The sequence below is a fragment of the Photobacterium sanctipauli genome (assembly GCF_003026495.1).
Lineage (GTDB): Bacteria > Pseudomonadota > Gammaproteobacteria > Enterobacterales > Vibrionaceae > Photobacterium > Photobacterium sanctipauli.
This window is the reverse complement of sequence record NZ_PYMA01000001.1, coordinates 57,672-115,342: the sequence shown is the minus strand read 5'-3', so window position 1 is coordinate 115,342 and position 57,671 is coordinate 57,672. Positions and strand designations below refer to the sequence as shown.

Sequence of the window (57,671 nt, the reverse complement as noted above, 5' to 3'; positions counted from 1 at the left end):
CTCAAGGGGTCTCGGCTGAAGACATTCCTGTCGTCGCGTTCTCGGTGGGTGAAGAAGAACTATCAGGTATGGATACCTCGGCCTTGGTGGGGCACCTGGCCGCATGGAACTACTTCATGAGCGTCGATACCGACGAGAACCTAGACTTTGTCGAGAAGTGGCAGACGTTTATCAAAGACGACAACCGAGTCACCAACGACCCGATGGAAGCCAGCTACATTGGCTTTAACATGTGGGCGCAAGCCGTTGAGAAGGCCGGGACGACAGATTCCGATGCTATTCAGCAAGCCATTATTGGTGTGACCGTACCCAACCTAACCGGTGGCTACGCAACCATGATGCCAAACCACCATATCACCAAGCCTGTCTTGTTGGGCGAAATTCAGGAAGACGGCCAGTTTGACGTAGTTTGGGAAACAACCGGCGTTGTGGCCGGTGACGCTTGGTCTAGCTATCTACCAGGGTCAAAAGACTTGTACGCAAGCTGGCTTAAGCCCCTAGAGTGCGGCAGCTTTAACGTTGTGACGGGTAAGTGTGCCGGCGCTAAATAGGTAGAAACTATCAAGATAGATCGAGTTTACCAAGGTCGATCGAATATACCTTAATCGGTTGAATGTGAATTAGTTATGTAAACCACTTTCGGCGCTGCATCTAATACTGTTTTAAATGGTATTGCTGTAAGCGCCGCGAAAGGGTGTTTCCGTTACCTGCTTTCATGGAAGATAAATGATGATAATGAATAATTGGTACTGCCTTTTTGGGGTGATGCCAAAATATCGCAGGGCAATAAAGACCTTGCAGTTTCCTGCACTATTGCTAGCTGCGCTTTGTATGGTTGGTTTATTTCCTTTCTTTTCTTATGCCGCTGTTAACGATTTTCAAAGCGTTGAAAAACAACTTTCTCAACGCAACTTCACCAAAAAGCAGCAAGCGATTGAGTGGGTGATCCACGCTCAACCATCGCAAACTGCTACTTTGCTTAAAGGTTTGATAGCTGGGGACGTTTTTTATCACCGAAAAAACAACCAGCTATTTTTTATTGAGCAATTGAAACAAGGCGACACTGCTACTCGGTTGTTCGACAACAGCCAGGTGGTTATCGACAATAAACGTGATTTTCGTAAAGTCGGGCTGAATAACCGCCTGCGCTCAACTATCCGTATCGGTATTGCCAAGATCGAGCTGAGTGCTGAATCGGACGCTGAGCGGTTAAGCGCTGCAAAGCGCTTGCTGGGGAATAGTAGTGATGCCGTGATTAGCCTTGTTGAAGAGGCTTACCCAAAAGAGACTTCCGAACAAGTAAAAGACTATTTGGCGTTGATACTTGCAATGGATCGGTTAACAAGGGAGCCGTTGGAATCTGATGACTCGACGCTACGACTCCAAGCCATCGAAACCCTGTCAGATTCATTGGAGCCTAGTGTATTCAGGGCAATCAACTCGGCGCTGGATGTGGAGCTGGCCAAAGCAAGCCCTGATACCGTTTTGGTTAAAGAGCTTGAACAAGCGGTTGCAAGTTACGAGCAGAGTCAGCGGGTGTATAACGTTGCTGAAACCCTGTTTTTTGGCTTGAGCTTGGGATCGGTGTTGGTGCTCGCGGGAATAGGCTTGGCGATTACCTTTGGTGTGATGGGCGTGATCAATATGGCGCACGGAGAGCTGATCATGCTAGGGGCGTATACCACCTATGTTATGCAGCAGTTACTCCCTAACCAAATCGGCCTTTCTTTGGTGCTTTCGATTCCCGTGGCGTTTGTGGTCTCAGGCTTGGTGGGGATAGCGATTGAGCGAGGGGTGATCCGCTTCTTATATGGCCGTCCGTTGGAAACCTTATTGGCTACATTTGGTATCAGCCTCATTTTGCAGCAAGCCGTTCGAACCATTTTCTCGCCATTAAACCGTTCGGTAAGCACACCTGATTGGATGACGGGGATGTTGGAGATTAATCCAATGTTGTCCCTAACCTATAACCGACTCTACATCATCATTTTTTGCCTGTTTGTATTTACTGCCTTGGTATTGGTATTGAAGAAAACACCTCTGGGTTTGCAGGTGCGTGCCGTGTCGCAAAACCGTGCGATGGCGAAAGCGATGGGCGTACGTTCTGAGTGGGTCGATGCGATGACATTTGGCTTGGGCTCTGGTGTGGCGGGTGTTGCTGGTGTGGCTTTATCACAATTGACCAACGTCGGTCCGAATATGGGGCAAAGCTATATTATCGACTCTTTCATGGTTGTGGTGTTCGGTGGTGTTGGCAATTTATGGGGAACCCTGGTGGCAGGCTTGAGCCTAGGCATGTTCAACAAACTACTTGAACCATGGGCTGGTGCGGTGTTGGCAAAAATACTGGTGCTGGTTTTCATTATTCTCTTTATTCAAAAACGCCCCCGTGGACTATTCCCACAGCGTGGCCGTGCGGTGGAGGGCTAACCGATGTTCCGCTCAATTTTAAAAGATGATCGTGGCGGCCAAGTCATGTTGTCACTGCTATTGGTCGCAGGCTTTCTTATTCCTGCACTTAACTTGCTGGTACCGCAAGGGCATTTCCTGCATGTCGAAACTTACACTATCTCGTTATTGGGGAAATACCTGACCTATGCCTTGCTGGCGATGGCGGTTGATCTTGTTTGGGGATACTTGGGGATTCTAAGTTTGGGTCATGGTGCCTTTTTCGCCTTGGGCGGCTATGCCATGGGCATGTACCTGATGCGCCAAGTCGGCGATCGTGGGGTGTATGGCGATCCACTCTTACCTGACTTTATGGTGTTCTTGAATTGGAAAGAGCTGCCTTGGTTTTGGCATGGCTTTGATCTGTTCTGGTTTGCTTGCCTTATGGTAGTGCTAGTGCCGGGCGTGCTGGCTTGGGTGTTTGGTTATCTTGCATTCCGCTCCCGTGTTTCAGGCGTGTATTTGTCGATTATGACGCAGGCGTTGACGTTTGCGCTGATGCTGGCTTTCTTCCGAAATGAGATGGGCTTTGGAGGAAATAACGGCTTAACCGATTTTAAGGAAATTATTGGTTTTAGCTTGCAAGCACAGTCGACTCGCATTGGCCTGTTCGTTGCCACTGTTATCGCACTCATGGCGAGCTATTTAGTATGCCGGGCAGTGATTGCCAGCCGGTTGGGTAAAGTGGCGGTGGCAACCCGTGATGCTGAATCGCGAGTACGGTTTATTGGCTATAACGTTGATAAATTCAAGCTGTGGATCTTTGTGTTATCGGCAGTGATTGCAGGTATTGCTGGTGCCTTGTATGTCCCGCAAGTAGGCATTATCAACCCTGGGGAATTTGCGCCGCTTAACTCCATTGAAGTGGTGGTGTGGGTAGCACTAGGAGGGCGTGCAACCTTGTTCGGTGCAGTGGTTGGTGCCTTGCTTATCAATTATGCCAAGAGCTGGTTCACTATCGAATTTCCCGAAGTTTGGCTGTTTGTGTTGGGCAGCTTGTTTGTCTTGGCCACCATCTTCTTGCCTAAAGGTGTGATTGGGCTGTTTGAAAGTATCAAAAAGGATAGGGCTGAAGAGAAGGAGGCCACAGCATGAACGCAATAAGCCATTCTGTAAGTCAGTTTGTTAATCGTGAGCAGGTGTTTGATTTTCTTAAGCCGCAAGAAAACCCTTTGATAGATACTCGCCACAACGTGTTGTTGTATTTAGAAGGGGTCAATAAAACCTTTGATGGCTTTAAAGCCATCAACGACTTGAATCTCTATATTCGTGAAGGCGAGCTGCGCTGCATCATTGGTCCGAATGGGGCGGGTAAAACCACCATGATGGACATCATTACAGGCAAAACACGCCCAGACACGGGCCAAGTTTGGTTAGGGTCAAAGATCAATTTGTTGAAGATGGATGAGGCCGAGATTGCGAATATCGGCATAGGGCGTAAGTTCCAAAAGCCAACGGTATTCGAGTGCCTGTCGGTTTGGCATAACCTGGAATTGGCAATGACCGGGGTACGCAGTGTCTGGGGGGTATTCCGCGCCACGCTCAATGGCGAGCAGCAAGATGAAATCCAACGAGTAATGGCATTGATCGGCTTGCAAGACCATGCCCAATTGATGGCCGGCAATTTATCTCATGGCCAAAAGCAGTGGCTGGAAATTGGCATGCTCTTGATGCAAAAGCCAAAGCTTTTGCTGGTGGATGAGCCTGTTGCTGGTATGACTCACCAAGAAATGGATCGCACGGCCGAGTTGCTTAACTCTTTGACCGGGGAGCATTCTGTGGTGGTAGTTGAACATGATATGGACTTCGTCCGTTCAATCGCTTCTACCGTCACCGTACTTCACCAAGGACATGTATTGGCTGAAGGCAATATGAGCGACATTCAATCCAACCCAAAAGTTAAAGAAGTCTATCTCGGAGAATAATCATGTTAGCAATCAAAGGACTGAATCAATTTTACGGGCAGAGCCATACTTTGTGGGACTTGGATTTATCAATACATGAAGGGAAATGCACCGTACTTATGGGTCGCAACGGAGTCGGTAAAACAACGTTGTTACAGTGCATCATGGGGCTGCAAACTATAAAGGATGGGGAGATTGTCGTTAATGGCGAGAATATCGCGTCTCATTCGGCAGAGAGTCGTCCTCGGCATGGCATTGGCTATGTCCCCCAGGGCCGGCAAATTTTCCCTTTGCTCACCGTTGAAGAAAACTTACAGATTGGCCTGCCGATTCGTAAAAGAGGGGATCGCAAGATCCCTGAACTGATCTATTCGTTGTTTCCCGTGCTGAAAGAAATGCGTCACCGTCGTGGGGGGGATCTTTCTGGTGGTCAGCAACAGCAGCTGGCTATCGGAAGGGCATTGGTGATTAACCCAAGCTTGTTAATTCTTGATGAGCCAACAGAGGGGATCCAGCCCAATATCGTGCAAGAAATAGGGGATATTATTCGTAAGCTCAATCAAGAATTAGGGCTGACCGTGTTACTTGTGGAACAGAAATTGCCTTTTGCTAGAAAGGTTGGCGATAACTTTTGCCTGATGGATCGGGGAAGGGTTGTTGCCAACGGTGAAATGGATGATCTTTCTGACCAGTTAGTAAAGGAGTACCTCACGGTATGAGTGTTGATGTTGCCCTTGATGTTGAACGACCAATTAGCCCTACCTCCGAACCTAAAATTGCTGCGGTAACAAGCAAGCCGGAAGCTGCTGACTTAGAACAGCAGTCCGGCTGGCGTGCATCGCTAGAGCTGGGTTTTGCCCCTGCGGGTAATGGCACTAGCAATAAGACCCACCTTAAGCACCGCAAACAGCACGGGCCCTTAGCGGTGCAACGGCCGCTGTACCCTGAAGGTGGCATTTGTCATGTGTACTTATTGCACCCACCTGGTGGCGTGGTTGGTGGTGACAAATTGCTGATTAGTACCAAGGTGGAGGCCGAAGCACAAGCCTTGGTGACAACGCCGGGGGCAACAAAGTTCTATCGCTCGGAAGGTGTTTATGCCTATCAAAAACAACAACTTCATGTTGCCACAGGTGCGATGCTGGAGTGGCTCCCTCAAGAAAACATCTATTTTCCCGATGCCAATGTGCGAATGGATACGGAGATTGAGATAGAAGAGGGTGGCCGATTTATCGGTTGGGAAATGCACTGTTTTGGACGGCCTGCACTAAAAGAGGGCTTCAAAATGGGGAGCGTTGTCGGTTGTACCCGATTAAAGGTAGGTAATGAGCTGGTATTGGCGGAACAATTAAATGTTCAAGGTGGAGATTTACACCAAGGAAGCGCCGGATTACGCGGTTATTCAATGATTGGTTCGCTTTTTATTACAGGTGGATCTGAAAACCTATGCACTTTGGTACAGGAGTTGCTTAATAGGAATAAAACATTCCTAAACAGTGCACATGGCGTGGCAGGGGTGAGTGAAATCACCTCGTTATCAGGCAAGCATCGCGTACTGGCGGTACGGGCTTTGGCAAATAACAGCGAGGAAATCATGCAGTTGTTTACCCAAGTATGGCAAGCCGCAAGGCAAGAATGGTTCGATGAAGAGCCAAGTGCCCCACGGATATGGGCAACATAAGAATACGGTGCTGAAGGAGCAAAAGAGTAAATGGAATTAACACCGAGAGAAAAAGATAAGCTGTTGCTATTTACGGCAGCGTTGTTGGCTGAAAGAAGAAAAGAGAAAGGACTAAAACTGAACTACCCCGAGTCGGTCGCCTTGATTAGCGCTGCCATTATGGAAGGTGCGCGGGAAGGGAAGACCGTGGTTGAACTGATGGATTTAGGTCGGACTATTCTCGGGGTTGATGATGTCATGGAAGGCGTACCTGCCATGATCCACGATGTGCAAGTGGAAGCTACTTTTCCCGATGGCACCAAGCTCGTTACTGTCCACGATCCCATTGTATAGCTGCTAAGGACATAACGATGACAAGGACAAGTGAACAAACGTGCCCAATGATTCCTGGCGAATTGCAGTCTGCGGTTGGGGACATTGAATTAAATGTCGGTATGCCGACAGTGTCAGTAAAAGTTGAAAACCATGGCGACCGCCCAATTCAAATTGGGTCTCACTACCACTTCTATGAAGTGAATGACGCATTGCATTTCGACCGGGATGCCACTCTTGGCTTTCGCTTAAACATTGCAGCCGGAACAGCAACACGCTTTGAGCCAGGCCAAAGCCGAACGGTTGAATTAGTGAGTTTCGGCGGGACGCAAACCATTTACGGCTTTCAAGGCAAGGTGATGGGTAGCGTTGCAGCATTTAAACAAACAAATGGCTTAAACAAGGATGTGGAGCGTTAGATGGCAACAATATCGCGTCAGGCTTATGGCGAAATGTTTGGCCCCACAGTGGGTGACAGGTTAAGACTGGCTGACACCGAGCTGTGGTTAGAAGTCGAGAAGGATTACACCCGCTACGGTGATGAAGTGAAGTTTGGCGGCGGCAAGGTGATCCGTGATGGCATGGGACAGAGTCAGTTAGCCTCTGAGCATACGCCGGATATGGTGATCACCAATGCTGTTATTCTTGATTACTGGGGAATTGTTAAAGCAGATATTGGCATCAAGCATGGCCGTATTTGCGCGATTGGTAAAGCGGGTAACCCTGATGTGCAATCAGGCGTAGACATTATTATTGGACCTGGCACCGAAATCATGGCCGGTGAAGGTTCGATTATTACCGCTGGCGGGATTGATTCGCACATCCACTATATATGCCCGCAGCAGGTGGAAGAGGCTTTGTGTTCCGGTGTAACGACCATGATCGGTGGTGGTACCGGGCCTGCAACCGGATCGAATGCAACAACTTGTACGCCGGGGCCGTGGAATATTCATCGCATGCTAGAGTCGCTCGATGCCATGCCGATGAATTTTGGCTTGCTTGGAAAAGGCAATGCTAGCTTGCCCGAATCTCTGCACGAGCAAGTCGCAGCAGGGGCGATTGGCCTAAAGCTGCATGAAGACTGGGGAACGGCACCGGCGTCGATTGATAACTGCATGACTGTCGCTGACGAGACCGATGTGCAAGTTGCTATTCATACCGATACGCTAAATGAATCTGGCTTTGTCGAATCGACGCTGGCAGCAATCGGTGATCGGGTTATCCATACCTATCACACCGAAGGGGCTGGTGGCGGGCATGCGCCAGACATTATTCGCGCTTGTGGCGAGTCGAACGTACTGCCGTCGTCGACTAACCCAACACGCCCATACACGATAAACACCGTTGACGAACACCTTGATATGTTGATGGTTTGTCATCACTTATCGCCCTCCATCGCCGAAGATGTTGCGTTTGCTGAATCCCGTATTCGTCGCGAAACCATCGCAGCAGAGGATATTTTGCATGATCTCGGTGCATTTTCGATGATCGCTTCGGATTCTCAAGCCATGGGACGAGTGGGAGAAGTGGTCACGCGGACTTGGCAAACGGCGCATAAGATGAAAGTTCAGCGTGGCAGTTTGCCTGAAGATTCTAGTTACAGCGATAACTTCCGGTTGAAGCGATATGTTGCGAAATACACCATAAATCCGGCGATCACTCACGGGATTGGTCATGAGGTCGGTTCGGTCGAAATCGGGAAGCTAGCGGATTTAGTGCTTTGGAAACCCGCATTCTTTGGGGTTAAGCCAAGCGCGATTATCAAAGGTGGCATGATTGCTGCAGCGCCAATGGGTGATCCTAATGCATCGATTCCAACGCCGCAGCCTGTTCATTATCGACCAATGTTCGGCAGTTACGGAAAGGCATCACAAAACACGTCCATGCTTTTCTTGTCGGGAGAAGCGAAGTCGCGAGGCGTTGATCAGGAGTTGGGATTACAAAGCTTGATTGGTGTCGCTAAAAATTGCCGCAACATCCGAAAAGCCGACATGCTGCTCAATGATTGGCAGCCGAAAATAGAGGTCGACTCCCAAACCTATCAAGTAAGGGCGAACGGTGAACTCTTGGTTTGCGAGCCTGCGGAAGTGTTACCAATGGCACAGCGATATTTTTTATTTTAGGGAGCAGCAATGATTGTATTAACTCAAATAATTTTGGCTGATGATGCCAAGCAAAAAGAATTACCGCTGACATTAAGTTTGCCTATTCACGCCAGAATTAAGAGTCGCTTAAAAGTGACGTTGGATGATGGTTCAGATGCCGGCTTATTTTTACCCCGAGGTAAGACGCTTCGCCACGGTGATATTTTAGTTAGCGAGCACGGTATTGAAGTACAGGTACGGGCAGCCGACGAACAAGTATCCACAATTTACTGCGAAGATAAACATCTATTGGCTCGGGTTTGTTACCACTTGGGTAATCGCCATGTGCCGTTGCAAATTACACCCGAATGGGTGCGTTATCAGCATGATCACGTGCTTGATGACATGGTGGAAGGCCTTGGGGCCAAGGTGACAACAGAGATGGCACCTTTTGAACCCGAAGATGGCGCATACGGTGGAACACAAGGGGGTCATAGTCATTCACATGATCACCAACACAGCCATTCACATTAATAAATATTCTCTCGTACATTAGTTCGTTTTTGTTTTAGAAACTATCAAGTTCAACAGACCCTAGGCACGAAGCCGCTACAACTATAAGGATGTTCCATGATTCAACAACTATTTAAATTGCCACAACAGGTCAAGGCATTGGTTAAATCATCAATGGTATTGATTGGCCTAGTAGCCTCTAGTTCTGCATTTGCACACCCAGGCCATGAACATCACCATGCGGGAATGCTTGATTCACTATGGGCGGGTTTTACTCATCCTCTAACAGGTTTTGATCATTTAGTTATGTTGCTTGCGGTTGGATTTATTGCAATGCGATATAAAAAGCAAGGCCAGCAACGCCGTTATGTGTCACTCGCTATTGTTTGTATGGCTGTTGGACTAGGGTTGGGTGCTGCAACTGGGTTTGTTACTGGTATTGAGATGTTAATTGTTGCTTCGATTTTCATGGCGGCAATTGCACTTTATATGAAGCAAAGTCAGTTTTCAGGTTGGGTATCGGCACTGGCTGTTGGGTTAGTGTTGTTCCATGGCTGGGCACACGGGTTGGAAGCATCGGGTGCAAGTTTGATTGCCTTCGCTGCTGGTATGGTGATTGCTGCAACAGTATTAGCTTCGTTCGGCTACCGTTTGGCGGCTTATATCAGCCCTAAATGGCAAAGCGCGATGCTGCTTATTAGTGGTACGGCACTTTTAGTCGCTAGCTAAATACGGTGTGAATATGCAGGCAGAAATACCAACGCTGCCTGACTTTCGACTCTACCAACTGATTAGCCCCTCTTTACCTATTGGTGCGTTTACCTATTCGCAGGGTTTAGAGTGGGCGATAGAAAAGGGCTGGGTGAAAGACAGGGTTAGCTTAGAACAATGGCTGGTGGATATTCTGCACCATAGTTTGGTTACTTTGGAGCTTCCTATATTACAGCGGCTATATAGTGCAATTGATTCTGATAATGCTTCGTTAATTGAATATTGGAACCAATGGCTTTTCGCCAGTAGGGAAACGAAAGAGCTTCGGTTGGAAGAAGTCCAGCGTGGAAAGGCAACCGCTCGATTATTAAAAGAAATCGATATTGGCTTATCACCAGAAACTATCCAGCAAGTAGAAGCCAATCAGTTGGCGTGCTTTGCCCTTGCGGCAAATAAATGGAATATCTCTCTCAATAATTTATGTGCTGGTTACCTTTGGAGTTGGCTAGAAAACGCCACTACCGCAGGGGTGAAGTTGGTGCCATTAGGGCAAACCGATGGGCAAAAGTTAATGATGTCGGTATCTGAGCAGCTACCAAATGCCATTAAGGCTTCCTATCAAGTACAAGACCATGAAGTAGGCAGCTTTACTCCGGCACAGGCTATCGCCAGCAGCCGACATGAAACTCAATACACAAGACTCTATCGATCTTAAGGATAAAGAAAATGACTTATAAATCACCACTACGGATTGGTATCGGTGGGCCGGTCGGCTCGGGAAAAACGGCGCTACTTGAAGTGCTATGTAAAGCGATACGCGATAAATACAACATTGCCGTTGTGACAAATGATATCTACACCCAAGAAGATGCAAAGATCTTAACCCGGGCAGAAGCGCTGGATGCAGACCGTATTATTGGGGTGGAAACCGGGGGCTGTCCCCATACCGCAATTAGAGAAGATGCTTCGATGAACCTGGCGGCAGTTGAGGAGCTGGCGCAGCGGCATAAAACCCTTGATGTTGTGTTTGTTGAAAGTGGCGGCGATAACCTTAGTGCAACGTTCAGCCCTGAGCTGGCTGATCTTACTATTTATGTTATTGATGTGGCAGAGGGCGAGAAGATTCCCCGCAAAGGTGGGCCTGGTATCACACGTTCTGACTTGTTAGTCATTAATAAGATCGATCTAGCGCCTTATGTCGGTGCTTCTCTTGAGGTGATGGATCAGGATACGGCAAGAATGCGCCCAGACAGGCCATATGTATTTACCAACCTTAAAGAGGGTAAAGGACTGAATGAAATAATTGATTTTATTGTCACTCAGGGAATGCTCGATCAATAACCGCTATTTTTAACAAATTCTTAAAATCTTATATCCCTCAACTTTATTTTTATGGGGAAGAGATTCGTACGTGCATTATATTGCGTTCATTATTGCGAAGTACTGAACGCACTATTTTTGTTATGAGCTTAGTTTTATATTGTTGTTTTTATTGGCTTTTATCTGAATTAACAGCGAGGCCTGTTAATTATAACAATGTTGACACATTTGTTTGTTAAACCTGTTGCATCGGTTGGTTTGTGATTCTATGCAGGTATATTGGTACGACCATTGATGCTGTGTGTTGATATTAGTATGTGCCTATGTTCTTATAATAATTGTGCAACGTAAAAGACACCTAAGTGTCTTTTTCATTAGCTAGGATGCTTTAAACATAATAATTCAAGCTGTTTTAACAGTTAATGTTGGTTAGTGATTTTGATGTTGGTTTTAACTAATTGATATCTAAGGTCAAAATGATAAAACGATGGAATGGAGTCTTCAGTAATGAGTAAGAAAGCATTAGTAACTGGTGCGAAAGGTGGTATTGGTTCATCAATCACTAAAGGATTAGTTGAAGCGGGTTATCGAGTAATCGCGACTTATTACCCGAGTGGTGAAGCCAAAGCAAAAGAATGGTTTGAAGAGAATAATTATTCAGAAGAACAGGTTCGCCTGTTTCCTTTAGATGTTACTGATGCGGCGTATTGTGAAGAGGCGCTTGCAACATTATTGCAAGAAGAAGGTAACATTGATGTTTTGGTAAATAACGCAGGTATTACCAAAGACACAACCTTCAAGAGAATGAAAAAAGAACAGTGGAATGACGTTATTAATACAAACTTAAATAGCTTGTTTAATGTGACTCAGCCACTATTTGCTGCAATGTGTGAGCAAGGTAATGCTCGCATTATTAATATTTCATCGGTTAACGGCCTTAAAGGTCAGTTTGGTCAGGCGAACTACTCGGCGGCTAAAGCTGGCATGATTGGTTTCACTAAAGCACTAGCGGCAGAGGGTGCACGCTCAGGTGTAACAGTAAACGCAATTGCCCCAGGCTACACAGGCACACCGATGGTAGAAGCTATCAAGCCTGAAGTGCTTGACAGCATTAAAGCAGAAATTCCAATGAAGCGTCTTGCAGCTCCAGCAGAAGTTGCAGCGGCGGTTACTTTCCTTGCAAGCGATGCGGCAGCTTATATCACAGGCGAAACCTTGTCTGTGAACGGCGGTTTGTACATGCACTAATTCTTGAATTTTGTAGTTTGAAAGGACGCTAGAAATTATGTCTAAAGTTTATATTGTTGCTGCAAAGCGTACTCCTCTTGGCAGCTTTAATGGCTCACTTAAATCCGTATCAGCGGCTCAATTAGCAGCTGTTGCGATTAAAGCAGCGATTAAGGAAGCTAACATTGACCCTGCAAACCTTGATGAAGTTATCCTAGGTAATGTCATCGGTGCTGGTCAAGGCATGGGGCCAGGTCGCCAAGCAGCACTATATGCTGACATCCCGCAAGAAGTGCCAGCTTACACCCTAAACATGGTGTGTGGCTCTGGTATGAAAACAGTGATGGATGCTGCGGCACACATTAAAGCAGGCGATGCAGACCTAGTGGTCGCAGCGGGTGCTGAAAATATGTCTCAGATTCCATTCTGCCTGCCATCTTCACTTCGTGATGGTCAAAAGATGGGTAGCCTAGAAATGGCTGACCTATTAATTTCTGATGGTTTGACTGATGTGTTCAACAACTACCACATGGGCGTTACAGCTGAAAATGTGGTAGCGAAAGTTGGCCTTACTCGCGAACAGCAAGATAACTTTGCACTGGCGAGCCAGCAAAAAGCGGTTGCTGCTGTAGAGCAGGGCGTTTTCGCTGAAGAAATTGCGCCAGTTGAAGTGACTGTTCGTCGTAAGACAAGCGTTGTCGATACTGATGAATACCCTAAAGCAGATGCTTCAATTGAAGGCTTGGCGAAACTACGCCCTGCGTTCAAGCGTGAAGGTGGTTCTGTAACTGCGGGTAATGCATCAGGCATTAACGATGGCGGCTCTGCAATCATCGTTGCTTCTGAAGCTGCCGTTGAGAAGTATGGCCTAACCCCATTGGCTGAAATTGAAAGTTACGCACAGGCTGGCATCGCACCGGAAATCATGGGCCTAGGTCCTGTTCCTGCGGTTGTTAAAGCACTGGATAAAGCCGAGCTTTCAATCGAGTCTGTTGGTTTGTTCGAGTTCAACGAAGCGTTTGCTGGTCAGGCACTAGGTGTTCTGCACGAGCTTGCTGATGAACTGAAAACACCAGTTGAAGATCTAGCAGAGCGCTCAAATGTAAATGGTGGCGCGATTGCACTGGGTCACCCTCTAGGTGCATCGGGTAACCGTATTATTGTCAGCCTTCTTCATGAAATGCGCCGCCGTGGCACAGAGCATGGCCTTGCTACACTTTGTGTAGGTGGCGGTATGGGTACGGCAATTGTACTGAAAAACGTTTAATCGATTTGATTTTAAATTGTGTCTGAAAACTCATGGCTCAGACACTCAACACATACTTGATATGAAGGAAACAGCTATGTACACGGAAATGTTTAAATCTTTCTCAGAGCAGACTGAAAAATCACTAGCACCATACGTTAAGTTCAACAAAATGTTCACTAAGAACGTTGAAGAATTAACTGAGCTTCAACTTGCTGCAGTTCGCGCATACAGCGACCTAGGCCTTTCTCAGCTTAAAGCTGTGAGCGAAGTAAAAGACGTTCAGTCTTTCGCTGAGTTCAACAGCCAGCAGCTAGAAACGCTAACTAAGCTTTCTCAGCAGCTAATCGAAGACAGCAACAAGTTCAACGCAGTTGCGCAGACATTCAAAACTGAAGTTGAAGAGCTAGTGGCTGAAAATGTAAAGCAAGCAACACCAGCTTAAGCTTAAATGACCACTCTGCCGCCCCGTCCGCGGGCGGCATTTTTAGTCCAGATATAGAGGTCATTGCAATGAACCATAACTTCTTTACGGACTACTTTGCCAAGCTCCAAGACATGAATGAAATGTGGTGGAAGGAGCTGGATTCTGGCAAGGCAGCCATGAATACTCCCTTAAATAAAGCGTTAAATGAAATCAGCCTAGAAGATACGACTAAGTTGATCGAAAAGGCATCGACGCAGCCAGCCGTTCTTGCAAAAGTGCAAATGGAGTGGTGGGAGAACCAGATGAAGATCTGGCAGAACGTGACCATGAAAACCGGTGACGAGTCTGATCTAGTTAAGCCTGAAAAAGATGATAAGCGCTTCGTTGATCCTGCATGGGAGAACGAGGCGTTTTACAACTATATTAAGCAATCGTACTTGCTATTTAGCAACACGATGAAAGAGACAATTGAATCAATTGAAGGGGTAGACGAGAAAGCGAAAGAGCGTCTCGGCTTCTTCTCTCGTCAAGCTATTAACGCATTGTCTCCAACTAACTTTGTAACAACTAACCCTGAACTGGCCAAGCTGACCGTCGAAACCAACGGTGAGAACTTAGTGAAAGGCATGGAGTTGTTACAGCAAGATATTCAGTCAAGTGCCGATGTCCTGAAAATCAGAATGACAAACGACGGTGCTTTCCAACTAGGTGAAAATGTGGCGAATACAGCCGGTGATGTTGTATTCAAAAACCACCTATTCGAGCTTATCCAATATAAGCCTCTGACTGAAAACGTGAATGCGACACCGCTATTGATCGTGCCGCCGTTCATCAACAAGTACTACATTCTTGATCTTCGTGAGAAGAACTCAATGGTACGTTGGTTAGTCGAGCAGGGACACACGGTGTTCATGATGTCTTGGCGTAATCCAGATGCCAGCATGTTTGATGTGGACTTCGACAATTATGTTGTCGATGGGGTAGTGAAAGCGGTTGATGTGGTTGAAGACATCACTGGCGAGAAGCAAATTAACGCGGCAGGTTACTGTATTGGTGGTACTTTGCTAGCGACGGCTCTGGCTTACTATGCCGGTAAGCGTATGCGCAACCGTATTAAGTCAGCGACATTCTTCACCACCTTGCTTGATTTCTCACAGCCTGGTGAAATCGGTGCATATATCAATGATCCGATTATTTCGGCCATTGAAGCACAGAACGAAGCCAAGGGTTACATGGACGGTCGTTCGTTGAGCGTTACTTTCAGCTTGCTGCGTGAAAACAGCCTGTACTGGAACTACTACATCAACAACTACCTGAAGGGTAATAGCCCGATCGACTTTGATCTGCTGTACTGGAATGGTGATAGCACCAATGTTGCAGTGGCTTGTCACAGTACGTTGCTGCGCCAGTTCTACCTTGAGAATAAGCTGGTTGATCCTAAGGGCTTTAAAGTGGGTGGTGTGTATATTGATCTGTCGAAGATCAAGATACCGACTTACTTTATCTCCACTCAGGAAGACCACATTGCACTTTGGCAGGGTACCTTCCGTGGTGCACAGAACCTGGGCGGCAAGTCGACGTTTGTGCTTGGTGAATCAGGCCACATTGCTGGCATTGTTAACCACCCAGCCAAGAACAAGTATGGCTACTACACCAACGGCAAGAAGGCGGCTGATGCCGAGTCTTGGCTAAGCGGTGCAAAACGTCAGGAAGGTTCTTGGTGGGGGCACTGGAATAACTGGTTAGCCGATTTTGAAGCAGCAGAACCTGTTCAGGCACGTGAAGCGGGTAGTAATAATTACCCGGTTATCGCTAAAGCGCCTGGCGCTTATGTGATGCAAAAACTGCCTATTGAAGTGTCTAATGCACTTGATAGCCAGAAAGAGACAGCCGAAGAAGCATAGCTTGTAACATAGTTTGTAACTTTGCCTCTCAATAAAAAACCAGCGATGCGTCGCTGGTTTTTTTATATCTATTTTTTGTTACTACTCACCCATAGAGCTTGATGCTCTTCGTCGATCAGAGGCGCCATATACCTTGCCATCTTTAATTTCGATAGCATTTAACCCGCTCACCACTGGGATGACATGAACAGGATAACCCTGCTGGATAAGTTCGGGCACTAGCATTTCAGCAAAGGTTTTCTTTTCGACCAACAAGCCGGTTGGATCTTTGGCTTTGGTACGATCAATTTTGGTTCCGTATTGGATATTCGGAAGATCGATTGCTTCTTGTGCCGATAGGTTCCAATCAATAATACCAACCAGTGTTTTTAGCACATAGCCGGGGATCTGTGAGCTCCCCGGTGAACCGACAATGAGCCGCAATTCATCATTCTTATCGAGTACCATCAAGGGTGTGATGGCTGAGCGGGGACGTTTGCCAGGTTCAATGGTGTTTTGTACGGGTTTGCCCTTGAAAGTAGGGGAGGCAGAGAAATTCGCCATTTGGGCATTCATGATGACGCCGTCGACCATGACACCAGAGCCCATACCTGTACCGATGGTACTGGTCATCGCAATGGCATTTCCTGCGCTATCAAGGATAGAGATATGCCCGGTGTCTTTACTTTCAAACTCTTGATGTTGTGCTGGTTGTTCTTCTGAAAGCTCACCGGCTTTTGGATTCTTATCTGCTGAGCCTTCTTTGGGGATCAATTTTCTTCGTTCATCAATGTAACCTTTTGACAGCATTTCGTCGGCAGGCACTTCAACATAGTCAGGGTCCCCTGCGTAAGTAATGCGATCAGCCCGGCTAACGCGCATGGCTTCGGCCATTAGTCGCCACGGCTCAGCATCGGTAATTGGCATCTTGGCTATGTTATAAGGTTCAAGTAACTCGAGGGTTTGGGACACCATCATGCCGCCAGATGCTGGGTAACCGAAGGAAATCACGGTATTGCCGCGATAGTCAGTTTCTACCACCTCACGCTTTTTCATTTGGTAGTTTTTGAAGTCATCAATAGATAGCTTCGGTTTATCACCTTCAATGCGGCTGTTAACCGTTTCAACGATATTTTTTCCAAACTCGCCGCCATACAGGTAGCTGTCCCCTTTTTGGGCAATCATTTCAAGGGTGTGGGCTATGGCGGGGTTTTTCATCAAGGTTCCGGTTGGCTGAATTTCGCCATCTTTCCAGTACAGTGCCTTAATTTCTGGGTCATTGATTAAACGCGCTTGCTCTCTTACCACAATATCGTAGGTATAGCTGTTCATCGCATACCCGTTTTTTGCCAGATCAATAGCAGGTTTCAATAGCTCAGCCCAAGGCATTGAACCGTATTCTTGGTGAGCGCTATACATCAGTCGCAATGTACCCGGAACAGCAACAGATCTTGGGCCGAGTATTTCGTCTCGGCTAATCGCTTTGCCATTTTCGACAAACATATCAGGAGAGGCACTGGCAGGAGCTTCATCACGCCCATCTAGGGCATGGAATTGGTTTGTCTTATTATCAAAATACAAGGCAAATGTGCCACCGCCGATGCCTGTCATATCGGGTTCAACGACCGACATAACCATTTGCATTGCGACCATGGCGTCGATGGCATTCCCACCTTGCTTGAGAATGGTATAGCCGGTGCTAGAAACATAAGGGTTGGTCGCACTGACCATGAAGGATTCACCGGTATTGTTCGGGGTGACAGGAAATGGGGCGGGCTTTGCGGCATAACCTACCGTTGAAATTAAACAGAGTGATAGGGACAGCAGGCGCATAATAGTCTCCGTTTGACCAGAATTTTGCTTTATGAGTATGGTTGATCTAGCAAACAATGTTGAATGCTAAGATTATTTGCAGATTAATTGACAGGGTGGGAAATGATTAGTTTCTTGAATGGACTATCTTGACAGAACTCTGACTCAATTCAGCGAGTTTAGCACTTTTATGAAGGTAACCTAGTGAAAATAAAGCAATAATGTGCTTTAAAGGTGAGGGTGGCATATTTGGTTTCTTCCCATTTTCTTGGCTAGGTATAGTTGTTTGTCTGCTTCTGCAATGAAGTCGTCGATAGTTTTTTCCTTGTCAGGGTATATAGAGCAAATGCCAATACTGACCGTAAAGGGTTTTTTGAGTTGAGAGAGCAACCTTGTGCTATTGAGCTGTTGGATACCTTCCATTGCTCGTTGAGCCATTTGAATTGTGGCAGATAAATCGGCCTCAGTTAGCAAGATGATAAATTCTTCACCACCAAAGCGAGCACATAAATCACTCGATCGCTTGGCGAAGGTTTGCAGTGTTTCAGCTGTCAGCTTTAGGCATTCATCGCCAAATTGATGGCCATAGCTATCGTTGATTTTCTTGAAGTAGTCGATATCGACCAAGGCAATCCCAAGAGGACGCTTGTGTTTGATGGCATTGTGCCACTGCTCAGCAATAAAACTATCGAACCGTCGTCGATTGGCGATTTTTGTCAGCCCGTCCTTATTCGCTAGATCGAGTACTTTATCTTCTGCTAGCTTTCGCTGGGTAATATTGTGGTGGGTGACGATGAAGTAGGGAGTGCTGTCATACTCGAATGGGGCGAAACGCATCAAAAACCAACGCTGCTCTGTCGGGCTGTGGCAGGGGTATTCATGGCTGAAATGGCTGCAAGTATTGCTAACAACGCGTTGGATACCATCAATTACGATTTTCGCATCGTGATCGCCGGTGAGGGCAGCTGCTTGGCATGCGCTGATGTAATTTGTTCCAATCCAGTTATGTTCAACGGCGCCATTATTGTATTCACCAAAGGATTTCCAGCTATTGTTTACAAAAACAATATCACCTTGCTTGTTGATGATGGTGATTTGCTCTAAAAGCGAGTTGAAAGCATTCTGAAAAAATCCATTGCTAAAGTCTGTATCCATACAATTCCTTCGTCACAGGCTAAAGCCGTTATCTAATACTTACTCAATACGTGAGGCCATTGATAATGGTAGATGCAACACGTTGAGTATACAAACCTTGTGTTTGGTAGATTGAAGTAGCTGATTTGTTCATGGCTGTTATTTCTAGGGATCTCTGAGATTAATAGCCAGCAGTAATATTACTGCTGGCTATTAATGAAATGGTGATATCGAAAACAGGCAACGAATGAGTTAAAACACCTTGCTTGTATTACTATTACTCTTTTTTAGGTCATAGTGACTACTTTATTAAGCTCGGTTTCACGGACAAAATCTTGGTCATGGCTGATCAGAATAAATGCCCCTCTGTAGTTGTTTAACGCAGTTGCTAATATCTGCTTTGATTCAATATCCAGATGGTTGTCAGGCTCATCGAGAAGGAGCAAAGGGGGGCCTTTTATATGGCTCACCATCAGCATTGCTAGCTTCATTTTCTCGCCGCCACTTAAATATGCAACCTTGCGATAGACTGAATCTCGACGGAAGCCAATACCCGCCAGTAGGATGCGGGCATCACTTTCTGCCAGTTCATGACAGGTTGTCATCAAGCTGTCTAGTATGGTTGATTCAAGCTTCAGTAAACCAAAATGCTGATCGAGATAAACAGTACTAGTACTGCCGTTTACTCTTATTGATCCTTCATAGTTTGCATGTGCGCCATGGATGGCTTTTAGCAGGGTAGACTTTCCGCACCCGTTTGGACCACTTATGTACCAGCGTTCTGTTTGGTTGATAGTGAATGACATAGGCTTGCCTGAGCTATGTGCTAGTTGACAGTTCTCAACCTGCAATAAGGTCTTTTTCTTTGAGCTCTCTGTTTGTTGTAGGTACATAGCTTGGGGTTTCAGTATTTCTTTTTGCTGCTTTAATCGTTGCAACTTTGCCTGATTTGAAGCCATCAAGTTATCTTGATTAGTCACTTTTGCCCCAAGGCTTTGTCCAGCACTTTCTTTCATGGCGTCCATCAAAATTTTGGGTTGGCTGCCCGACTTTCTTTTTCGATTCCCCTGAGCCTCACGTTGTTGGGCCTTCTCTTTGTTAGTTTGAGCTTGGCGCTCAAGCCGTTTTTGCTCAGACTTTGCATGGATGATTTGCCTGTCCAAGGCCTCTGTTTGAGCCGTAGACTGGGCAAGGTATGTATCATAGTTTCCTTTGAAGTAAAGAAGCCCCAAACTTGTTAGCTGGTAGATTGCATCGACATGCCTTAACAATGCCCTGTCATGGCTGATAAGCAATACTTGTCCCTCAAAATGGCTGAGCTTCTTAATTAGCCACTGCTTGGCTATTGAGTCTAAGTGGTTAGATGGTTCATCAAGTAGTAATATCTCTGCGTTGGATTCGAAAAGTACATGCAACTGCAGCATTGCTAACTGACCGCCACTTAAGGTACGGCAGTATGCATTGAGATCTGGTTTGATCCTTAGTGTTTTTAATGTTTGCTCGGTACGTGGAATAATGTCCCAGTCATCACCAATCACCTCAAAGTCCTTTGGGTCACAACGGCCTTGCTCAATCGCTTTTAGTGCATCGAGTTTTTTGTTAATTCCCAAATAATCAGCAATGCTTGTATCCTCGTGTAAAAGTGAAGAGGGGAGTTGAGAGTAGGATAAAATCTTACCCTGACGAGTGGCATTTCCTTGGGTCGGAGAAAGTCTTCCGAGTAGCAACGAAAGAAATACGGATTTTCCGGCACCGTTGCGTCCGACCATTCCGGTTAACCGATCATTGAGGCTAAAGTTTAAGTTTTTAAATAGCCAATCCCCATTATCTAGCTGGAATGACAGTTGGTGTGTAAATAATGCAGGCATAGAAATACCTCCCTTTACGTTAATGTGTAAAAGGGGTTACATAGCTCTATTTCAAATAGAGCGGTAAAGCCGTTACTTATGCGCACTCCATCATAAAAAAGAAATAGATCTAATCCTGATGGGATGGTGCTGAGATATTCTGCAAGATAGAAAAGACGAAGTAACGCCTACTAACCCCGAGTGTCCAAATGTATTTGTATAAATTGGATGTCAGGACGTTAGTACTTCATTATGGCGTTAAACTCTTGAGATATGATGGCGTGATTATAGGTATGAGAGCTTCTTCAAGTCAAGATAACCCGCCAGCCCTGTTTTTCAGGGCTGGCGGTTTGTAGAGAGGATAAACTTAGTTGAACTACTGCTTACAGATCCGAAGGGATCGGCATCTCGATAAGGTTTGGTGAAATATGAAGTGTTGCTTCGGTTGCGGCTTGCACTTCTTCGACAGTCACACCCGGTGCTATCTCTTTTAGCTCCATGCCCTTGTCGTTGAGTTCAATCACACCCAGTTCAGTAATGATTTGGTTAACCTGGTTGGCGGCGGTCAGAGGCAATGAGCAGTGTTTCAGTAGTTTCGGTTTGCCTTTTACTGTGTGCTCCATGGCAACGATCACTTTCTTGGCGCCAACAACCAAATCCATTGCCCCTCCCATGCCGGGTACCATTTTGCCTGGGATGATCCAGTTGGCGAGGTTGCCCTGTTGGTCGACTTGCAATGCACCGAGTACGGTGACGTCGACGTGGCCGCCACGAATAATGGTGAACGAGTCTGCACTGTTGAAGTAGCAGGCATCTGTCGTTGCGGTAATGGGTTGGCCGCCAGCATTGACCAAGTCTGGGTCGATATGATCTTCGTCAGGCATTTCACCGATGCCCACCAAGCCGTTTTCAGATTGCAGCAGGATTTCGATATCGCTGTTTGTTTCGTTGGCAACCAAAGAAGGCAGGCCAATACCTAGGTTAACCACATCACCATCATTGAGCTCTTGTGCCACACGCCATGCAATCATACGACGGATCTGCTGTCTTTCGCGTTTGATACTCATGCTTTTGCTCCTTGATAGATGTGATCAACAAATAGGCTAGGGGTGTGGACGGCTTCTGGTTCAATACCGCCAATCTCAACAACCGTCTCAGCTTCCACGATGACCGTCTTCGCAGCAGTGGCCATTAGGGGGTTGAAGTTTTGCGTGGTGCGCTTGTAGAACACGTTGCCTTTGGTATCAACGACCGAGCCGCGGATAAGTGCCAAGTCGGCATGTAGCGGCTTCTCAAGCAGGAAGTCTTTGCCATCAATAGTGATAACTTCTTTGCCTTCGGCTACAACCGTACCCAAACCGGTTGGGGTTAATACTCCCCCTAAGCCTGCGCCAGCTGCTCGGATACGCTCTGCAAGTGTACCTTGTGGCACCAGCTCAACTTCAAGTTCGCCACTGTTCATTTGGGCGCCAGTTTCAGGGTTAGTACCGATATGAGAAGCAAACAGTTTACCGATACGCTTAGCCTGAATAAGGCGGCCTGAGCCGGTTTCAGGGGTACCGGTATCTGTGCTAATCAAGGTAATATTCTTAACGCCAGATTGTAAGATGATATCAATGAGCCCCTCTGGCGCGCCGTTTGCCATGAAGCCACCAATCATGATGGTCATGTTGTCATGCAGCAGCTCGGCAATGGCTGCTTCAGTAATAGATTTTTTCATTGCGTACTCCTTCATTAGCCTTGATAACGGCGGATAATCACAGCGGTACCCATGCCACCACCAATACAAAGTGATGCTAGGCCGTAATTGAATTCTTTACGTTGAAGTTGGTAAACCAAGGTGGTGAGAATACGGTTACCCGATGCGCCCAAAGGGTGGCCTAAGGCGATGGCACCGCCAGTTAGGTTGGTACGCGATTGGATCCACTCAGGTTCAACATTATGTTGCTCGGCCAACTCTTTCACCACGCCAAGCGCTTGAGCGGCGAAGGCTTCATTCAGTTCGAAGCAATCAATGTCAGAAAGTGAAAGCTGGGCTTTGTCCAATGCATTGGCGATAGCCGGAACCGGACCCAACCCCATGACTTTCGGCGATAAACCTGCTTGGCCGCAAGCTACAATTTCAGCTAAAGGCTCAAGTTGGTAGCGCTCAACCGCTGATTTGGACGCAAGGATAATAGCGGATGCACCATCGTTTATTCCTGAAGCATTGCCAGCTGTTACTGTGCCCTCTTTTTTAAATGCAGGGCGCAGGCTTTGCAGTTTTTCTAGTGTTGCGTCGGCTTTTGGGTATTCATCGGTGCTAACGTAATACTCCTTGCGGCGGTGTGTGGCACACACAGGCTCGATTTCACTGTTAAAGCCATGCTCCTCAATGGCGGCAACCGCTTTTTGTTGGCTGGCTAAGGCAAAGGCGTCTTGCTCTTCGCGGCTGATAGCGTGTTGCTCGGCAATGTTTTCTGCCGTGATACCCATATGGTATTGGTTAAACACATCAGTCAGGCCGTCTTTGATGATGCTATCTTCAAGCGTCTGGTGGCCCATCCGTACACCGCTACGCAGTTGGTTTGAACTGATGAATGGGGCTTGTGACATGCTCTCAGTACCACATGCCAGAACAACTTCGGCTTCGCCGGCACGGATATGGCTAACCGCGTCCATCACCGTCTTCATGCCGCTACCGCAAATCATATTCAGTGTATAGGCCGGTACGGTTTCAGGGATGCCTGCTGCAATCGCGGCTTGGCGTCCTGGTCCCATTCCCATTCCCGCACTCAGTACATTTCCCACAATCACTTCATCAATGAAGCTTGGATCAAGGTGGCATTGGTTTAACGCGCCTTTAATGGCGGTTGCGCCTAGCTGTGGTGCTGAAACAGGGGCCAGTGCGCCATTAAAGCTACCGATAGGTGTACGCTTGGCGGCAACGATATAAATAGGTTCCATACTGCTCATTTCCTATGACTGCTGAATAACTTGATTTCAGTGTACGGGGAGCGGCCTGCGAGGTGTTATAGCCAAAGATTCAAATCTGATTTGCGAAAATGCAAAAATAAGATGGGGGAGGCATCACGAAATTCATGGGTAATTATCTATAGGCTGTATTGCAAATAGCGAATTAACTTGGTCTTTTGTGTATTTGTAGAGGGTTTAATTATGGTTAATTTACTTGCGTGTGCCCCATGTTGCTGGGGTGTTGAATCTAGCGATAATCCGCATAACCCAAATTGGATGACGGTATTATCGGAGTCTCGCCTGGCTGGGTTTGTTGGTTTAGAGCTGGGGCCTTATGGCTTTTTGCCACTTGATGCCGATACCGTGAATACCGCGCTTTACCTTAAAGAGCTCGAGGTATGCGCAGGCACCATTTTTGAACCTCTGTCAGAACTTGAAATGCGCACTGAGATTTTGGAGAAAACCGAGCGTTTGTGCGCATTGCTGCAAGAGATTGGTACCTCAAAATTAGTGGTTATTGATTGTGTCAACGATATCCGTAGCCATTATGCCGGGATATCAGAACAGGCGCCGCGCCTAGATGATCAGCGTTGGGGTGTCATGATGAACACCATCAAGATGATCAGTGATATTGCGGCGAAATACCAAGTTCGTGCTGTGGTTCACCCGCATGCTGGTGGTTATATCGAGTACCAAGATGAACTCGATAGAATGCTCAAGGATATTCCGGCCGAATGTGCCGGGCTGTGCTTGGATACCGGCCATCTGTACTATGCAGGTATGGATCCCGCACAAAGCCTAATTGAGTATTCAGATCGCCTTGAGTACGTGCATTTCAAAGATGTTAACCAGGCCAAGCTAGCAAGTGCCATTCAAAGGAAAGTGGGTTTTTGGCAAGCATGTGCTGAGGGGGTGATGTGCCCCATCGGCGAAGGCGCTGTTAACTATGAGCAGGTGTCTCAGGCGCTAGAAGCAATTGGTTATAAAGGCTGGATCACCATCGAGCAGGAACGCGATCCTCGCCATTGTGAAACCACGTTTCCAGATATCAAAAAAAGCCGAGAATACTTATTAGATCATGGCTTTGCGCTTTAAATTATTTTATTGGTGGTGCCCGGTACCCCTGCAACTAGGGTAATAGGGCACCCCATGCCAAGTTTTTGTAGTTTGTCGTGTAAGGACGTATTGATGACAATGAAAGTGGCGTGTGCCCCTTGTTGCTGGGGGATAGAGCAAGCAAAACTGGAGCAAAACCCGAGTTGGGGAAAAATTTTATTTGAAGCTCAGTCTGCGGGCTATCGGGGGATTGAGTTGGGGCCGGTTGGCTTTTTCCCGTCAGATACGGATATGCTGCGTAGTGCCTTGAAAATACGGGGTGTACAGGCATGTGCGGGGAATTTGCACGGAGAGTTTAGTAAGCCTTCGGAAAAGGACACCATCCTTCAAGAAGCCGAGTTAGTGATTAAGCAATTAAAAGCCATTGGTGCCGAAAAGCTTATCATGATGGATAAGGCCAACGCCGTCAGAGATGCCTATGTTGGCCATAGCGTGATCGCACCGCGTTTAAGCTACCAGCAGCAAAATGCCATGATAGAAACCATGGTGGCGGTTGCTTCGCTAGCTAAAGAGCAGGGGATCCGTACCTTACTTCACCCAAGCTCTGGTGGGTATGTGGCTTTTTCAGATGAAATTGCTGCGGTGATGAACGCGACGCCACCTGAGCTACTGGGGCTGTGTCTGGATGTTGGTCATTTGTTTATAGATGGCATGAACCCTGAGGAATATATCCGCCGCTATGCCGACCGGCTAGAGCACCTGCACGTTAAGGATATCGATGGGCAGCAGCTCCACAATGCCTTGCGTGATCGCTGTGGGATCAGTCAGGCCTACACAAAAGGCTTAACCCGACCGCTAGGCCAAGGTGATATCCATTACGCAGAGGTTTTCCAAGCGCTTGAAGATATCCAATATGATGGCTGGATTGTCGTAGAGCAGGAAAGGCCGGTTATTCAGGCTGGTAAGGTTCAAGCCGATCTTGCAAAAAGTCGTGCTTACTTAGCCGAGCTGGGAGTTTAGCTTCATGATCGTTACCGATCCTTGGTTCTATATTACCGCAGTACCCGCAGTTTTGATCTATGGGATCGGTAAAGGCGGCTTGGGTGGCGCACTGGGTATTATTGCCGTGCCTTTAATGGCGCTCGTGGTATCGCCCACTCAGGCCGCTGCTATTTTGCTCCCTATTTTGTGTGTGATGGATGCCTTTGCGGTAAAGCAACACTATAAAAATGCGGATTATTCGGTGCTGAGAACTATGCTGCCAGGCTCCTTGCTAGGTGTCGTTCTTGCCGGGCTGTTTTTGAGTATCACCCCAGAGGCAGGCTTGAAACTGTTAATTGGCTCCCTATCACTGCTTTTCTGTTTACAGTATGTCATCAAACAAGGTGATGCAGGTGAGCCAGCGGGTAAAGCAGGGGCTTGGTGGTGGAGCGGACTGGGCGGTTTTTCTAGTACGGCAATCCATGCTGGTGGCGGGCCTGCCAGTATCTATTTGTTGCCGTTGAAACTGGAAAAGGTCACCTTGATCGCCACGATGGCAGTGTTGTTCGCGATCATTAACTTGGCCAAATTGGTACCGTATACCCTATTGGGCGAGTTTGATACCACCAATTTAATGACAGCGATGATCCTGATGCCCTTGGCACCCGTTGGCGTCTACCTTGGTGTCTGGCTATTACATCGTGTCAGCCAAGATGTGGTATATCGGTTGTGCTACTTCTTCTTGTTTGTATCGGGATTGAAGTTGTTTGTTGATAGCTTCTCTGGCTAGACCTGAAGGTATAGCAGAATATACAGTTCCGCTTAGAAACAATAGATTATAAAACAAGAGCTTATAAAACAAGAAGTGTGGGGCATAGGCCCCACACTTCAGGTATTACTGTTTTAATCCGAACTATTCACTTATTACGACGAAGATAGGGTTCGAATAGAACCACAAGTCATAGTAGTTGCGATCGTTAATGGCATTGAAGCGCGATTGGTGATCATCAATATTTACTAACTCATCCGGAAGTGGGTTACCGTTTTCATCCGTTTGGTACGGGGTATTCGGTGCCAAGTTAGTCCCTCTTAATCGGAAATATTGATCTTTTTCAGCGGTGAAGCTGAATGTCATCGTTGCGAAGCCTTCATCATCGACTGTCCAGTCATCTTGGGTGAAGCGAGCAATGACTTTAGTGGTTGGGTTAGTCGCTTGGTCATACTCTGGCGTGCCTGGTTCAGCTTTTTGATAGACGTCTCCAGCAATGAGATCGACATGATGAACAAATGGCTTCATACCACCGGTTTGTCCGCTTCCGACTTCATATTCATAGTTGTTTGATTCTGGGCTTTTGAAGCGGATGGTGATAGTCACTTCCTCACCTTGGCTCACGTTTAAATCGCTGCCCATATAAGCGGTGCTGTTTTGGTTGCTAACGTTGAAATCAAGGGCGTTAATGATATCGCCATAGGTACTGAATGATTTACCTGAACGAAGTGATTGCAACAATCCTTTTACGCCTTCTTCAGCATTCTCCGGTACCCATAGGTGGTTCTTGGCATATTCCCCAGGACGGTAGCCACTACTGTATAGGCCATCATTGGTTTTAAAGTGGTAGTCAGAATTGGCAAAATTCCAAATACGTCGGCCTTCACCCAACAGAGCATCCCACTGACCGCCAACTTGGGCAATGATGTAATCGGCACCGCCGTAAGAACGATAAGGTAAAAACTCTTCGGTATAGGGTTCCATGTAACTACCGCGGTCAGGCTCCATCTGGCCACCCATCATGCCTTCAAGTGAAAAGACGACATCTGGTGCAATATCGTTAAATTCACGAAAATCGGAAATGACATAGCTATCGCTATAACGGGAAGGGTGGTTAATTAAGCCAAAGCTACTGGTCGGATAGTTTGCTTGTAACCATGCTAATGCTTTAAGTGCATCTTCATGGGTTGTGAAAGCACGCTCACCTTGTTCATCCCATTGAGAAACGTCTTCAGGATTAAACATAGCAGGGTCACGGTCGGTAAAGTAATACTCGAATTGTTGGATTGCTTTGAGTGAATCAATAGATTGCGGGTCTTCTCCTAAGATCGCGATATTAAAGTGCTCATGGGTTGGCATGTCCCATTCGAAGGCCGAGAAAATTGTCTTTTCTTCATAATGGCCAACTAACTGGGCCATTTGAGTGAAAGGGACTTCATACTTTTCCATGCCGACAGAAAAGGGAATCGGTCCCTCTGCAATATCGCTACCTCTATGGTCACGGGTTGAGTCTCTAAGGTGATTGGTTAAGAAAACCCAATCAAGGCCATATTGGTCAAAGCTATAATCAAGCACGTCTTTAAGATCGCGCTGAGCATCATCAGATTGAATGGAATGAACATGTAAGTCACCTGTCGTCCATTTACCGTTGGGTGCAGTCGAGCCACTTTTGGAGTCTGAATCGGAAGAATTACAGCCAGATAAAATAAAAATGGATGTGATTACGGCAACGGAGAGATCACTTTTCTTGAACACTGAATAACCTAAGAATGTAATGGATTTCAAAGGCGTGAATTATTAGGGAGAAATGTGACAGTTTTTGTTGGTTAACATTTCAGTCAATAAGATTGATATAAATTTTATTATTTTATTTTTGTTGATGAAGTCTTTATCGCATATCTTAATACTGTTTTATTTTTGTAATATGGCTGTCATTTAAGTTGTGTTTTATTCCTTTGATAAGGAGTTAAAATGAAATATCTACTGTTACTGCTCGGTTTAGTGCCTGCTGTCGTGCTGGCGTGTAATGATGAAAGGTTGCATGCCAAGTTGATGCAAAGACAAATGTTCGAAGCTTACCTCGCCAAAGGTGCTGCGTCAGTGGAGTTAGCGTTTGCTAACAAAAGCCAGGTGTCAATTAAAGTGACTGCACCAAAGCCTCTTCATCATATTGATGTCGAGTTTGCCAGTAGTCACAATGTGCATATCGAAAGTAAGAAACTCACTGGCATCGAAAACTTAAAAGATCTTCCTAATATAAATTTTAAGGAAACAGGCCAAGGCTTTTCATTTATAAAGGCGTATGTTACTGCTTATTTTAATGATGGCACGGTTAGGAAAACAGAAGAGTCTATTTACCTTCGTGAACTTAAATCTTAGTAATATATATGACTAAGATTTATCTATTTAAAAAAATCACTCGGTGTCGTACCGAAGGTGCGTTTGAATAACCGATTAAATGCACTGAGGCTGGTAAACCCGACTTCCAAAGCAACGGTGGTTACTGGCATGCCTTGAGCCAGTTGTTTCAAGGCATAGAGTAGCCGAGCTTGTTGTCGATATTCGACAAATGACACACCCATTTCCTTGCGAAATAACCGGCTCAGTGTACGGCTGCTGATGTTCATTGATGTTGCCCAATCAGATAGTGAATCGTTGTTGGCGGGTTTATCGAGTAATGCCTGACAAAGAGCGGATAGCCTTTTATCGCTCGCAACAGGTAAATACAAACTTGTTTGATCGGCATGCTGTAACTGATCAAGTGTTACCCAGATTAGCCTTTCGACCTCAGCTTGGCTGATTTGGTCTAAATCAATGGTTGCCAAATGCTGAAGCAACTCTTTCATTAATGGCGAGATATTGAATACGCAGCTTTGGTCTGGGAATGTGCGACCAAGCGTGTCTTGGATATAGACGTTTTGCATCTGTGCCTGTCCATGCATCGACACCTTATGCTTTACTTTCGCTGGTATCCATACTGCTCTCTGTGGGGGGATAACCCATAGGTTTTGCTGACTCTCGACAATCATGACGCCCTGGCAGGCATAAACAAGTTGAGCAAATTCGTGGTTATGCCAATCAATGGTATGGCCGTCAGGGTATGTTTTGGGAATCACCACCGCGGGTAATGCCGTGTTTTCTTGAAAAGGCAGGTTCGTCATTTGGCTCATTTGGGCAAAAGGTCGTCCTTAAGAAGACTATGAGACAATGGTGAGGTTTGTAAACTGGTTTCATTGATAATCTATGCAAAATAGCGATGAAACGAATGAATAACCACCACTTTCAAATCATGAACTTTGGTCATGCCTTAAATCATTTCTTGATACTCATTTTTCCAACGGCGGTGCTTGGCCTGCAACATGAGTGGGGCATGGCTTACTCCGAGCTTATACAGTTAGGCACATTGGGTGTATTGGCTTATGGCGTTGGCGCCTTACCCTCGGGGTGGTTGGGTGATCACTGGAGTAGAAAAGGGATGATGTATCTCTTTTTCTTTGGAATGGGCGGGGCGAGCATATTGACCGCTTTTGCACAGACACCATTACAGTTATCACTCGGTGTCGCACTGATTGGGCTATTCGCCTCTATCTATCACCCCGTCGGTTTGGCCATTGTGTTTACAACCGCAACCAAAACGGGCAGGGCGATTGCCATTAACGGTTTAGCGGGTAATTTAGGTTTAGCCTGCGCAGCTTTAGTCACTTCATTTCTTACCCAGTCAATGGGGTGGCAGGCAGCCTTTCTGATCCCTGGGGTAGTGTGTCTAGCTGCCGGTGGTATTTATCATCAAGTCGCAAGGGGCTTGGATTACCTGAGTGATGATGCTGACCAACAGTCGGTATCAACTCGTGAAAGAAACGCCTCTGGTAATAGCGCTTATATCCAGGAGCCAGTATGGCTGAGGCTGTTTATATCCATTGCGGTTATTGCGACATTCGGTGGTTTGGTATTTCAAAGCCTCACAACGGTGTTGCCAAAGATTTTACAAGGAACGTTTGATATATCGCTATCGGCTGTAGGCTTATTGGCGACGACCATTTTTGCTGTTGCGGCGTTAGCGCAGTTAGTGATTGGAGAGTTATTGGATAAGGTAGAAGCAAGAACCTTGTTGATCTGTGTAGTGTCAGCCCAAGCAGCATTTTTGTTGATGTCGGCTTTTTCATCAGCATGGTGGTTGGTCGTTTGCCTGATTGGTTTAGTGTTTAGCATGTACGCTCAAATCCCTATCAATGATTGGTTGATAGGTAAATACGCCAGTAGTCAGTGGCGTTCTCGGGTTTATGCGGTTAAATATTTATTGAGCTTTAGCACTGGCCCTGTCGCTTATTGGTTGATAGCGACAATTTATGCCAATAATGGCAATTTCACTTACTTGTATGGGTTATTGGCAAGTTTGATGGTTTTAGCCGTCTTAGCCGCATACTTTATGCCAAAGCTCAATCGTACACAGCAGGTTGCTTGCGAACAGTAATGGCATGTATAGGCTGATTAGTAAAAGCGTTACGATAACGCTTTTACTGCCAGTATCCCCAAAAAGACTATATTGACGAGCCGAAAGTAAGTTGTTAGTTTCAGGGTATGAATACAGTACTTTGCGTTTCCTCACTTCTAAATTCTTGGTGGCGTTCTAAATAGAGCGGCATCGAATCTTTGTGTTCATTAGCCGCCGGTAGGTTGCTAAGAACAGTCCAAGTATTCTTTGTATATCTCCGGTGGTACATCATTTTGGAGATATAAATATGACATCAGTAAAACAAACAATTCTAACCGGTGATCGCGCTACGGGCCCGCTTCATCTGGGGCATTATATTGGTTCTTTACAGCAAAGGGTGGAGTTGCAGCATACACATAATCAAACCATTTTGGTGGCGGATATGCAGGGGCTGACTGACAATGGCCTCACACCCGATAAAGTGTCTAGCAATATCCTGAATGTTGTCGCTGATTATCTCGCGGTTGGTATTGACCCAACTTTGACGACAATATGCCTACAATCAAAAATCCCGCCACTTGCTGAGCTGACGATGTTCTATAGTAATTTGGTGTCAGTTTCTCGCTTGGAAAGAAACCCGACGGTGAAAAGTGAAATTCAATCTAAGCAATTTGGGCGCTCTATTCCTGCAGGATTCCTGACTTATCCCATTTCACAGGCGGCGGATATCACTGCGTTTAGGGCCAACCTTGTTCCTGTAGGTGATGATCAACTGCCTATGTTGGAGCAAACCAATGAAATTGTTAGAAAAATAAATCGGCTAGCGGGTAAAGATATTTTGGTGGAGTGTAAGCCAATACTTAGCCACGTACCGAGATTACCTAGCACTGATGGCAAGAACAAAATGTCAAAATCAATGGGTAACGCAATTAACTTAGGGGCATCAGTGAAGGAAATATCTCAAGCCGTGAAGTCGATGTATACAGATCCCAATCATCTAAAAGTCGAAGCCCCCGGTCAAATTGAAGGGAATGTTGTTTTCACCTATCTCGATGCTTTTTGCGACGACAAGCAATATGTTGCTAACCTGAAAGCGCATTATGCGGCTGGTGGGCTTGGTGATGGGGTCACAAAGAAAATCTTGGAAGAATGCTTACAAGAAATACTTGCGCCGATAAGGCACAAACGAGAAAGTTTTTTAGCGGATAAGCAAGAATTAATCAATATTCTTCGTCAAGGCACCGAGTCAGCTAACCAGACTGCAAGTGAAGTGCTCGATGATGTAAAAGCGGTTTACGGGTTAAATATTTTTTGAAAAGTGCCATCAAATTACACAACTCTAACTTTGCACTTTCTTTAAATAAGTAGAATAACTATGGGTTTACTATTTTTTAAGGGATGACATGTCGAACTTACAGCCTCAATATTCAGCTTATGATGGTGAGCGACAGAAAGAAAATGTAGGGCGTGTCACTATTGTTTGTTCTGAGCATCAACTGGTTTGGTTACAAGACACTGAACTAAGCGAGTTAGAGATTGTGTTAACTACAGCGGCAGAATGCGGCAAATATAATTTGAAGCGCATTCCGTCTATTCTTTTCCATGAGCATGGGTTGATTGCGAGTGGAATTAAGCTATCAACGGCTGTCCAAGAGTTGAAAAAGACTTTAAGGCGAAAAGCCAGGCATCAAATGAATAAATGATGCCTGACTATAAAAATTACCTGATTGGGCTTAATGGTTAGGCAAATGCTTAAGAAAGGTTTGGAATCCTTCTTCTTTTACGTGGCTTAGTACCTTTCGCATATGTTCGATTAGGTTATTGTTAGCCCAATCGACCCGGATATCTATTGGCGCCTTGCTGAAACTTTCAACTCGAAGAGAGGCTGAATAAGTACCACGTTTATCCCCGCCTGCTTCCAATGCTTGTTCCAATGAGTCAATTAATATTTCAGGTAATCGCTGCTCGTAGCCCTCTTGGTATTTAGGTTTTTCTCCTGTCTTTACCTGAGTTGGGTTGGTGGTGGTTAGTTGTAAAAATGTATCAGCAAAAGCAGTAATAACGGTGCTGTTTTCAAGCATATTACCAGCAACAGCAAGATGGGGAACCGCTAAAGACTCAACATGAGCTATGTTCTCATCACCATTGATGAATGCTGCGTTTCCATGCTCATCGACTATAGCGCATTGCCTTTTAGCATAGTCAGAGTCGTCCTTTTTTAGGTGTTCAATGACTTCCTTGGCGCTTAAACCTTGTGCCAGATACGCTTTTGCTTTTTCTGCATACCATGGGTTGGTATATAAACCTTGAGTGGCGCACGCACCAAGACCACGCCAACTGTGATTAACATACCCACCTACGGCAACACCACCTGTTGCCGTAACTGAAGCCGCTAGTCCTGTATCTGGATTAAAATGGATGAGTGAAATTGTCATAGGTACTCAATATTAAACTGGGCCTAGTATCCAACCAAGTGCCCAATGAACAGTGCGACCCAGCATAGTGCGTATACAAATACCATGAATGGTAGAATCGCTTTCAGCCATTGTTCATAAGATACTCGACCGAGTGCAAGCATTGCGAGTGTACCACCCGATGTAGGAACGATTAAGTTAGTCAGGCCATCACCCACTTGGAAGGCGGTGATCATTAGTTGGCGGCTCATTCCGATGAGATCCGCGACAGGAATGAGGATCGGCATTGTCACCATAGCTTGTCCAGAACCTGAAGGGACAAACAAATTAATGATGCCTTGCACTACACTAGCAACAATCGCTGAAATAGCGATAGGCATGTCTTGAATAAGGGAGCTAAGGGCATTGACGATAGTGTCGATGATTTGGGCTTGGTCAAGAATAATTTGAATAGAAGCCGCGACACCGATAACTAATGCACCTGCTGTAACACCTGATGCACCTTCCATCATTTGCTTTACAATTCCATTGGCGGTCAAACCGTTTACGGCACCAATGATTATTGCCATTAGTAAGAATAAGCCTGCAATTTCATTGATATACCAATTATTTGCAAAGACACCGTACAGCATTACCCCTAAACCAGCCAAGAATACGCCAAGCGTCAGCTTGTCTTTTTTTCCGAGCTGGTACTCCGAGAGATCTTTGCTCAAGGCTTGGTTTGAGCCCGACTCGCTATATTCCATTTTGGTAACGCGTGTACAGATGTAGTATGAAAGTAACGCCAGAGAGGTGATAACCATGACTGCCCGTAGCCAAGCGCCGGAGAATGTAGGCAGCTCTGCGATACCTTGGGCGACACCAACGGTGTATGGGTTAATAGGTGATAAAGCGAAACCGATGCCAATACCCCCAACGGCCATAACGGTACCAACGAGGCTTGAATAGCCTACAGCGGCAGAGATTAATACGGCAACAGGAACGAGAGCTATATTATTTTCGAAACCAACGGCAACTCCGAAGAAGCCATAGATGAACGTACTGATGGTGATGATTAGATTGCGATTCTTAACACCAGCTTTATTTACGGCGACACCAATTGCATTTTCTAGTGCACCTGTACGCTGTAGGATGTGAAATAGTCCGCCAGCGATGAAGACAATGAATAAGTATGGTGCTGCACTAATGAGCCCTTTTGGTATGGCGACAAAAATGTCAAAGAAGTGCACAGAAGGAACGTCTGTTAAGTAGTTAAACGAGCCCGGGACGACAGATATTTTCCCATCTACTGTGACACGTTCAAATACCCCAGCAGGTACAACGAAGGTTAATAGGTAAGTGGCTACTAGAATCATAAAGATTAGTACCATTGGATCGGGCATGTTTCTATACCATGCCTTCTTTTCTGTAGGCTGAATTATTTTTGTCGTATCCATAACAAAATCACTCCATAACTTAGGGTTACCGATTCAATTTCAGAACCGTATATACACGCCAAAACCTAAATTTTGTTTTATAGGTTGTTAATAATGTATTTATATTTAATGGGTTAGCTTACTCTTCTTTCATGTTTAGGCAAAAGTGGTTCAGTACTTCAGCTGCTGCCATTAAGTCTTCACGTAGGATAGCCTCGTCAGGATGGTGGCTGATCCCATCGGTGCAACGCATGAATAACATGGCGATATCAGTTAATTCGCATACCGCTAATCCATCGTGTCCCGCGCCACTAAATAAGTGTGTGGGCTTAATACCAGCCAAACTGACAGCTTCTGTTAGTGCTGATGATAGTGAGTTTGAGCATGTTACTGCTGGCTGCTCATATGTCTGCTTATGTTTGTATGTCAGATTGTACTGAGTAAGTAATTTTTCGATATTTTCCAAGAGCTCTTGTCTTGCAGCGATGCGCGACTCATCATTGGGCGAGCGCAGTTCAATCGTGATATCGGTTTGCTGAGGAATAACATTCACTCCGTTAGGAAGGTTGGTAATTTTTCCCACGACACCAACTAAGTCATCTTCACGCTTACACAATTGATCAAACATGTGGATAATCTGAGATGCTCCAACCAGTGCATCCTGCCGGAGGTTCATAGGGACTGTCCCGGCGTGGCCTGCTTTTCCTGTTATTGACAAGGTGTGACGTTCTATACCTGTAATTGCCGTTACGATGCCAACAGGTAAGTTTGCTTGCTCTAATTGTGGTCCTTGCTCAATATGTAGCTCGACAAAGCCAATAACTGAAGCCTTATCGTAAGCATCATGATGAATTAACTCTGGTTTGCAGCCAAATGATGTCAGTGCATCACGCATGCTGATGCCGTTGATATCTTGAGCTTCCAATACTGCTGGATCAAATGTACCTGCAATGGCCTTAGAGCCTAGAAGCGTAGATTGAAAGCGTGTTCCTTCCTCGTCACTGAACGCAATCACATCAATATGGAAAGGGAGTTCAATTTCTTTCTGGTGAAAATGATGAATAAGCGCGATGGGTAAAATAACCCCTAAGATGCCGTCATATTTACCGCCATTTGGCACTGTGTCTTGATGTGAGCCAAAAATTAATGTCTTAGCATTGGGGTTTGAGCTTTGATAACGGCCGATTAAGTTTGCTGCGTTATCTAGGCGTACCTGCATGCCAGATAAGCTCATCCATGTCTTCAGCTTTTCATTTGCATGAGCATGTTCTTTACTGGCACACAAACGAGTTACGCCTTCTGTATCAGGGCGACTTGTTTGACTGCACTGGGCAATATCTTCAAGCCATTCCCAAGCTAAGTTAGCGATACTTTCGAATTTTTCCATCATAAATCGTTCTATTCTTATCCATGTGCGCTTTAATTTATCATGATAAATATCAAATGGAGGCTATTTATCATGATAAATGTGGTTTAAAGTACACAGAGAGTAAACTCATAGTCTGCAAGTTTCATAGCTTAGTTTTATGCTGCTTTAGTCGTTTAAAGCGCAGAAAAATGGTGACATCTGATGAGATTACTTCAGAATTCAGGTTGTAAGTTAGATTAAAGAATATTGAGGATATTGTGGCAGGCAGTTCGAAAGGAAGAAGGACCCAGCAACTTGCAGAGTCAATCAAAGCTTGGATTGTGCAGCAAGCATTACAACCAGGTGATCGTCTGCCAAGTGAGCAGCAAGTTATGGAAATTTTTGATGCTTCCAAAAGTACTGTACGAGAGAGTATGCGTATACTTGAAGCTCAAGGAATCCTGATAACCAAGACGGGCCCGAAAGGAGGCGCATTTGTTACTGAAATGAGTGAGGGAAAGGCCCAGGCACTTTTGAGTAATTATTTATTCTTTAAGAAGTTTTCGATATCTGACCTGTATCAAATCAGGCTTACTTTAGAGCCTGAGATTGCGGCATCTCTTGCTGGCACATTGAATGACGATCAGGTTGCTCAGCTGCATAACCAAATTGATAAGTACATGCTACCTCCTGAGGATGTTTATCAAGAGCGCGAGCACCATATTGCATCGATTGAATTTCATAGCTTGCTTGCTAGCTATTCAGGGAATGAGTTGCTTAAATTTGTGGTGAGATTTACGGCGCAAATGCTAACGGAGTTGACGATATACAAAAAACTCTATGAGCCAGGTAATCATAAACTGTGGCATACAGGGGTCCAAAGCCAGAGAGCATTAGTCGATGCTTTGCAAAAAGGGGATGCGGTTAAAGCTAAGCAAGTGATGGAGCAGCATATGCTTACTGCCCATCAATTAATGAAACAGCAAGAAGCCGAAATGGCAAACCGATTCCTCACTGAAAGCTAAGTCACGGCGCAAAGATATTGAAGCAAGCCTCTTGAGATATTCTTAAGAGGCTTTTGAGTTTAATGGGCTTAGTACTTCCAATCCATGCCAAGCATAATGCGATGGTTATCGCGTTCTTCTGCTTGGCTTCGTTCATATTGGGAGTAGTTGTACTCAACACCTAGTGTTAGGTTGGGCTTTACCGTCCAAAGTAAGTTGGCCATGGCATATTGGGTAGAAGTAAAGGTGTCGTGGCGCAACTCATCCTGCCAATCTAGCGCTTCTGTCGATACTTTGCCGTAAGCCAACACAGATTTTAAGCTAGGCTGCCATTTACGGGTGTAAGACACCATCGCGCTTTCTGCTTCGCGAAGGTCAATGGTTTGAGTTTTGGTATTCCATGTTGGGCCTGTGCTGTTCAAACCCAGTAGGTAGCGGTCGGTGCCTTCTCCCCGGTAGGTTAAGAATGAAATGCGGTCATTGTTGGTTAAGTCCCAGCCAGCCGATAGCTGAACGCCATAACCGGATTCTTTTTGCTCTTTGTCTTGGTATGTGAGTCTCAATTGGTTGAACAGAGCCGTTGCTCTGAACCAAGCACTTTCATTTGCCCATTCACCGGCTAGGGCGATATCAGGGATGGCGCCTGATGTATCTAGCTTATCTTTGAACTGGTTTTGAATATCATCGTTGGTGCTGCTTTCTAGCGCGATGTCGTATTTAAATTCCCCAAACTCTTGCGACCATCTAATGAGTGGCTGACGTTTAAATACAGCACCACTCAATGTCGCTTCCGCTAAAGATTGAGGGATATTACGCATGTCCATAAAGGTCGACCATGTTTGACCAGCAAGCAGTTGACCATGTTCTGTTGACCAGGTGACATAAGCTTCACGTAGGCGTGGTGACATACCGCCATCGTTATTGGCGTTAAAATCCAGTACAACTTGTGAGCTCAGGTTTGAGCCATCATCAAAGGCTTGCGATGCACCAAATTTAATTTGCGAGAGTGATGCATCTATCTTGGTGTCACTGTTGGTGCTTTTATTGAATAGGCTGTTGCCAGGAATATTGATGCCGGCCCCAGCAGTATCCGTATCGTGAACGATGATGGTTATAATAGAGCCACCAAAATTAAAATCTATATCGGATGCTGGGGTAGAGGCGTAGCCAGACGCACTTGCTAGAGCAAGACTGCAAATAAGGGGAAGTTGTTTAATTTTCATAAATATTGATATGCTAAAAAGCCACCGCTAATTAGAGGTGGCTTGGGTACGTTAATTATTGTTACTTAGAAGTAATGGCGAACACCTAGCCATGCTTGGGTTTCCCAATCACCGCTTAAGTCAGTACCGTTAACTTCAAGATCTGATTTAGTAAAGTCGTACCGGGTGTTTAGCCACCAAGTACGGGCACTGTTCAGTGGGACGTTAATGGATGCTTTAATCGATAGGTTTTGCATCTCGATTTCATCACCCGATAAATCTTGCCACTCAGGCATCACTGAAAGGTAAGAACCGCCATCGCCCAAGTAAACGGCAGTAATTAGCCCTAGGCTATAACCGGTTAGGTCATCTTTACCGTTCATACCAGCATCTAGCACTTCCATGCTACCGGTCATCACACCAGCACGAGGGAAGACCAATAGGCCGCCGGTGTAGGCTGGGTTAATAGCGGCTACAGCGCCGATTGACAGCAAATCATTTTTCACTGAGTTGGTGCGGGTATTCACGTAATCTAACGAAGCACCCAATTTTGGTAGTGTTGACGAGCCCGTATTGAATACATGGAAGTATTGGGTACGTGATGTTTGGTAATCCAAGCCAAACTTATTTTCGTCGTTGTCTTTGTTGTCAAATGTCGCTTCACTCAATAGAGCGAACTGCTGGCCGTTTTCTAGGCCGCCTGCAATTTGACCTTGCCATTGAACTTCAGAGTTACCGCTGAACATTAATGCCGATTGTGTATACACTTTGGTAACGTCAGCCGGATCGATAACTTGTTCTTCTTCTGCCATAACAGGTGCAGCAAGGCATGCTGCAAGAGGTGCTAATAAAGCAAACTTTTTCATTTTATTCTCTGAGTTTGCTTCGTCCTTGAAGCGATTTTACATTAGGGTGAATATTCAGTAGCGACGTAAAGCCAGCCGCTACTGGGTATTAAGGAGGAACTTCTTTGCCCGTTATTATTTGTCGGCTAGAAGTTTTGCTGCCTGGCGCATGAAGGTTGGTGCTTTGAATTCACCGTAACCTGAATGGTATGGGTTGGTTGAGAACACCACGCCCACGAAGTCACGGTTAGGATCAACATAGATGTACTGACCTAAGTTGCCGCTTTTCGCCATTGCACCATCTTCAAAGATGAAGTCAAACTGGTATGACTGAGATACAGAAGCTTCACCAGCTGCGCTTACCGAACTCTTTTGTTTAGTGGTATTGGTGTGAGTTTTAGGGTCACCACTAGTTAGGATACGATCAATCACTGCTTGTGAAACGACAGGCTCAGTTGCCGCTGCTTCCCAGCTAGGTGTGTATAGCATGCCGTAGCGCGCCATATCTTCTACTGTGGTAAGCATTAGGCCTACTGCAATCGCCATGCCGTCTGGGGTTTGGTTGAATAGGGCAGGCTGACGTGCAGTCATCTTGCCCCAAACGCGATCTTCAAACACCTGGGAGAAGGTTGTGCCTTCTAGGTTTTCGATCATTTTGGTTAGCACGATGGTGTTCATTGAAGCGTAGCTAAAGCGTGTGCCAGCAGGCTCGTCCGCTTTCTTCTCTGTATCTTTCGCCACATCAGCCCAGCTCTCAAGTTTACCTGTGCTGAAGCGTGGAGAACCAAATGCCGATGCGAAGAAGCGCACAACAGGTGAGTCTGGGTTTAATACCGACTCGAGGGTTTCTTCGTTATCGAAACCGGTAGTATGGTTCAGAACATCAAGGACAGTGACGTCATCCCAAACGGTGTTTTTAAGCTCAGGAACGTAAGCCGTCATTGGCTTGCTTGGGTCTACTTTGCCTTCTTCAACCAGCTGAGCCACGATAAGGCCAACCGTTGTTTTCGCGGCAGATGCCCAAACGTGGCGATCCGTTGGCTTCATACCTGGGTAGGCTTCGTATACGATTTTTCCTTCGTGGATCAACATGAAGCCTTGAGTACGGAAAGCGGGGTCCGCGAGGTACTCATCCATTGTTAACTCGCCTTTGGCCTGCTTGTTAACCGTTAGTTTGCTCAGCTCAGGGTTAATAGCTTTGACAAGTGGCTTGTACATTTCATTTGGCGAAGCGATAGCCGTTGGCATGAATTCATTCATGCTCTTGTGGTAATAAAGCGCGTGATCGCCACCCATTTGCCAGTGGAAGTTATTGAAATTGGCACGAGCCGCATCAACAAACTCAGGTGCGAAACCGTCTTTCGCTGCTTCTACTGGTAGAGTCACTAATGCCCCTTCAGCTTTCAGCGCTGCTTCAACAGGGTTTTCTGCAACAGCGTCGCTAGAGCTAAATGCATAAGAAGCTGGAAGCATTAACGTGGAGGCCAATAGTGCGATGGCTTTAAGTTTCATAGGTATCTCCTTGTTTAGATGGGGGAGATTATATTTTTCTTAAAAATTGCCTATAGGTCAGATAACGACATTAGATAGCACGACTTCCGATATATTGAGTGTTTGTTTAATCAGTCACAAATATAAAAAAGCCACCCCAAAAAAGGGAGTGGCTTTTTATTTTAGTGGCTGTATATAACCTTAATGAATTTATTATTTAGCTTAACGTTAGCTGAATATTAATTCGGTTGTTTTTATCACCATTGTGATGAGTTTATTTAGTCTAGGCAAATTTCACGCGGTTTATCACCATTCACTTTTTCGCGAATTCGTTGGAATAACGCGTAGAAGCCCGGAGTGATAACGGTACCCAGCACAAGCACACATAAAATACCGCCAAGTAGGGTTAACCCCGTACCTGTTTGGGCAACCGAGCCAGGACCAGACGCAAACGCAAGTGGCACGATACCTAGAATGAAAGACCAAGACGTCATGTTAACCGCACGGAAACGCATGGTACCGCCTTTCTCTGCAGCTTCTTCAATCGATAGCCCTTTCTCTTCACGTTGCATTTTGGCAAATTCAACAATTAGGATCGCGTTCTTCGCGCCAATGGTGATCAGTAGGATCAAACCAATTTGGCCGTAAAGCGTCATCGCCAGGCCTGTTGATACCAGAGCAATGTAAGCACCTAATGCTGCTGTTGGCGCTGCAATAATGATGGCAGCAGGCAATGCCCATGACTCGTATTGTGCCACTAGGAATAAGTAGATAAAGATCATTGCAAACGCAAAGGCATAAACAATGGCGTTACCTGCCAGTTTTTCTTGCAGTGCCATGGTTGTCCACTCGTAGCTGTAGCCAGTCGACAGCGTTTCGGCTGAGATTGCTTCAACGGCTGCCATTGCCTGACCAGACGAGTAACCAGGAGCAGGTGCAATGAAGATCTTCACCGCTGATAGCATGTTGTACTTAGAGGTAACATCGGCTTCAAGGCGCGTCTCCACATCAACAACAGCCGACAATGGCAACATTTCACCAGAGGCTGACTTCACATGAATATTTGTCAGATCGCTAACATCAACACGCTGTTCTGCTTTGGCTTGCAGGGTTACGTAGAAAGTGTTGCCCCAAAGGGAGAAATCACCACCACGGGAGGTTGCAAGGTAAGTCATGATGGTGTCGTTAATAGCCGTTACCGATACACCGTATTGGCGGGCTTTTTCACGATCCACATCAATGAAGTAATGCGGTACGTTGGCACGGAATAGGGTGTACGCCGCTGCAATTTCAGGTGCGGCATTCAGTTCTGCAATCAGGTTGTTTGCTGATTGTGCGAGTTCGGTTTGTGGGACACCGGTGCTGTTTTGCAGCATGTATTCTAGGTTGGTGCCTGAACCAATCCCCGAAATTGCTGGTGGTGCAATGGTCATTGCAATACCTTCAACAATACCGCTCAATGCTGCGTTCAAACGTTTTTGAACAGCAAATACCGTGTTGTCACCTTCTAACTCTTTACGCTCTTCCCAAGGCTTCAATGCAATAAACATTGTTGCGTTGTTTGGTTGGATTGAAAGCGTGATTGCACTAAAGCCACTGGCACCACCCACAAGCTCGACTGCTGGATCTGACGAGATGATTTCAACGGCTTGGTCAACAACAGCATCCGTACGGTTAAGAGAAGCGCCGTCTGGTAACTGGACCAACGCCAGCATAGCGCCTTTATCTTCAGGCTCTACGAAGGCATTTGGCACATAGCTGTTGAGAACATAAGTTGCTGCAATTGTACCGCCGAAAATAATCAGCAGAACCGAGGTTTTGCGAACAACCAGGCTGACGGCCTTACCGTATGCATGGGTGACTTTATCTAACCCGCGGTTGAAGGCGATGAACCATTTAGCAGGTTTTTCAACTTTCATTACCAGCGAACAGATTGCCGGAGAAAGGGTTAAGGCGTTAATGGCAGAGATGATCAGCGAGATACACAGCGTAATACTGAACTGTGAGAACATCACACCCGTAATACCTGGCAATAAGCTAATCGGCACGAATACCGCCAGCATGACCAAGGTAGACGCCACGATAGGCCCCGTCACTTCTTGCATTGCAATGTAAGTGGCCTTTGGCGCCGAAAACTCAGGGTTTTCCTTCATGACACGTTCAACGTTTTCGATAACCAAAATGGCGTTATCGACCACGATTCTGATGGCGAGGATCATACCAAACATGGTGATGGTATTGATGGTGAAGCCAAAGGCGTCCATGAAGAAGAAAGAGCCAACAAGCGATACAGGAATTGCAACCGCTGGTGCAATGGTCGCACGGATACTACCCAGGAACAGGTAAGTCACTAGGATAACCAGAATAACCGCAATGATCAGGGTTTCTGTTACTGTCGAAATAGAATCAGACACGAACTCGGTGATGTCAAACGGGTAAGCAAAAGCAACATCTTCAGGCAGTTGCAGCGATGATAATAGTGCTTTAACCGCTTGGCCTGTCTCTAGTGCGTTGGCGCCAGGGGCAAGGGAAATCGTCATCAGTGCTGCCGGTTGGCCGTTCAACATAGTGGTTGTTTCGTAACGGTTATCACCCAGCTCGATATCAGCAATATCACGAAGGTAGATATTGGATCCATCTGCTTCAGTGCGAACAACGATATTGTTGAAATCTTCAACTGTTTCCAGACGACCTTGGCTTAACAGTGGGATTTGCAACATGCTGTGTTCGTTTAGCGGACCAGCGCCTAGTTTACCCACGGGGAATTGACTATTTTGGTCGGCAATCGCTTGGCGTACTTCAGCTGGCGTGATGTTCAATGCTGTCATTTGATCGACATCCAGCCAAACACGCATCGCGTACTCGGTACCCAGTGGTGTCATATCACCCACACCATCGATACGCGACAAGCGATCTACCATATTGAGCGTCATCCAGTTATCAAGGTACTGGCGGTCATAGGTTTGCTCTGGCGAATACAACGCAATTGCCATTAGGGTATCAGACGATGCTTTCTTAACACGTACACCCAGGTTGTTAACGATTGGCGGAAGTGCGGGTAGGGCTGCTGCCACACGGTTCTGAACGTTAACCTGAGCCAAATCAGGATCGGTACCAATTTCAAACGTCACTTTAAGGATGTAGGTACCATCGTTGGCGGAACGCGAATCCATGTAGAGCATGCCATCGACACCATTGACTTCTTTTTCAATCGGTGCGGCAATCACTTGCTCGATGGTTTCAGCACTGGCACCAGGATATAACCCCACAGCGTTAATGACTGGAGGGGTGATTTCCGGGTATTCGGAAATAGGCATAAGTTTAATTGCTATGGCACCAATCAAGGTCAGCACAATAGAAATCACCAATGCAAATTTAGGTCTATAAATGAAAAATCGGCTTAACATGCTTACTTCTCTTTTTGCACGTGAACAAATGCGTTAGGACGAACACGCATCAGTCCATCGGTAATTACTTGGTTGCCATCCTCAATGCCTTCAGTCACAAATACACGGCCTTGATCGCGCTGTGTGATTTTAATGTCACGACGAAGGGCGGTGCTGTTGTGTTCGTTGATTACATAGACATATTGGATTGTGAGATCCTGAACCAAGGCCGATTCTGGAATCCAAAATCCTTGCTGTGGTTCGGCATGTTCGACGGTAACGTGGGTAACTTTATGTGGTTTGAAGTCATATTCACTATTATCAAAGCTTGCCGAGATCTGAATCGTGCCCGCAGTTGGGTTCACCTTGTTGGCGACATAGTTAACTTGCGTTGGCGTATTGGTGTCTCGTAGACGTACGCTCTGACTTTCAGGATTATTCAAGCCATACGCTTTGTAAGCGTTGTAATCCATATTGAACGTTACGTTCATTGGCGAAAGTTGAACAATATCCGTCAAGGCACCAGTGGCAGGTGAAACCAAATCACCTTCGGAGAAACGTGCTTTGCCTAACTTGCCATCATAGGGGGCAACAACCACCGTTGAAGCCAGATCGTAGGCTGCTTTTTCAACATTCACTTCAGCTGCACTCAGGGCCGCTTTAGCTGAATCTAGTTGGGACTGAGCAAGCTCTAAATCTGACTGCGTTGAGCCACCTGGCCCTTGCAGTTGTACAACACGATCGTAGTGAAGCTCTGCACTTCTATGGCCTGCCTTGGCTTGGTTGACATTGGCTTGTGCAAGATTATGGTTGTGACGGTAAATCGTATCATCAAGCTTAAATAGCACATCGCCTTTGGCAACCAAGGCGCCATCTTCTGCTTTTTGTTTAACAATATAGCCTGTCACCCGCGGTGTAATTTGGGTGTGGGCTTGAGGTTCAAACTTGGCCACATAGTTTCTTGTTGGGTTAACACTTGTTAATTGGGCCTCGATAGCATTTACCGCAACACCTTGTGCACTAACTGCGCCTGATACTGCCATTGCGATAATGCACAATGCGTGGACTTTTTTAGCCATTTGTTACCTCGTTGACTTTTGTATTTTGAATTGTTTTTGTATTTACAATACTGGCGTTCAGCGCAGTGATGTCTTGCTCAGAAATTTCACCAGCTAAGAATTTGATGAGTAGGGCACTTTCAATAAAGGTGAAGTAAGCGTTGAACAGCTCAGACTCTGATGCGTAGTAATCACGGGTCGCATCCAGCACTTCACTCATGTTTCTTGCGCCAAGCTCGTACCCACGCTGAACTGAAACCAACGCTTTGCTCTGGGAGCTCACGGTTTTTTCAAACGCATCGATTTGCATCTTGGCTGATTCCGCTTGCCTTACTGCAAACCTGACGTTTTGGTAGGTTTGGCGTCGGGACTCTTCTTGGATTTGATAAGCAATATCCAATTCGGTGTTGGCAATATCAACGAAGGCAGAAAGGGTAGAGCCGCTGTAGATTGGCACATTCATGACCAAGGCCACTTCACCAGAAGTCAGGCTTTCATTTGCTTCAATAGGCAAACCTGTTGCTGTCGATTCAACATCGCCGTTAAAACGCTGGTTTAGCCTTGCAACCAAAGAAAGCTGCGGCTTGTGACCGGCTTGGGCGCGGGTGACTTCTAGCTTGGATTTTTCAATCGTAATACCCGCAAGTTGGATATCGCGGTTGTTTTTCATCGCGGCATCTAGCCAAGAAGCACCCGTATTTGAAACAGGGAGTTGTGGCGAGAAACTATTTACCTTTAACGGCTGAACCTTCGCAAACTCATGGCCAGACAGGGTTTGCAGCGAATCTAACGATAATTGGTATGCCGTTTCTGCATTGATAACAGCCACTTCCGACTGATCACGGCGAGCTTGGGCTTGCAGCAAGTCTATCTCAGAAGAAATACCGGCTTTGTTGCGGCGCTGCGTGATCTCGAGGTACTCGATAAGTGCTTTTTCATTCGCCTTGGCATTATCTAATAATGACTTGGTACTCAGGACATCAAAATAGGCTTTGGTGGTGCGGTAAATAAGTGCCTCATGTGCTTTGGTAACAAGTACCGAGGCGCTTTCGTTATTTTTATCCGCAATAGCAATACCAGCTTGGACCGCCGGCGTATAGATCGCTTGTCGTAGATTAATGCCAACATTCCCCATGGTGCCGCTACCGCCATAAGTTGATTCAATCTCATCTGAATCAAAGAAAGCGGTGGCATTAAAGTAGGCGTTGATCTGGGGAAGCAGCTGACCTTTTTGACCATCAATCGCATAGCCTGATTGCTGTTCGGTGAGAACGGCAATATTGAGTAGCGAGTCATTCTGCAGTGCTAATTGGTAGAGGTTCTCGAGATCTGTACTTTCATACTGTTGGGCGTTAACGCCCAAAGAAAGCACACCGAGAAGTAGTGTACATAATTGTTTATTCATTTCGTGCTGCCAAGTAAAGAGAACACATTTATTTAATGTAAGTAACATCAATGTTTTATTTTGCCGAGCTTCCTTGCTTTAGCGGCAGCAAGGTTAAAACAACGCGTTTTCTGGGGTAGGTCACTTGGCGACATCAGATAGGTCAGTTGGCGACATAAGAGCAGGATTATGAGCTTAAACAAGCTGTGGGTGAGGTACTCGATTAATATATAATCTCTATATATAAGAAAGTATGCATAGCACGACCAAATAATATGAAATCTACATCCTCTACGACTGATATTCTCTTATCCTCTGCTGGCAACATACGGCCATATATTGAGTATTGTGAAAAAAATGGTTTGGACTGGAAGGGCGTTGCCGCTGAGTGCAACTTACCGGTTGAGGTAATGATCAAGCAGCATTGGCTACCGACTAAGGATCTGATGCTTTTTCTATATGGGTTAGAGCGTCGGTATGGTTATCTTGTTGGTATTGAAATTGGCAGGTTCGTGACAATTCGTCAGTTATCACCAGAGTTTGATAAAAAGAGCCTAAGCTGCCAATCCTTGGCTGAGGGGGTGCAGTTACTGTCTAGCGAAATTACCAAGCTAAGTAACCATGTCATAATTTGGACGGAATGGATTGATGGCCAATGGTGGTTATGCCACCGCAGTGCTTATCGCGAACAAACGCCAGGCTTTGAGCAAGCAGAGTGGTTTCGAACGCTAACCATGGTGAATTTTTGCCGTCGATTTATCGAAGGTTTTTGGCAGCCGGAAAAGGCCAAGTTAGTTTCAACCGATGCGAATGCCAATAAATTACCTGAAAGTTTTAGAAAAACGTAGATTGAGTTTGGTCAATCTTTCGGTGCGATGACGGTGCCACTACCCAATGACTTTCACCAAATTCCTGAGCAGGCATTGAAAGTCAATTGGCATGAGTCGGTGAATAGCTTAATTCAAACCTATGCACCACTGCCGTGGTTTAACATCGAGTGGTTTGCCCAACTATTAGGTATGACATCTCGCACGTTGCAAAGAAACTTAATTGCAGAGGGAATGACCTTTCGGGAAATGCACGATGCTGCAAGGCGTGACTTAGCGATTGAATTATTAAAGGAGCCAGAATTGAGTGCTCAAGAAGTTGCTTGGCGGGTAGGTTACGACGACTTGAGTAATTTCAACCGTGCATTTAAGAAATGGACTGGGTACACCGCACCAGCTTATCGGAAATATATGAAAGACTTAGAAGATAGTCAGTCGCAATAATATACTCAGGTCATGATGCCTTGATAGAAAAAGCATAAGAAGTGACGGGAGGTACTTAACTACCTCCTGCCATAGAATTCAATCTGCTATGTTCTTTAGCCAAAACAGAATTCAACCTAAAATAGTATTCAATCTGTAATAGCATTTGATTTCTAACTAGGTGTTAGGATCGCTTGGCAGTGACGTGATCCAAGCGGCGACTTCATCAATTTCTGTCTGGTTGCCATCAAACAATCTCATCAATAACCCACCAAGCATGAGTGCATAAGCCTGATTTGCACTGCTATCACCCACACTGTTTTTTAGTTCGTTTAGATACTGCTGGTTTGCCAATTTCATTAGTGGATCGCTGGCGATATCACTGGTTGTTTTTCCACGAATGTAATCCAGCAGTAGCAGCATTTCTCCCTGAAACCGTTGGTACAGCGTATCTAGCATAGCTTTGACTGATTCATCTTTCGTTACAGGCACTTGTGTGTCTTCTGACGTGCCGTAAATACCACGAGGTTGGGTGATGAGAGCAGTAGAGGCGGCAAAAAGCTCCTGCTTGCTTGGAAAGTAGTGGTACAGGGCGCTTTTGGAGACACCGATAGCATCTGCGATACCTCGCATGCCTAAACCATGGTAGCCATGTTCAATAAACACATCGATGGCTTTAGTTGCCAGTTCTTGTCGGTATGCATCATGGTCAATGATCTTTGGCATTTGCTTCTCCTATTTTAGACCGATCGGACTATATGCAAGTTGGCCGTGCATGTCTAGCTTGATTTTATTTTAGACCGTTCGGTCTAAAAAGGATTAACGGCTCAGGATTTGCTGATCTATATTGTTTTAGACCAAGTGGTCCAAAAAAGATGTTTTACACCTAATCTCAATTTTCAAGGCGGGAGGGTGTATGGCTTCAAAAGTAGACATGTAGGATGAAACAATGAAATTAAGTGACAATATGATGAAAGATGCCCCTATCGATTGGCGTTGTGAGGGGAAGTTCAACTTCACAACTGGCTATGGTGCGACCCGAGCAGAAAGTATGCTGGCAAACTATGCGGCATTTTTAGCGCCGGCACTGATGTACTTCCTTTCTTGGCATAGCCTTGACTGGAGCCTATTGCAGTTAGTGGTAGCAAGTGTCCTTGTGCTTGATATGGTGGGTGGGGTTATCACTAACTCATTGGGTTCAATGAAGCGATTCTTGCATTCTAACCAAGCTATGGAATTAACATGGCTGGCAAAGCTCGTTAGAAGTAAGTTTTTGTTTCCTTTGATCCATATTCAAATTTTCGCCGCACCGCTCTGCTTTGATGTGGCCTGGAGTTACGCATTCTTTTGGTACAGCATAATGATGGTGTCGATAGTCGTTATTCATTTCTTGCCGCTGTATCTGCACCGCCCAGTCGCGCTGTTGATTGTGATGCTTTCTTTGATGGTGGGGCAAGTCGTCTTTACTGCGCCTGTTGGGCTTGAATGGTTGGCACCGATTTACATGATTAAATTAGTGTTATCACACGGTGTACGAGAAGAACCGTACCGCCCACTGTCTTGATAGAGAACAGATTGTCACTGCTTCATAGCGATCTTTGACCAGAAAATCATACCTTAGTGTATTAAACTGTCTAACTTACTGTTACCTTAGCGCAAAATACTAATAACACTTGGTGAAGGTAATGGATAAGAAGTCGCTCAATGTGGCCATTGTTGGCGCTGGACTGAATGGTTTAGCGCTAGCATTGTCACTTAGGATGTTTGGCATTGAAGCTACAGTATATGAAAAGTCTGACAAGCCCCGTATTGACGGTACAGGCATCATTATGTGGCCCGAGGGAATGCAGGTACTCGCAGCACTGACTGATGCTGCGAAGGTGAAGGCGATTGGTAATACCGTCGATGTCATTACCACGGCGACTTTTACTTCTGAAGTGCTTAACCAGCTCTCTATGCGAGAGGCGGGCAGTAAAGTCAATGCCGAGATTGGCTTATTCCATCGCAGCGATCTGTATCAATTATTATTAAATGCCTATGGCGAAAGCAATATTCGTACAGAGCAGCATTGTACTGTTGAAAATGACACGGTACTGATTAACGGGAAGCCGCTCGAGGCAGACGTTATTGTGGGTGTCGATGGTGTGTTTTCTCAGGTCAGGAAGTTTGTAGCCCCAGAGGTGAATCTGCGCCAACCTAACGTGTATTGTTGTCGCGGCATCGTGGATTATGAACACCCTGGTATCAGTGATGAAGCATGTTACGTGTTTGCTGGATTACATTCACGTATCGTTACTTATACCTATGATAGGGCAACGCACGGCAAATACTGGTTTGCGGCATGCGCTGTTGAGCCAGGTGAAAAGCTAGATAAGGCGTCTATACTAGCTAAGTTCAATGGTTACTCACCGTATTTGCTTGAAATGATTAAGCAAACGCCTGAAGAACAAATCATGCCTTCACCATTAGTCGATGTCGCACCTTTCGATAATTGGTCACGTGATAATGTCGTACTGCTAGGCGATGCTTGTTGTGCAGTGCTACCCACGATGGGAATTGGCTTTAGTCTAGGCATCGAAAACGCGTTTATTCTTGCCCAAAGCTTGGCATCTAATTTCTATGATGTACCTGCCGCGTTTGCACGCTACCAGCACCGCGCCCAGCAGCGTTCCCATGAGTTGCAGAACATTACCCATCGCCTAAGTGAACTTACCTACAGCGAAATATTCAACCCCGTTGAGGTGGCAGAGCTTTACCAGCGATTTACTGAAGTGAATAGCCGTTCGCCATTTTAATTTAAACAAACAGGCTCTATGACTAAATAGAGCCTGTTGTTCATGTCATGGCATCTGTAATGACTTGTGCGGTGAGATCACTGAGGCGCAGTTTCTGCTTTCCATTTTGATCAAAATTATCGCTGGATAACCATCTCTGGTGTGCTTGAGAGATTGACTGCCAATCCTTATCTATGATGGCGTACCAAGAGGTATCGCGATTGCGTCCGTTATAAACGATAGCTTGTCGAAATAGCCCCTCGAAACTAAACCCTAAGCGCTCTGCTGCGCGGCGCGAGGGGGCATTGAGTGAATCGCACTTCCATTCGCAGCGCCGATAGCCGAGACCTTCAAAGGCATGCTTGATTAACAAATGCATGGTTTCGGTGGCGATAGGGGTTTGCTTCAGCAAAGGTGAAAAGATGAGGTTGCCGACTTCTATTACGCCATTTTTAGGATCGATGCGCATGTAAGAAACCACGCCAATCGCTTTATTACTGGCGGGGTCAATAATGGCGAAAAATACAGGGTCATGTTTATTCTCGATACTCTCTAGCTACTGGTTAAAGTCTGCTTGGTTATCAAACGGTCCCATGAACAGATAAGTCCAAGTGCGGTTATCGGTATCGAGTTGGAATGCCTCGAAGAGATCATCGCCATGCTGGCGGCAACTTAGCGGCTCAAGCCGGCAATATTGGCCGTCTATAGTTAATGCAGCAGGGGGCTGTGCGCCATGCCATTCAGGCATGGGATAGCCGACAGCTTGGTCGAGGTGGTTATACGTCACAGTCATGGTTTACTCACTAAAAAAATAGCCAACTGCTATAGTGCGCTAAGTCTTGGGATTAAGTGCTCGTTACTATCACAAAATTGGAATTTTCTTTTGTCCGCAATAAGTTAATTCATGCTTCGTGAAGCATCTGTAAAAAATGCAATCATATCTGTACAGGTGATACTAGTTAGACCAGCATAAAAGGCGTGAATGGTATGGCTGATTGCAGTAATATGCTGCGCTTCACCAGCAAGTGCGCGATAGAACAATGCGGAAAACACCCATTTACTTAAAAAAATACCAACTACTGATTGTAATGTGGGTACTCGCGTCCTTCCTTTTCTTCCCATTGGTTTTTATTGTGTTAGATAACGGGTGGGGCAATCACAAACATACCTTGATTGAACAGCTAGACAGCCTAAGTGATGGCTTTAACCATGATATCGAAATCAGTTTGGTCGCGTTGAATTCAATGTATCCGAAAGGGCTGGATTGTAATGAAAAGCTGATTCACCAAATGAAGAAGTTTGATTATCACGCCAAGTTTCTTACCACTATCGGCTATGTTCGGGATGGTAATATAACTTGTACTTCAGATAGTGGAAAACTTCAGACGCCAATGAAGGTTGAGCCAGCCAGCTGGGTGACGGCAGATGATGTGACGGTGACTTTACAGCAGCCGATCCCGCTATTTGATGGTGAAGAGAAAGGGATAACGGTACAAGCTGGCCCTTTCATCGCGTTTCTCGATTATCAACAGGCTCAAAGCCGCCCGGCAATACCATGGCTAAAATACCGAACCTTTGGCCTTGTCGATGGCAAAATCACTTATAACTACGGCACCATTGAATATAAGCCTGAACACCCGTTCGAGCTCGTAACCGGTAAACGGTGGTTTGAAGATGGTTACTGGAATTACCTAGATTGCACTCGCCCATCGGAATGTAAAGTCATTGGCGTGAATGTGCTTAGTTACTTTAAAACAGAGCCTGCTGCGGTTATTTTTCTTTCGTCTTTTTTCGTGATTTTCTTCTGGTTGTTTACCCAGCTGGGCTTACGCCTGCATCAATCTATGTATAGCCTTTCGCGGCAAGTGTTTTACGGCATCAATGGCAAGCAGCTGCAGGTGAGGTACCAGCCGATTATTGACTTGGACACTCAGCAAATGGCGGGTGCTGAGGCGTTGTGCCGATGGAAAACCATTAATGGTCGCTACATCTCTACCTGCCAGTTTGTTCAGCAAGTTGAAAAAAATAACCAAACCATCGAGCTGACCGAAGCGGTGATCAAAACAGTGATCAAGGATTTGACGGAAAACGGCTTACTCGGGCGATACCGCATTTCAATTAATGCTTTTCCGGATGACATTGCTTCTGGTCGTATCTTGCAGGTGTTTAAACAGCATTTGTCGCTTTGCCACTTTTCTACCTTTACCATCGAATTGACTGAGCAGAAAATTAACGATTTGCCTGCGTTGAGCGAAGGGGTGAGGCAGTTGCGTACCCTAGGGTTTAAAGTTGCCATTGATGATTTTGGCACTGGATTTTCTAATTTTGATGGGCTGCGTGAATTAAAAATCGATGCTTTAAAGATTGATAAAAGTTTTATCTGGCAGGCTGAACAAGAGTCACTGGGCCAAAAGCTCGTTGAGCACATTGTAAGTATTGCGAAGGTACTGAAATTGGCGATTGTGGCTGAAGGGGTAGAAACCAGCGAACAGCTTAATTTTGTCAGTAGTTTAGGGGTAGATTATAGCCAAGGGTTTTATCACAGTCGCCCGGTTGATATCAAAGCGTTGGCGAAATGGTCGCCAACAAAGCAGTAGGGTTATAGACCGTGGCTGTGGAGCAGGCATTGTAGGTATATCACTGCTTTGCTGGCATGAATGCTATTCAGGTTCCAGGTTCCAGGTTCCAGGTTTCGGCTATCTAGTTCAGTAAGAATGCCTTGAAGTGGCTGGCAACCGCTGACGCCTTGGCTGGCGGGTGGTAATAGAGGTTAAGGCTCCAAATGCTGGTTTCATAATCGTCCAGAAGTGACACCAACTCCCCCGATGATAAATATTTTTCAACGATGAAACTCGGCAGGTAGGCTATACCTGCGCCATTAAGGGCGGCTTGTAACAACAGGTCGCTGTCATTGACCTCCAGCGACTTCGGCACTTTGACCATCTGGGTTTCACCCTGCTTTTTGAAAATCCAATCATTGCTGCCGGTGAGGGTAGTAGCGAATAGGCATTGATGACGGGCAACTTCGTTCGGCAGTGTTGGGGCTGGGTTTCTGGCTAAATAATCAGGCGAGGCCACCGTGATAAATGGGCTTTGCATCAGCTCCCGACGTACAAGGTGAAGATCTTTTTCTCGGTAGCCTTGGTAGCAGGCGTTGGCACTGATCACCAAGTCTGCATCGCTGGCGTGATCAAGCGCCCAAGGCGTCACATTCACATTGAAAGTCACTTCTGGGTGGTCAATTAAGTAATTGCTTATTTTGTCCATCAAGTAGTTATTGGCGTATACAGGCGTACATGCAATGTTGATGTGGCCTTTATCGTGCTCTTGGTAATCTTGCATGGTGCGGCATAGCTGCTCGGCGTTATCGACCAGCGGTGAAAATTCGTCAACCAACTTTTGACCTGCAGGTGTTGCAGTTAGCAAGCGATTGGTGCGGCGACATAGGGTAATACCAAAGCTCTGTTCAAGATCCTGCAACCAGCGACTACCTGCCGATACAGAAATATTGAACTTACGTGCCGCAGCTGAAATAGAGCCAGTGCGGATGACATACACAAAGAAGGCCATTTTATCGAGCATTATTTATTCCTGATGGTCAAAAGTTCCTGATAATGCAAAAGCAGGCTTCCTTATTAATTAAAGAAAGCCTGCTGTTTTAGTTATTTAAATTAAGCGGTGGCTGCTGCAGTTTTAGCAGGTACCTTTTTGCCCAATTTCTTAGCCATCGCTTCTTCCATCTTCTCAAGGCTAACACCTTTTGTTTCAGGAACGTATTTCACTACCACGAACATACAGATTAGCGATAGGGCTGCAAATAGCCAGAAGCTGAATGCGCCGTTGAAGTGCTCTTTTAGGAAGGCGTTTTCGTTTAGCATCGGGAAGGACTGCGTGACGATAAAGCCAGTGAACCACTGAGCACCAACCGCGATTGCCATTGCACGAGAGCGGATGCTGTTCGGGAAGATTTCAGAAATCATCGTCCAACATGCACAGCCCCAAGATGTTGCGTAGGAAACAACATATAGACACAGAGCGAATAGCGCAGCATAGCCTTCAGTACCGGTGTACAGCACATAGCCCACAACAGTCATACCTACCGCACAGCCAAACGTACCGTATTTCATCAGTGGTAGGCGGCCAACTTTATCAATCAGGTACATACCTAGTGCGTTACCTAGGATAAATACGATACCGACGAATGTGGTCTGGAATAGGGCGTTTTCTGTACTACCTGTAATAGGCTTCAAGATTTCAGGTGTGTAGTACATGATAACGTTGATACCGGTTAGCTGCTGGGCGGCGGCAACAAAGGTACCAATGACTAGGATTGCGAACAGAAGCGGTGAACGTAGGCTAACTTTGCTCTTACCTGCAGAGCGTGAGTCAACCAGCGAGTCTTGGATTTCACCAATCAGGCGATCGGCGTGTTCTGGGTTAGAAATGCGAGATAGCGTCTCTTTTGCTTTGCCCAGTTGGCCTTTAAGTACCAGCCAGCGTGGCGACTCAGGGATCAAGAACAGTAGCATTGCAAATAGCGCGGCAGGAATGACTTCTGAGCCAAGCATCCAACGCCAACCTAAATCAACCAACCAAGCTTCTGACATACCCTTAGCAATCAGGTAGTTAACATAAAATACACCGGTCTGGCCGATAACAGCAGATTGCTGGAACATACTGACGGCACGACCACGGAAGTCTTTTGGTGCAACTTCCGACATGTACATAGGCGAAACAACACAGGCCAGACCAACTGCGACACCACCGACAATGCGAAGTAATACGTAGAAGGTAAAGGTTTCAGCCAGTGCAGAGCCGATAGCGGAAATAATAAAGAGGATTGCTGCAATGAAGAGGGTTTTGCGTCGGCCGTATTGAAGCGCTGCCCAACCAGCACTTACTGCACCGATAATACTACCAAGTACCACACTTGATACTGCCCAGCCGGTTTGTGCCGGGGTGAGTCCGAAGTGCTCTCTAATTGGTCCGATAGCGCCTGAAATAACCGCGGTATCGTAACCTAATAAAATCCCCCCTAGTGCGGCAATACAACAAATTCGTACGATGTAGGCAATATTATGTTTATGGGACACAGTCCCTGAAGTGGGTGACATGTTCTACTCCTTGTTGAGATTCCCGTCTCGTACTCAACCATCGAATAAGTTTGAGTTGGGTAGTCGTCCGATACTACTAGTACTGTAGGGTATATGTATCGGTTATCGTTTTCCGCCTATTATGTTTAATAGTTATATTATGCTTTGGAAATTTTTTTCCATTTGGCGGTGATTCAAATCATATGCTTTCAATTCCTGTCCGGCTACACCTGAAAAAGCCTTTTCGTCAGAAATGTTATCCAGCTCAAATTGCGAAAAATATTTTTCAAATTGATTTTTCACTATAAGCCATTGTTTTTAATTGATTAAAATATTTGTGATCTTGCTCATAAAATGCCTGCAGGCCGCATTCTTACTGGCTTTTTTCAACTGCGAGCATAAAAATGAAAAACACGTTTATCGTTCGAAAAATATTTTTCATTTCGTTTTTTTCGTTTATAGTGATTTCCAGTGAAGCAAATGGTGATGATTGAAAAATAAATTTCATGGATTTGAATACAGCATAGTTTTACGGACTGTCCTCAATCACATCAAACCGGAATTTAATAATCACAAAGTTGGAGAACAAACATGAGCAACGTTCAATATGGAATCAGCCCGCTTACTTGGACTAATGACGATATGCCAGAACTCGGTGGCGAAATCCCATTGGAGACATGTTTGAGTGAGATGGCAGAAGCTGGTTTCACTGGTACTGAGCTTGGTACTAAATACCCACGCGAGCCAGAGGTACTTATTCCTCTACTAAAAGAGCACGGTTTGGTTCTAGCTTCTGGCTGGTACAGCGGCAACCTAATGACGCTATCAGCTGAAGAAGAAATTGCAGCAATGCAGGAACATATCAAGCTACTTAAGGCTGCAGGTTGTAACGCAATGGTATTTGGTGAAGTGAGCAACACGGTTCACGGCGATATCAACACACCACTTTCTCAGCGTGTCATCCTAAGCATGGACGAGTGGAAGGTGTACTGTGAAAAGCTAACCACTGTGGCTGAGTACCTACTGAACGAGCACGGCATCAAGCTTTCATTCCACCACCACGTTGGCACCATCTGTGAAACAGAAGATGACATCAACCTAATGATGGAACTGACTGGCGATGCTGTTCACCTAACGCTAGACACTGGCCACATCACTTACGGTGGTGGTAACCCAGTCACCATGATCAAGCGCTGGGGCCACCGTATCGGCCACATGCACTTTAAAGATCTACGTCTAGACGTAATGAAGGCGGCTCGCGATGCAGACAAATCATTCCTTAACGCAGTTCTTGATGGTGTATTCACCGTTCCTGGTACTGGCGATGTTGATTACGACGACGTATTCGCTGCACTGAAAGAGCGTGACTACAAAGGTTGGCTACTGGTTGAAGCTGAGCAGGATCCTGCAAAAGCGCACCCACTAACTTACGCAAAAACTGCCTACGAAAACATCACAGGTTACGCCACTAAATACGGCCTGTAATAAGGACACCCCGGGGGCGCCAGCCCCCCTATAACACCACGGCTGCACGGGGTAGGGGACAACGTGCAGTCGGTGCTGGGACGCCCGCTTGGGTACTGAATATTGAGGAAGACAATGAATACTGTACGCCTGACTGTTGCTGAAGCACTAGCAAAATACCTTGCAGCACAAATGATTGAAATTGATGGAAAGAAAGAGCAGCTATTTGGTAGTGCCTTTGCCATCTTTGGTCACGGTAATGTGACGTGTTTTGGCCAGCAACTGAAAAACATTGAAGATAAAATTCCAACTTGGCGTGGTCAGAACGAACAGTCGATGGCGACAGCAGCCATTGCTTATGCCAAGGCAAATCAGCGTCGTCGTATTGGTATTGCAACCAGCTCAATTGGCCCAGGTGCAACCAACATGGTAACGGCTGCAGGCATTGCGCACACCAACCGTTTACCACTACTACTTATTGCTGGTGACGCTTACGTTAGCCGTCTACCGGATCCAGTTTTACAGCAGCCGGAGAACTTTGAAGATCCGTCTGTAACTTCAAATGATGCATTTAAGCCGTTAACGCGCTACTGGGACCGTGTACTGTCACCATCTCAGTTAATGCATACGCTGCCTCAAGCACTAGATACCATGCTTGACCCGGCAACTTGTGGCCCAGTATTCCTTGGCCTGCCGCAAGACATCCAAGGTGTGGCTTACGACTTCCCAGAGGTATTCTTCGAAGAAAAAGTACACCGTATTCGCCGCCCAGAGCCTGAAATGATCGTACTGGAAGAAGCG

55 protein-coding genes (2 of these 55 cut by a window edge) are annotated in these 57,671 nt (G+C 46.0%); 32 read left to right on the top strand and 23 right to left on the bottom strand.

What is annotated here, in order from left to right; translation table 11 throughout:
• The 17 genes from urtA to phaC form a co-directional block, all read left to right on the top strand.
• Positions 1-551: the 3' end of an urea ABC transporter substrate-binding protein gene (gene urtA / locus C9I98_RS00520; protein ID WP_051902672.1), read on the top strand. Its footprint begins 685 nt before the window's first position; the window shows 551 of its 1,236 coding nt (coding positions 686-1,236); the start codon falls outside the window, past its left edge; it ends in the stop codon at positions 549-551.
• Positions 552-831: 280 nt separating this feature from the next.
• Positions 832-2,430 carry an urea ABC transporter permease subunit UrtB gene (urtB, locus tag C9I98_RS00515; RefSeq protein ID WP_051902669.1) on the top strand — a complete coding sequence of 533 codons (1,599 nt, stop codon included), beginning with the start codon at positions 832-834 and terminating at the stop codon, positions 2,428-2,430.
• A 3-nt stretch (positions 2,431-2,433) separates the two neighbouring features.
• Positions 2,434-3,543: an urea ABC transporter permease subunit UrtC gene (gene urtC / locus C9I98_RS00510; protein ID WP_107271429.1), complete on the top strand. Its 1,110-nt coding sequence runs from the start codon at positions 2,434-2,436 to the stop codon at positions 3,541-3,543.
• On the top strand, positions 3,540-4,373 hold the full coding sequence (gene urtD / locus C9I98_RS00505; protein ID WP_036822510.1) for an urea ABC transporter ATP-binding protein UrtD: 834 nt from the start codon (positions 3,540-3,542) through the stop codon (positions 4,371-4,373). Before urtC ends, urtD begins: the two co-directional genes overlap by 4 nt.
• Positions 4,374-4,375: 2 nt before the next feature.
• Positions 4,376-5,071: an urea ABC transporter ATP-binding subunit UrtE gene (gene urtE / locus C9I98_RS00500; protein WP_036822512.1), complete on the top strand. Its 696-nt coding sequence runs from the start codon at positions 4,376-4,378 to the stop codon at positions 5,069-5,071.
• On the top strand, positions 5,068-6,033 hold the full coding sequence (locus tag C9I98_RS00495; RefSeq protein WP_051902192.1) for an urease accessory protein UreD: 966 nt from the start codon (positions 5,068-5,070) through the stop codon (positions 6,031-6,033). Before urtE ends, C9I98_RS00495 begins: the two co-directional genes overlap by 4 nt.
• Positions 6,034-6,063: 30 nt before the next feature.
• Positions 6,064-6,366: an urease subunit gamma gene (gene ureA, locus C9I98_RS00490; protein ID WP_107271428.1), complete on the top strand. Its 303-nt coding sequence runs from the start codon at positions 6,064-6,066 to the stop codon at positions 6,364-6,366.
• 17 nt (positions 6,367-6,383) lie between these two features.
• The gene (locus C9I98_RS00485) at positions 6,384-6,764 is read left to right on the top strand and encodes an urease subunit beta (RefSeq protein WP_036818891.1); all 381 of its coding nucleotides are present in this window, start codon (positions 6,384-6,386) and stop codon (positions 6,762-6,764) included.
• Complete coding sequence (gene ureC / locus C9I98_RS00480; protein ID WP_036818889.1) at positions 6,765-8,468, top strand: urease subunit alpha; 1,704 nt, start codon at positions 6,765-6,767, stop codon at positions 8,466-8,468.
• 9 nt (positions 8,469-8,477) lie between these two features.
• On the top strand, positions 8,478-8,963 hold the full coding sequence (ureE, locus tag C9I98_RS00475; RefSeq protein ID WP_036818886.1) for an urease accessory protein UreE: 486 nt from the start codon (positions 8,478-8,480) through the stop codon (positions 8,961-8,963).
• A gap of 96 nt (positions 8,964-9,059) precedes the next feature.
• Positions 9,060-9,671: a HupE/UreJ family protein gene (locus C9I98_RS00470; RefSeq protein ID WP_051902005.1), complete on the top strand. Its 612-nt coding sequence runs from the start codon at positions 9,060-9,062 to the stop codon at positions 9,669-9,671.
• 13 nt (positions 9,672-9,684) lie between these two features.
• Entirely contained in the window at positions 9,685-10,368 is a 684-nt protein-coding gene (locus tag C9I98_RS00465) for an urease accessory protein UreF (protein WP_036818884.1), read from the top strand.
• Positions 10,369-10,379: 11 nt separating this feature from the next.
• On the top strand, positions 10,380-10,994 hold the full coding sequence (ureG, locus tag C9I98_RS00460; RefSeq protein ID WP_036818882.1) for an urease accessory protein UreG: 615 nt from the start codon (positions 10,380-10,382) through the stop codon (positions 10,992-10,994).
• A gap of 486 nt (positions 10,995-11,480) precedes the next feature.
• Positions 11,481-12,221: an SDR family oxidoreductase gene (locus C9I98_RS00455; RefSeq protein ID WP_107271426.1), complete on the top strand. Its 741-nt coding sequence runs from the start codon at positions 11,481-11,483 to the stop codon at positions 12,219-12,221.
• Positions 12,222-12,258: 37 nt separating this feature from the next.
• A complete protein-coding gene (locus tag C9I98_RS00450; protein ID WP_036817875.1) occupies positions 12,259-13,467 on the top strand; it encodes an acetyl-CoA C-acetyltransferase in 1,209 nt (402 codons plus the stop codon).
• Positions 13,468-13,543: 76 nt separating this feature from the next.
• Entirely contained in the window at positions 13,544-13,891 is a 348-nt protein-coding gene (locus tag C9I98_RS00445; protein ID WP_036817877.1) for a phasin family protein, read from the top strand.
• A 68-nt stretch (positions 13,892-13,959) separates the two neighbouring features.
• Positions 13,960-15,777 carry a class I poly(R)-hydroxyalkanoic acid synthase gene (gene phaC / locus C9I98_RS00440; protein WP_036817879.1) on the top strand — a complete coding sequence of 606 codons (1,818 nt, stop codon included), beginning with the start codon at positions 13,960-13,962 and terminating at the stop codon, positions 15,775-15,777.
• Between the two features lie 81 nt (positions 15,778-15,858).
• Here phaC and ggt read toward each other — a convergent pair whose 3' ends face one another.
• The 6 genes from ggt to C9I98_RS00410 all read right to left on the bottom strand — a co-directional run bounded on the left by ggt (position 15,859) and on the right by C9I98_RS00410 (position 23,495).
• Positions 15,859-17,589, bottom strand: a complete 1,731-nt coding sequence (gene ggt / locus C9I98_RS00435; protein WP_107271425.1) for a gamma-glutamyltransferase — start codon at positions 17,587-17,589, stop codon at positions 15,859-15,861.
• A gap of 207 nt (positions 17,590-17,796) precedes the next feature.
• Positions 17,797-18,723, bottom strand: a complete 927-nt coding sequence (locus C9I98_RS00430) for a sensor domain-containing diguanylate cyclase (protein ID WP_036818026.1) — start codon at positions 18,721-18,723, stop codon at positions 17,797-17,799.
• Between the two features lie 266 nt (positions 18,724-18,989).
• Positions 18,990-20,570 carry an ATP-binding cassette domain-containing protein gene (locus C9I98_RS00425; protein ID WP_036818028.1) on the bottom strand — a complete coding sequence of 527 codons (1,581 nt, stop codon included), beginning with the start codon at positions 20,568-20,570 and terminating at the stop codon, positions 18,990-18,992.
• Positions 20,571-20,932: 362 nt separating this feature from the next.
• Entirely contained in the window at positions 20,933-21,616 is a 684-nt protein-coding gene (locus C9I98_RS00420) for a 3-oxoacid CoA-transferase subunit B (RefSeq protein WP_036818031.1), read from the bottom strand.
• Positions 21,613-22,269, bottom strand: coding sequence for a CoA transferase subunit A (locus tag C9I98_RS00415; RefSeq protein ID WP_036818034.1), 657 nt, complete (start codon positions 22,267-22,269; stop codon positions 21,613-21,615). The genes C9I98_RS00420 and C9I98_RS00415 overlap by 4 nt, the downstream gene beginning before the upstream one ends.
• Before the next feature lie 14 nt (positions 22,270-22,283).
• Positions 22,284-23,495: an acetyl-CoA C-acetyltransferase gene (locus tag C9I98_RS00410; protein WP_036818035.1), complete on the bottom strand. Its 1,212-nt coding sequence runs from the start codon at positions 23,493-23,495 to the stop codon at positions 22,284-22,286.
• 210 nt (positions 23,496-23,705) lie between these two features.
• Between C9I98_RS00410 and C9I98_RS00405 the strand changes: the two genes are divergently transcribed.
• The 3 genes from C9I98_RS00405 to C9I98_RS00395 all read left to right on the top strand — a co-directional run bounded on the left by C9I98_RS00405 (position 23,706) and on the right by C9I98_RS00395 (position 26,331).
• On the top strand, positions 23,706-24,599 hold the full coding sequence (locus C9I98_RS00405) for a TIM barrel protein (RefSeq protein WP_107271424.1): 894 nt from the start codon (positions 23,706-23,708) through the stop codon (positions 24,597-24,599).
• Positions 24,600-24,692: 93 nt separating this feature from the next.
• Entirely contained in the window at positions 24,693-25,580 is an 888-nt protein-coding gene (locus C9I98_RS00400) for a sugar phosphate isomerase/epimerase family protein (RefSeq protein WP_036820041.1), read from the top strand.
• A 4-nt stretch (positions 25,581-25,584) separates the two neighbouring features.
• Entirely contained in the window at positions 25,585-26,331 is a 747-nt protein-coding gene (locus C9I98_RS00395; RefSeq protein ID WP_036820045.1) for a sulfite exporter TauE/SafE family protein, read from the top strand.
• Positions 26,332-26,454: 123 nt separating this feature from the next.
• On the opposite strand, the gene C9I98_RS00390 is transcribed toward C9I98_RS00395, so the two are convergent.
• Positions 26,455-28,065, bottom strand: a complete 1,611-nt coding sequence (locus C9I98_RS00390; RefSeq protein WP_036820048.1) for a CehA/McbA family metallohydrolase domain-containing protein — start codon at positions 28,063-28,065, stop codon at positions 26,455-26,457.
• 216 nt (positions 28,066-28,281) lie between these two features.
• On the opposite strand from C9I98_RS00390, the gene C9I98_RS00385 reads away from it, so the two are divergent.
• The gene (locus C9I98_RS00385) at positions 28,282-28,689 is read left to right on the top strand and encodes a hypothetical protein (protein ID WP_036820051.1); all 408 of its coding nucleotides are present in this window, start codon (positions 28,282-28,284) and stop codon (positions 28,687-28,689) included.
• Between the two features lie 23 nt (positions 28,690-28,712).
• Here the strand turns inward: C9I98_RS00385 and C9I98_RS00380 are convergent, their stop codons facing one another.
• Entirely contained in the window at positions 28,713-29,480 is a 768-nt protein-coding gene (locus tag C9I98_RS00380) for an AraC family transcriptional regulator (protein WP_107271423.1), read from the bottom strand.
• A gap of 86 nt (positions 29,481-29,566) precedes the next feature.
• On the opposite strand from C9I98_RS00380, the gene C9I98_RS00375 reads away from it, so the two are divergent.
• The 3 genes from C9I98_RS00375 (at position 29,567) to C9I98_RS00365 (ending at position 32,445) form a co-directional block, all read left to right on the top strand.
• Entirely contained in the window at positions 29,567-30,781 is a 1,215-nt protein-coding gene (locus C9I98_RS00375) for an MFS transporter (protein WP_036823759.1), read from the top strand.
• 268 nt (positions 30,782-31,049) lie between these two features.
• Positions 31,050-32,057, top strand: coding sequence for a tryptophan--tRNA ligase (trpS, locus tag C9I98_RS00370; protein ID WP_107271422.1), 1,008 nt, complete (start codon positions 31,050-31,052; stop codon positions 32,055-32,057).
• Between the two features lie 88 nt (positions 32,058-32,145).
• Positions 32,146-32,445: a hypothetical protein gene (locus C9I98_RS00365; RefSeq protein ID WP_107271421.1), complete on the top strand. Its 300-nt coding sequence runs from the start codon at positions 32,146-32,148 to the stop codon at positions 32,443-32,445.
• Positions 32,446-32,475: 30 nt separating this feature from the next.
• Here the strand turns inward: C9I98_RS00365 and C9I98_RS00360 are convergent, their stop codons facing one another.
• The 3 genes from C9I98_RS00360 to C9I98_RS00350 form a co-directional block, all read right to left on the bottom strand.
• Entirely contained in the window at positions 32,476-33,177 is a 702-nt protein-coding gene (locus C9I98_RS00360) for a DUF1028 domain-containing protein (RefSeq protein WP_036822168.1), read from the bottom strand.
• A 23-nt stretch (positions 33,178-33,200) separates the two neighbouring features.
• Positions 33,201-34,592: a YfcC family protein gene (locus C9I98_RS00355; RefSeq protein ID WP_036822171.1), complete on the bottom strand. Its 1,392-nt coding sequence runs from the start codon at positions 34,590-34,592 to the stop codon at positions 33,201-33,203.
• Between the two features lie 118 nt (positions 34,593-34,710).
• Positions 34,711-35,958 (bottom strand): allantoate amidohydrolase, encoded by a 1,248-nt coding sequence (locus tag C9I98_RS00350; RefSeq protein WP_036822183.1) that lies wholly within the window; start codon positions 35,956-35,958, stop codon positions 34,711-34,713.
• Positions 35,959-36,197: 239 nt separating this feature from the next.
• On the opposite strand from C9I98_RS00350, the gene C9I98_RS00345 reads away from it, so the two are divergent.
• Positions 36,198-36,944, top strand: a complete 747-nt coding sequence (locus C9I98_RS00345) for a FadR/GntR family transcriptional regulator (protein WP_036822174.1) — start codon at positions 36,198-36,200, stop codon at positions 36,942-36,944.
• A gap of 68 nt (positions 36,945-37,012) precedes the next feature.
• On the opposite strand, the gene C9I98_RS00340 is transcribed toward C9I98_RS00345, so the two are convergent.
• The 6 genes from C9I98_RS00340 to C9I98_RS00315 all read right to left on the bottom strand — a co-directional run bounded on the left by C9I98_RS00340 (position 37,013) and on the right by C9I98_RS00315 (position 46,310).
• On the bottom strand, positions 37,013-38,146 hold the full coding sequence (locus C9I98_RS00340; protein ID WP_036822176.1) for a DcaP family trimeric outer membrane transporter: 1,134 nt from the start codon (positions 38,144-38,146) through the stop codon (positions 37,013-37,015).
• 65 nt (positions 38,147-38,211) lie between these two features.
• Positions 38,212-38,991, bottom strand: a complete 780-nt coding sequence (locus C9I98_RS00335; RefSeq protein ID WP_036822177.1) for a hypothetical protein — start codon at positions 38,989-38,991, stop codon at positions 38,212-38,214.
• Between the two features lie 114 nt (positions 38,992-39,105).
• Positions 39,106-40,482, bottom strand: coding sequence for a serine hydrolase domain-containing protein (locus C9I98_RS00330; RefSeq protein ID WP_036822180.1), 1,377 nt, complete (start codon positions 40,480-40,482; stop codon positions 39,106-39,108).
• A 257-nt stretch (positions 40,483-40,739) separates the two neighbouring features.
• The gene (locus tag C9I98_RS00325; protein ID WP_107271420.1) at positions 40,740-43,868 is read right to left on the bottom strand and encodes an efflux RND transporter permease subunit; all 3,129 of its coding nucleotides are present in this window, start codon (positions 43,866-43,868) and stop codon (positions 40,740-40,742) included.
• A gap of 2 nt (positions 43,869-43,870) precedes the next feature.
• The gene (locus tag C9I98_RS00320; protein WP_036821674.1) at positions 43,871-44,926 is read right to left on the bottom strand and encodes an efflux RND transporter periplasmic adaptor subunit; all 1,056 of its coding nucleotides are present in this window, start codon (positions 44,924-44,926) and stop codon (positions 43,871-43,873) included.
• Positions 44,919-46,310, bottom strand: a complete 1,392-nt coding sequence (locus C9I98_RS00315) for a TolC family protein (protein ID WP_051902153.1) — start codon at positions 46,308-46,310, stop codon at positions 44,919-44,921. The genes C9I98_RS00320 and C9I98_RS00315 overlap by 8 nt, the downstream gene beginning before the upstream one ends.
• A gap of 254 nt (positions 46,311-46,564) precedes the next feature.
• Between C9I98_RS00315 and C9I98_RS26760 the strand changes: the two genes are divergently transcribed.
• Both C9I98_RS26760 and C9I98_RS26755 read left to right on the top strand, forming a co-directional pair.
• The gene (locus C9I98_RS26760; protein ID WP_245907060.1) at positions 46,565-47,137 is read left to right on the top strand and encodes a hypothetical protein; all 573 of its coding nucleotides are present in this window, start codon (positions 46,565-46,567) and stop codon (positions 47,135-47,137) included.
• A 27-nt stretch (positions 47,138-47,164) separates the two neighbouring features.
• Entirely contained in the window at positions 47,165-47,560 is a 396-nt protein-coding gene (locus C9I98_RS26755; RefSeq protein ID WP_245907059.1) for a helix-turn-helix domain-containing protein, read from the top strand.
• A gap of 156 nt (positions 47,561-47,716) precedes the next feature.
• On the opposite strand, the gene C9I98_RS00305 is transcribed toward C9I98_RS26755, so the two are convergent.
• Positions 47,717-48,265, bottom strand: coding sequence for a TetR/AcrR family transcriptional regulator (locus C9I98_RS00305; protein WP_036818338.1), 549 nt, complete (start codon positions 48,263-48,265; stop codon positions 47,717-47,719).
• Positions 48,266-48,488: 223 nt separating this feature from the next.
• On the opposite strand from C9I98_RS00305, the gene C9I98_RS00300 reads away from it, so the two are divergent.
• Positions 48,489-49,103 carry a hypothetical protein gene (locus C9I98_RS00300; RefSeq protein WP_036818340.1) on the top strand — a complete coding sequence of 205 codons (615 nt, stop codon included), beginning with the start codon at positions 48,489-48,491 and terminating at the stop codon, positions 49,101-49,103.
• A 121-nt stretch (positions 49,104-49,224) separates the two neighbouring features.
• The gene (locus tag C9I98_RS00295; protein ID WP_036818342.1) at positions 49,225-50,334 is read left to right on the top strand and encodes an FAD-dependent monooxygenase; all 1,110 of its coding nucleotides are present in this window, start codon (positions 49,225-49,227) and stop codon (positions 50,332-50,334) included.
• Between the two features lie 40 nt (positions 50,335-50,374).
• Here C9I98_RS00295 and C9I98_RS00290 read toward each other — a convergent pair whose 3' ends face one another.
• Both C9I98_RS00290 and C9I98_RS26690 read right to left on the bottom strand, forming a co-directional pair.
• Positions 50,375-50,860: a GNAT family N-acetyltransferase gene (locus C9I98_RS00290; protein ID WP_211318297.1), complete on the bottom strand. Its 486-nt coding sequence runs from the start codon at positions 50,858-50,860 to the stop codon at positions 50,375-50,377.
• A gap of 9 nt (positions 50,861-50,869) precedes the next feature.
• Positions 50,870-51,106 carry a hypothetical protein gene (locus C9I98_RS26690; RefSeq protein WP_211318289.1) on the bottom strand — a complete coding sequence of 79 codons (237 nt, stop codon included), beginning with the start codon at positions 51,104-51,106 and terminating at the stop codon, positions 50,870-50,872.
• A 340-nt stretch (positions 51,107-51,446) separates the two neighbouring features.
• On the opposite strand from C9I98_RS26690, the gene C9I98_RS00285 reads away from it, so the two are divergent.
• Positions 51,447-52,910, top strand: a complete 1,464-nt coding sequence (locus C9I98_RS00285) for an EAL domain-containing protein (protein ID WP_158262645.1) — start codon at positions 51,447-51,449, stop codon at positions 52,908-52,910.
• Between the two features lie 103 nt (positions 52,911-53,013).
• On the opposite strand, the gene C9I98_RS00280 is transcribed toward C9I98_RS00285, so the two are convergent.
• The 3 genes from C9I98_RS00280 to C9I98_RS26470 form a co-directional block, all read right to left on the bottom strand.
• Entirely contained in the window at positions 53,014-53,895 is an 882-nt protein-coding gene (locus C9I98_RS00280; protein ID WP_036818344.1) for a LysR family transcriptional regulator, read from the bottom strand.
• Between the two features lie 89 nt (positions 53,896-53,984).
• On the bottom strand, positions 53,985-55,427 hold the full coding sequence (locus C9I98_RS00275; protein ID WP_107271419.1) for a sugar porter family MFS transporter: 1,443 nt from the start codon (positions 55,425-55,427) through the stop codon (positions 53,985-53,987).
• 132 nt (positions 55,428-55,559) lie between these two features.
• Positions 55,560-55,709 (bottom strand): hypothetical protein, encoded by a 150-nt coding sequence (locus C9I98_RS26470; protein ID WP_158262644.1) that lies wholly within the window; start codon positions 55,707-55,709, stop codon positions 55,560-55,562.
• 288 nt (positions 55,710-55,997) lie between these two features.
• Here C9I98_RS26470 and iolE point away from each other — a divergent pair, with 288 nt between their 5' ends.
• Both iolE and iolD read left to right on the top strand, forming a co-directional pair.
• Positions 55,998-56,891 (top strand): myo-inosose-2 dehydratase, encoded by an 894-nt coding sequence (gene iolE, locus C9I98_RS00270; protein WP_036817279.1) that lies wholly within the window; start codon positions 55,998-56,000, stop codon positions 56,889-56,891.
• A 114-nt stretch (positions 56,892-57,005) separates the two neighbouring features.
• A protein-coding gene (gene iolD, locus C9I98_RS00265) for a 3D-(3,5/4)-trihydroxycyclohexane-1,2-dione acylhydrolase (decyclizing) (protein ID WP_036817282.1) crosses the window boundary here: on the top strand, positions 57,006-57,671 show its 5' portion. Its footprint extends 1,206 nt past the window's final position; only the first 666 of its 1,872 coding nucleotides appear in the window; the start codon lies at positions 57,006-57,008; its stop codon lies off the right edge, out of view.

Coding starts and splice junctions, on each gene's coding strand:
- C9I98_RS26755 (WP_245907059.1), top strand. CDS start 47,165: ATGACGGTGCCACTACCCAATGACTTTCACCAAATTCCTGAGCAGGCA.
- C9I98_RS00360 (WP_036822168.1), bottom strand. CDS start 33,177: ATGACAATTTCACTCATCCATTTTAATCCAGATACAGGACTAGCGGCT.
- C9I98_RS26760 (WP_245907060.1), top strand. CDS start 46,565: ATGAAATCTACATCCTCTACGACTGATATTCTCTTATCCTCTGCTGGC.
- ureG (WP_036818882.1), top strand. CDS start 10,380: ATGACTTATAAATCACCACTACGGATTGGTATCGGTGGGCCGGTCGGC.
- C9I98_RS00305 (WP_036818338.1), bottom strand. CDS start 48,265: ATGCCAAAGATCATTGACCATGATGCATACCGACAAGAACTGGCAACT.
- C9I98_RS00430 (WP_036818026.1), bottom strand. CDS start 18,723: ATGGATACAGACTTTAGCAATGGATTTTTTCAGAATGCTTTCAACTCG.
- C9I98_RS00325 (WP_107271420.1), bottom strand. CDS start 43,868: ATGTTAAGCCGATTTTTCATTTATAGACCTAAATTTGCATTGGTGATT.
- C9I98_RS00295 (WP_036818342.1), top strand. CDS start 49,225: ATGGATAAGAAGTCGCTCAATGTGGCCATTGTTGGCGCTGGACTGAAT.
- C9I98_RS00365 (WP_107271421.1), top strand. CDS start 32,146: ATGTCGAACTTACAGCCTCAATATTCAGCTTATGATGGTGAGCGACAG.
- ureA (WP_107271428.1), top strand. CDS start 6,064: ATGGAATTAACACCGAGAGAAAAAGATAAGCTGTTGCTATTTACGGCA.
- C9I98_RS00350 (WP_036822183.1), bottom strand. CDS start 35,958: ATGGAAAAATTCGAAAGTATCGCTAACTTAGCTTGGGAATGGCTTGAA.
- C9I98_RS00385 (WP_036820051.1), top strand. CDS start 28,282: ATGAAATATCTACTGTTACTGCTCGGTTTAGTGCCTGCTGTCGTGCTG.
- urtD (WP_036822510.1), top strand. CDS start 3,540: ATGAACGCAATAAGCCATTCTGTAAGTCAGTTTGTTAATCGTGAGCAG.
- C9I98_RS00340 (WP_036822176.1), bottom strand. CDS start 38,146: ATGAAAATTAAACAACTTCCCCTTATTTGCAGTCTTGCTCTAGCAAGT.
- C9I98_RS00320 (WP_036821674.1), bottom strand. CDS start 44,926: ATGGCTAAAAAAGTCCACGCATTGTGCATTATCGCAATGGCAGTATCA.
- C9I98_RS00375 (WP_036823759.1), top strand. CDS start 29,567: ATGAAACGAATGAATAACCACCACTTTCAAATCATGAACTTTGGTCAT.
- C9I98_RS00495 (WP_051902192.1), top strand. CDS start 5,068: ATGAGTGTTGATGTTGCCCTTGATGTTGAACGACCAATTAGCCCTACC.
- C9I98_RS26690 (WP_211318289.1), bottom strand. CDS start 51,106: ATGACTGTGACGTATAACCACCTCGACCAAGCTGTCGGCTATCCCATG.
- urtC (WP_107271429.1), top strand. CDS start 2,434: ATGTTCCGCTCAATTTTAAAAGATGATCGTGGCGGCCAAGTCATGTTG.
- ureE (WP_036818886.1), top strand. CDS start 8,478: ATGATTGTATTAACTCAAATAATTTTGGCTGATGATGCCAAGCAAAAA.
- C9I98_RS00300 (WP_036818340.1), top strand. CDS start 48,489: ATGAAATTAAGTGACAATATGATGAAAGATGCCCCTATCGATTGGCGT.
- C9I98_RS00415 (WP_036818034.1), bottom strand. CDS start 22,269: ATGAAAAAATCTATTACTGAAGCAGCCATTGCCGAGCTGCTGCATGAC.
- ureC (WP_036818889.1), top strand. CDS start 6,765: ATGGCAACAATATCGCGTCAGGCTTATGGCGAAATGTTTGGCCCCACA.
- C9I98_RS00280 (WP_036818344.1), bottom strand. CDS start 53,895: ATGCTCGATAAAATGGCCTTCTTTGTGTATGTCATCCGCACTGGCTCT.
- C9I98_RS00395 (WP_036820045.1), top strand. CDS start 25,585: ATGATCGTTACCGATCCTTGGTTCTATATTACCGCAGTACCCGCAGTT.
- C9I98_RS00445 (WP_036817877.1), top strand. CDS start 13,544: ATGTACACGGAAATGTTTAAATCTTTCTCAGAGCAGACTGAAAAATCA.
- C9I98_RS00335 (WP_036822177.1), bottom strand. CDS start 38,991: ATGAAAAAGTTTGCTTTATTAGCACCTCTTGCAGCATGCCTTGCTGCA.
- C9I98_RS00330 (WP_036822180.1), bottom strand. CDS start 40,482: ATGAAACTTAAAGCCATCGCACTATTGGCCTCCACGTTAATGCTTCCA.
- C9I98_RS00405 (WP_107271424.1), top strand. CDS start 23,706: ATGGTTAATTTACTTGCGTGTGCCCCATGTTGCTGGGGTGTTGAATCT.
- C9I98_RS00420 (WP_036818031.1), bottom strand. CDS start 21,616: ATGAGTATCAAACGCGAAAGACAGCAGATCCGTCGTATGATTGCATGG.
- ggt (WP_107271425.1), bottom strand. CDS start 17,589: ATGCGCCTGCTGTCCCTATCACTCTGTTTAATTTCAACGGTAGGTTAT.
- C9I98_RS00315 (WP_051902153.1), bottom strand. CDS start 46,310: ATGAATAAACAATTATGTACACTACTTCTCGGTGTGCTTTCTTTGGGC.
- C9I98_RS00275 (WP_107271419.1), bottom strand. CDS start 55,427: ATGTCACCCACTTCAGGGACTGTGTCCCATAAACATAATATTGCCTAC.
- C9I98_RS00465 (WP_036818884.1), top strand. CDS start 9,685: ATGCAGGCAGAAATACCAACGCTGCCTGACTTTCGACTCTACCAACTG.
- C9I98_RS00425 (WP_036818028.1), bottom strand. CDS start 20,570: ATGCCTGCATTATTTACACACCAACTGTCATTCCAGCTAGATAATGGG.
- C9I98_RS00455 (WP_107271426.1), top strand. CDS start 11,481: ATGAGTAAGAAAGCATTAGTAACTGGTGCGAAAGGTGGTATTGGTTCA.
- C9I98_RS00400 (WP_036820041.1), top strand. CDS start 24,693: ATGACAATGAAAGTGGCGTGTGCCCCTTGTTGCTGGGGGATAGAGCAA.
- trpS (WP_107271422.1), top strand. CDS start 31,050: ATGACATCAGTAAAACAAACAATTCTAACCGGTGATCGCGCTACGGGC.
- C9I98_RS00380 (WP_107271423.1), bottom strand. CDS start 29,480: ATGAGCCAAATGACGAACCTGCCTTTTCAAGAAAACACGGCATTACCC.
- C9I98_RS00450 (WP_036817875.1), top strand. CDS start 12,259: ATGTCTAAAGTTTATATTGTTGCTGCAAAGCGTACTCCTCTTGGCAGC.
- urtE (WP_036822512.1), top strand. CDS start 4,376: ATGTTAGCAATCAAAGGACTGAATCAATTTTACGGGCAGAGCCATACT.
- C9I98_RS00355 (WP_036822171.1), bottom strand. CDS start 34,592: ATGGATACGACAAAAATAATTCAGCCTACAGAAAAGAAGGCATGGTAT.
- C9I98_RS00485 (WP_036818891.1), top strand. CDS start 6,384: ATGACAAGGACAAGTGAACAAACGTGCCCAATGATTCCTGGCGAATTG.
- urtB (WP_051902669.1), top strand. CDS start 832: ATGGTTGGTTTATTTCCTTTCTTTTCTTATGCCGCTGTTAACGATTTT.
- C9I98_RS00410 (WP_036818035.1), bottom strand. CDS start 23,495: ATGGAACCTATTTATATCGTTGCCGCCAAGCGTACACCTATCGGTAGC.
- iolE (WP_036817279.1), top strand. CDS start 55,998: ATGAGCAACGTTCAATATGGAATCAGCCCGCTTACTTGGACTAATGAC.
- phaC (WP_036817879.1), top strand. CDS start 13,960: ATGAACCATAACTTCTTTACGGACTACTTTGCCAAGCTCCAAGACATG.
- C9I98_RS00470 (WP_051902005.1), top strand. CDS start 9,060: ATGATTCAACAACTATTTAAATTGCCACAACAGGTCAAGGCATTGGTT.